Genomic DNA, 45,043 nt, shown 5'->3' with positions numbered 1-45,043 from the left:
CGGTCATCCGTAAGCTTATCTATACCACAAATACCGTTGAGGGGTATCACCGTCAGATCCGCAAGGTAACAAAAAACAAGGGCGTGTTCCCATCGGATACAGCCCTTGAGAAACTTGTTTATCTTGCATACCGCAATATACGTAAGAAATGGACCATGCCACTGGCCAATTGGGCTACCATCTCGCAACAACTGGCTATAAAGTTTGGAAACCGGTTTAAATTATTGTAATTTTACGCTCGTCGGGACGGGTGGTCCCGCCCCTTGGCGCAGGCCGTTCCCCGACCGATGAGTTTTCTAGAGATAAATAATGCGTGACACAGTTTATTTTACACTACCTAAAAATATGGCATTTTGAAGTAATTCTTTCCATGGATATTCCACTTCATCATTACAAAGCACCACCATTTTCTCTGAATTATCTCCTAAAAGAGCACCATATTTACCTAAAGTCCCTTTACTGGTAATCTGATGCTTGCAACGAGCTATCAGAAACAAGTCCATATACCCCTTATCAGAACCGTTTATATCAACAATCTTACAATTACCTTCCGTAAGATAAAGTTGCGGAATAAGTTCATCCCTCACCCAATCCGGCTCATCTGAAAAGAAATAGAAGAAAGAAGACATATCCCTATCCTGCATATAAGTCACTGCCGACTTGAAATACTCCAATGAAGCAGGTTTGCCGTAAGCCGGAATTTCTACTTTCAAGTCCCCACGCCTTACGTGAACAGCTACGGAACAAGGACGTGAATCAATCTCTGAATACAGCAATTTATTCTGTGCATCCAGCACCTCGGGCATTACTCTAAAAAGCGACCGGAATACCGGAAGCCAAATATCAGCCGGAACATGATAATAACCACCTAAATAGACCGGAGGCTTCTTTTGTAGAAAAGAGAAGTCATCCTGCCTGCCATAAGTATTATTACCCAAATTAAAATATTTCTTCTTATAGACAGACAAAGCCAGTTTAGAAGCGGACTTCACTTTTAAGTAAGGAAAAGCCTTCAACAAATCGAAGTTACGTACAAACTGGTAATTCATATCTGTTCCCCACTCTTCATAGAAAGACAAATCATAGAGCACTTTATGTCCTCCATTTTCAAAAATTCTACCCAGCAGATATTGGTGCATCTGAGAACAAACTCCGCCATCCATAAGTACTATCACTTGAGGGGCTATCAGTCTATGTTTTACAGCCTTTCTATACAGGCTTTTCTTCCACCTTTCTATGATTTTCATTTCTCTATAATTTATTTTTCCAATTATAATAATACAGTCTCCAATATCCCAACAACGATGATAACCTATAAGTAGTAACTATCTTCTTCTCACGGCGTGACAGTAATTTCCAAAATTCCGGATAATCCCCAAGCCCTATCATCAACCGATTCATTTCTTTATTAACATCCTTTACCTTTTTCCAATGGAGCCGCGCTTGAGTATTCTTTATATGGAACAAAGCTAATTCTCTTGCAAATTCCTCATGCAATCCGTTCCGTTCTATATAGTCATCAAACCAGCGCACATAAACATTGAAATCAAGATATGCTCTCTCTCCCAAATCGTGAGATACCGAAGAGGAATAAACATAATAATCAAGAATCGGAGTATTTATAGAAACAACTTTTCCCGAACGAACTAAAATCTGCGTAGACAAAGCAACATCTTCTCCAAACGAGATGCCGAGCCTTTCAATCCCCTCATCATATAAAGAACGTAAATGAAACTTGGTCCACATAGCCCAATATGCCCTTGAACAGAGGATACATTTTAAATATTCAATCCCGGACATTTGTTCAAACTCCATGCTGTCCGACTCCTTTCTTCCGCCATCTTCACAAAAAAAGAAAGGAGCAACAACAACATCGGCTTGAGTCTCCTCAGCACGGTTCACCAAACATCCTATCGCATTGCTCATCAAAACATCATCACAATCCAAATACTGTATATATTTCCCCCGTGCCCGATTCACACCTATTCTTCTCGCTTCGGATATTCCTCCATTCTGTTTGTTTATAACAATAATACGACAATCCAACTTTACATAATTTTCTATAATGACCGGAGTATTATCCATACTTCCATCATTGACCACGATGATCTCTATATTCTTGTAGGATTGGGACATAGCACTTTGAAGGCATCTCTCTAAATATTTCTCACCATTATAGACACAAATTATAATAGAGACTAAGGGAGAAAGGGTATCGTTCATCATATTTACAATTACATTCTACAAGCCCAACAAAGTACAGAAACTTGATGCAAAGTTATCAATACCATACTTTTCCTCTATTGCAATGGAATCGATGTTTTTGGAGAGCATTTTTCTAACGTTTTCATCCCGCAATATTTCTATCTTTTCTGCTAATTCCGCAATATTTCCTTTCTGGTAAAGGAGCCCATTCACTCCATCCTCAATGCGTTCCGGATTTGCCCCCACATCAGAAAGGATTAATGGCAACCCGCATTTCTGAGCTTCTACAGCAACCCTACCAAAAGTTTCAAAAGTGGAACAAACCAACACAACGTCAGCCAAAGCATAATAAGAAACCACCTGTTGCGTGTAAGAGACAATTTTTACATTGTTATCCAGACCATTATCTTGAATATATTTTTGGCATTTGGGCATAAAGCCAACATCCGGGCCAACCAGATAACAAAGAATATCCTTCCCTTCAGCCACTATTCTCTTTACCGCCTGCAAAAGTTCCATCTGTCCCTTATTAGAGTCAAAAGCGCCGACCAACAAGATAGTATACCGCGTATGTCTATCACATTTCACATCCACTCCAACCGTCATCGGCAATTCTACAGCTTGGGTGATGCTGCTTATTTTTGCGCTTGTCATCACCTTTTGATAATGAAACTCTGCATATCTGGAAGTTACCAATATCTTATTTGATAATTTATCAATCGCTCTAAAGATAAAACGAAATTCAAAAACAGGATTAAGATTCAGCCAAGTCACATCAGGTATCTCATGGATAAACCAACAGTGCTTTATCCCTAACATCTTACATGATATTGCCAAATGAGGAAAAACCACAGTATTTGTCATTCCATAGTCCGGCTTTATCCTTCTCAAGTAACGGGTTAATTTAATGGAATACTTCGATAGTTTACGAATATAAGAAATTCTCTCTCGTGCCGATATCCATGTCCTTACCTACAAGCCACCATTCCATTTGTAAGAACCTATAGCCATCAATATAAGGGGAGCAGGCATCAAGCAAATCTCCCGGACCAGGAAGAACCATATAGAGTTGCCAATCAGGGTGAATATGCTTAAGCCCCCGCAATAGATCCAATAAACATCTTTGTGCTCCTCCGGCACAATCACTAACATGTGATAAAAAAACCAATTTCATAGCAACCACAATTAGCTTACAAGATATTTGTACACATATTTAATACAGTGCTGTAAATGTTTCCATGAATAAGGGTAAGCTAAAAAGTCCTTCAGCACCACCTTCGCCTCAGGATATCCCGCTTTCAATAACTTACGCAAAAAGACACTGAAGGTATATTCTTCCTGCTTCCTCATTTCTTTTTCTCCCAATTCAAATCCCTCTATTTTCATTGGAAGCATCTTATTCCACTTCAATTTGTGCATTTTAATCGTATCTTGATACCAACTTTGATTAAAATTCCCTTGTGAAGAATGCTCTATCAAGACCTCAGAAGAACAACATACATAATTTTTATAACAACGATCCGCAGCTATTTGCAATGTAAAATCCAAGTCATAACAATGGAAACCCGTCAACAATTCCTCATCAAAAGGATATTTAGCCCATACATCCTTACGCACAAACATGGCAAAGCCATCCAATACCAGCACTTCCTTAAAAGGATGCTCCATAGTAACCGATGCTACACGAAATTGGGTTTCAGTTCCAACGCTCTGATAATAGAATATAACATCCCACTTATACACATCTCCCCATCCCGAATAGCATTTCAATTTCACCTTACTACCGGCAAAACCTATCACCCCACAATCCGGTTCCTTAAGTTTCTTCTCAATGCACTTTCCCCAGCCTACCGAATGAAACTTTACATCCTCATGGACAAAAAACAGAAAGGGATAATGTGCCCGAGAAGCTCCCTCATTATACGCACGCGCTATCGGCCATTGTTTTTCACGATTATCAATAGCAATGATTTCATAATCAACACCAATAGTATCATGAATATTCCGGGTTACTTGCTCCAAACGTTCGGGAGATACCGAACAAATTATGATTGAAAGCATAATCTGATGCTATTAGTTTGTATTATTTTGCAATATCTCATCATAAACAGCCAGTCTTCTCTCCAACATTTCCTGAGGATTATAAAGTTCACGCAAACGCTTCAATGCTTGCGTCGCCAGCCTGACTTGCAATTTTTTATCCGCTTCCAAACGAATGACTGCTGCTGCAAAATCAGTTGCGCTATCAGCAATCAAACACTCTTCATTGTGACGTAGGTCAATTCCCTCAACTCCTTTTGTCGTAGTTACAAAAGAAGCCATAGAGGAAACCGCATCCAATATTTTCATCCTCATACCACTACCAATACGAATTGGCACCAGAACGATACTCCCATTCAAGTATTCCCGCAAATCCTCCACATAACCCACTAACTCCATTTCCGGACATACTGCCTGAAGACTTTTCACGTAACGGCTCTTCCATGTCCCAATCACTTGAAAAACAAATTTAAAACCCTGAACACGCAAACAAGGGGCTACTTCATGACAAAACCAATCTACTGCATCCTGGTTCGGGTAATGATTTTCACTTCCAACAAATGTCAGACGAACAGAGGCCGACTTCACAATTCTGTCATAAGCAGACTCTATCTGTACCACTGCCGGAGAAACATAAATATTGCATTCTTGTCCAACCAAGTCTGCCAACAATAAACGGTCAATATCCGTCAATGCAATTACATGCTTATATTGACGTAAAGCGGCTTTCTCCATATCCTTAGCAATGCCATAGAGCATCTTGTCTTCATCTGTTACATGAGTAAGGCATTCCATTTCATTTTCATTACGTATATACCTCAGTTCATGATGCACAAACACTGTTTGTACATCTTTTGGCAATAGATACCCCAATGTTATCAATGGATAGAACTCAACCTGAATAATATCAAATCCACGACGTGAGATGTCAGACACATACTCTACGTATGCCTTGGGAAAAGGTTTAAAACAAGAATTCTTCAACGTCATATTCTTATACGGACGCTCTTGCTGAAAAGAATACAGTTGCCGTTGCATCTTGCGGGAAATGGATTCAGACATCTTTTTTAACCAACGGTAATATCGGGGGCAACGAGTCTTAGGTTCTGCATCTTCTTCCCTAAAAAGATAGAAATCAACATTTGTCCATAAAGCCCTTAAACTTTCGACATCATTCATCTCCTTATTTTCCGGAGAAAGCAACAAAGACACAGACATTTTGTGCCGGATATATTCCACCATATTGAAAAAGGCCTGATTACCTCCAGCAGTCAACGGATAAGGCACACAAGGAAGTATAAAAAGAATTTTCTTCATTATCTCTTTCGATTTCTAAGTTTCAACTTACACATGCGGAATGCCACACTTAATGATACAGAAGGGCAAATATACCATAAACTACGACAAATACCCATAAGATCATGTAATTTATAACGATCTTGCAAACTATAATGCAATATCGTATGGGCATATTTCTTTATCGCATGCTGTAGTTTTCTATCTTGAAGTCTGTCCGAGTAAAAAACTGAAACCCATTTTATAAATTGCCTTGTAGCTACTATCTTCTCTTCATCATAATTGAAGGAACAACTTATATTCTCGCCCATCACATTTCGCCAACAAACCGGCTTACCCGGCAAAGGAATCATTCCACCTGCATTTTCACCTATGCTTGTCCACGTTGCATCGTCTGAACACCACGCCAATGGAAACTTCACAAAACCGCCTATCCGTTCATATATATCACGAGTAAAAACATATTCACAAGCAGCCGAATAAATTCTTCCTTCCAATTTATCCAACAAAAACTGATAGCCCGAAACCGGATATTCCTGCAATGAAGGATTTTTATGTATTATCTTGCCATTTTCATCTATCACAGCAAGGGGAAAACGGAACATCCCATGCCTCGTACCATAGCATTCTAATGCTTTTATAATACGCTCTACCCCGTCCTGCGGCATCAAATCATCATCTGAAAAGAACCAAACAACCGGTTCTTTTGCAAGTGCTATACAACGGTCCCAATGCCCCGGCAAATCCACTCCACCCAGATTAGTATCAAAACGTCGATAGACAATATTCATTTTATCCGCATAATCAGAAACAATTTCCTTCAGATTCTGAGGACTTGCATCATCACCTATGTAAACAGTAAAACTCCGACAAGTCTGTACGACAATAGAATCCAATGTCTGTCGGAGGAAGCGGCACTTATATGCCGGAATAACAATTGCTATCTTTTCTTCCATAGAAATCATCCCTCTACAACATTCTTTTTTATCACTTCCAGATAACGTTTTCCATAATGTAAATCCGGTTCCAGATAGTTCCCTTCAGCCCACTCATTCCATGATTTTACAAATGCAAGCCGATGGTCTAAAGGCTTATTCTCAATACGCTTTATCGCTTCTTTCATATGTCGGGCAAAATAAGAAGGTTCAGCGTGATTCAAGACCAACGATTTACCACGGGAACGTGGAGAATGATCCCAGTTAGGAATAATGGTAGGTATAATATTCTCTTCATATTCTTCATCACCCACAAAGAAAGAACTGGCCTTCTTATACTCCACAACCTTAGGAATACGAAATATTTTATGTTTCCATTTCGCATATTTATAAGTCAGAGCAGCTTTCTTCTCAAAGTCAAACAAGCGTACAACATTAATAGCATCAAACCCCATTTTCATAAGTCTCTCTTTTTCTTCTTTCAAATGATAGGTTTGTCCTATGAAATAAACCCCCTTCAAGCCATTCTGCACAGCTAAAGTACGCCAGAGTTCAATGAACTCTTTCATCTCCGGATGATCCAAAGGATGATAAACCATAAACAACGGTTTCTCATCCACTGTAATATAGCGATGGTCTTTAAAAGCAGGTAATACCTCGTGGAAATGAGCTATATAATCTTGTTCTCCCGGATAAAGCTGATTTATCAAAGTATCTTTGCTCTTTATGCCGTGATAAAAGCCCCTCCATGACTCATTAGCCCAAGCCAGACAAAAAGGAAAATCCGGTTCATCAGAAGACAATACTTCATTAAACGGGCGCTCTAAGAGTCTCTTTCCATTTCCAAACCAATAATGCCAGTAACAAAAGCCTTCGATACCATATTCTTTTGCCATGTCAGCTTGCGCCTTACGTGTTTCCGGCACTCGCAAATCATAATATCCCAAATCTGCCGGCACCTTAGGCTGATAATGTCCTGGAAACAATGGACGTGCCTTTCCTACATTAGTCCATTCCGTAAAACCTTTCATCCACCATCTGTCGTTTTCTGGTATTGGATGAAATTGAGGTAGATAAAAAGCTATAACCCTTGCTTTATTCATTATTGAGATTCAATTAAAGTTATAATGTTTGGAATTTATACCGTTTAGATTTGAAGAATGTCCTCACTAAACGGTAAATACATCTATAAACCTTTAGATGACAATACATCATACGGCGCTTAAATATATGCATAACATCCAATTGCGGCCACGACACATTATCAAACTCCTGCATTCTGGCTAATACATCATTGATAACATCATCTATCAAAGAAGATTGAGGAAGCATCATCAAATGGTCAATCAAATGAATTCCCCGTTCATGTACACAATAAGGAGCTTTATCCCATATTTCTTTTTCTCGCACAAATTTCACTTGTTCATAGACAGTTTGAAAGAGCAGATATTCCTTTTCGTAATTATACAATTTACCTTGAGTAGTACTTCCTTCACGTTTCAAATAATGATATTTAGGACAGTCTTGCATAACGACTTTCTGCGTTTTATAAAATATCTGATAAGAAACTGCAATATCTTCAAAAACTCTATTTACCGGAAAATATATTCCAGCAAATAATTGACGCTTATACAATTTATCCCACATATAATTTCTTATACGCTTATCTTCTACCAATGTTCGGATAGCTTCTTCACGAGAAAAGCTGGAGAATTGCCCAGAAGAGTGCTTCACTCTGGTCTTTACGGCAGTTTCTATATAATGCGAGCAAATGGATATATCCGCCCCATTCTCTTTCAGTAAGTGATACAAGAATTCGTACATATCCGGTTCAATCCAGTCGTCGCTATCCACGAAACCAAGGAGTTCACCTTGAGCTACCGCCAAACCTCTATTCCTGGCTGCACTCTGACCTGCATTCGTCTGGTGGATAACCTTTATCCGCCCATCCCTTTGGGCAAATAAATTACAAAGCTCTCCCGAACCATCGGAAGAGCCGTCGTCAATCAATATTATTTCCAGATTCTTATAAGTCTGCCCGCAAATGGATTGCAGGCATTTCTCCAAGTAATTCTTTACATTATAGACCGGTACAATAATACTTATCAGAGGTAGTGTCTCAGTGTTCTCCATAAGCTATGACAATTACCACAACCGCAAAGTGGCCATCAACGGATAGCCCACCCGCCATCGCAATTTAAACTTACGCACCAGATTCCAGGGCTTGGTTCTGGTCTTACCTTGAAAATACCAGATGTAGTTGTTTACGGCATCCAGTACCCGTGAAGAGGACTCACCGTCCAGATGCGCCTCATGCTTGTGCACGTAGGCACGCATCTGCTCCATCAGTTCTGCCGGACGGGAAATGGCCTTTTCTATCGCTCCTTCCACAGCATCCGTCTCGGTGACATTCAGCAAATGGGGTCCCGGCATGGTATTGCAATAAGTCACCACCGGTTTGTCCAACATCATCGCCTCAACAATCACAGACGAAGCATCGGACAACAGCACATCCGCACTGTTCAGCAGCTTGGCATCAACAAGTCCACCCTCGTGGAAAGTAATATTGGGGCAGGAAGCGGCCAGTTCCTTGTATTTCTTGAGGACTTCCATATCCGAGAATTTCGGATGGAACGAAATAATCCAATCCCAGTTCTTCTCGCGCACCAGTCTCTTGATGGTATCAAACAGATGAGGAGCAGAAGTTATATTTTTTGTAAACGTAGAAGAGTACAAAACTACCGGACGTGCATTATGAGGAGTATGTGCACGTTCCTTCACGAAAGTATCCGCCTTGCACCAGCCAGTTTCGTATACCTTAAAGAAGCCGTATTTCCTCTCAAGCTCCTTGAAAGGAAGAGTGCTCGTTTCTCCTTGCGTGCAATAGACATCGAACCATCCGCGGACAGAAAAATGGTCGTCCTTTTCATCGCCACGCTTATTGATGGGGTAGCCATGAAAAAGGGAAACTTTCACTCCCGGGAAGAAATCATAAATATAGTTGCCCGGCGCAAACACGGCAATAGGCTGATAATCCATCACTTCCTGAACAGATTGAAGCCACCTCTCATCTTGATCCAACAGAACCGGGCAGTCTGGTTCAACAAACCATGCGACCTCATCCCCTCTACGCCTGATTTCGTCCTGAAGCGGGCGAAGTATAGGATAGGAATAGGCTACCGAAACGAAAAATAAATAATGCTTCTTCATACACTCAAAATATCACGGCAACGACACAATCGTCACCTCAAATTACCAATAGAACAATAAAATCCAGCCCTTAGTTTGTAACAGTTTTGCTTTCTTTGCTTTAAACGTCTGCAAAGTAAATACAAGAATTCTGCATATACTGCATCAATCCAGAAAAAAAAATGACTTTTATCAACTTTTCTCCAAAAGTTGCTGTTTATGAAGCTTTTTCTTCTCTAAAATATCTATCTTTGCACCCCAATATTTTAAAAATACTATTTTATGAGAAGAAATCTTTTTCATTGCTCCAACAGCCAACAAGGGGCAACAGATAAAGTGACTCTTTTGTTCGGAATCACCATTTTTTTCAAATTCCTGCTATTCGATTTCATCTGGAGCATACCCACCACATTCGCTTCATTCTCTACCATCGAATTTTATGCGACCAAAATAATAGCCACCCTCGTACTTCTCGTCCCCTATAAGTTCTTCCGGCTCTGGAAAACAGAGATAGTCATCATGCTTTTGCTGGATATACTACTGATTGTCAACCTGATGTATTTCCGCACCTACTATACTGCCATCCCACTTAACAGCTATGGACTTTCTGGAAACCTCGCCGATTTCACCGGAAGCGTTTACGACTCCTTCCGCTGGTACGACATCTTCTTCCCTCTATCTACCATTGCCAGTATCCCCCTTTATTGGCATTACAAAAGAAATACCGCCGGAAGAACATCATACAAGTATTACGGAGGAGCTTTGGGAATCGGTATCCTGCTGTTTGCCATCACCACCCTGGCCAAAGGAGGATTCAAGGAAGCATACAACACCGTCCGCCAGAAAGCCTATCTGTGTGCAAGCACCACTTCCATGTATACCGTCTTCGGAAGCCTATGCTATGACCTCATCAACCAGAAGCAGGAGGCCACCCCACAGATACAGCAAGAGATAAAGGAGTGGCTGAGCCAGAAACCCGGACATCACCCTTTGACCGGACGTATCGGAATCCGCAACAACTGCATCGTCATCCTGGCAGAATCTTTGGAAAGCTGGGTACTCGAAAGGGAAGTGGAAAGGCAAGAGATTACTCCATATCTCAACAAACTGCTGCAAGACTCCACCACCTTATACGCTCCCCACGTACTGACGCAAGTGAAAGGAGGACGTTCCATTGATGCACAGCTGTTGCTTTGCGCCGGTATGCTGCCTATCAACAGCGGCACATACAGCAGCCAATATCCTGACCACACCTACGGAACCCTGCAAAAAGCCATGCATCAGCAGAAGAACTCGCGCAACTACCTCCTGACCATTGATAAAGTATCGACCTGGAACCAAGGCGTCATAGCCTACAGTTTCGGGACCGACACCATCATTGCTTATCATGACTTTGAACTGACAGAGGCCTTTGGCACGCACAAACGTACCGGAGACGGCTCCTTCCTGGCGCAATGCCGCCAAAAAATAGAGAAGGGGGAAATCTGGAAGAAGGGGGAGAATGTTTACATGCAGCTGGTGACCTACTCCGGCCATGCTCCCTTCAAATTGCCTGAAGAATTGAAAGAGATTCATTTCTCTCCGGCCATTCCACAGAAAATGAATGACTATATGACCACCGCACGCTATACGGACAAGGCGATAGGAAAATTCGTGGAGTACTTGAAAACACTCCCACAATACGACGAGACCCTTATCGTCATCACCGGTGACCACGAAGGACTGGCTACCTACCGTGAAGAATTGTGTAACGCCCCCGGTGGCAAGGGTATCGTATCCGACAAGACATTCACCCCTTTCATCATAGTAAACTCTCCGGTAGGCATGCGTTATGACAAAGTGATGGGACAAATCGACATGTACCCCACCCTGCTGAACCTGCTCCAACTGGATGATTACTACTGGAGCGGATTGGGCCAAAGCATCCTCGACCCATGCAAGAAAGGATTCGCCATCAGCCCCCAAATGGAGGTGGTAGGTGAAGAGCCCACCCCGGCAGAAGCCGAGTTCGCTAAAAAAGCATACGATATTTCCGACCAGATGATACATTTTGATTATCTTTGCTCAAAAGCGAAGATAGGCGGCACCTCAAAATAAAAAATGAACAAGTTCATTTTGTTCTGCTTTCGGTTTGCACTATCTTTGCACCGTTCAAAAGAAGTAAAATGTAAATAAAAGCAATGAAGGTACATATTCATCCGCACTATGCCGCCTACGAGAGTTATATCCGAGCCATCCCATCGGAAGAATATGAACGGGAAGAGGTTTATTGTAACCGAAGGAACACAGTCGAAAGAGTGCGGTTCGGAGACAAGGACTTCGTAATCAAGAAATACAAAAGACCTGCCCTCATAAACTGCCTCATTTACACTTGGTTCCGCAAAAGCAAAGCGCAGCGCGCCTTTGAATATGCAGAACTTTTTCTGCAACGGGGAATAGAGACCGCCCCTCCGGTAGCTTATATAGAAATCAAAAAGAATGGTTTCTTCCACACCGGATACTTTATTTCCGAATACCTCCCCTACCCGCTTGTTACGGATATGTTCGGTACGGAAATGGAGGAAGAAGAGAAAAAACGGCTAAGACATGACCTCGTAGACTTCACTCTCCAATTACATCTGAACAAGGTCTTGCCACTGGACTATAATCCCAAGAATATATTTTACCGGAAGACAAACGGCAAATATCACTTCGCCCTCATTGACATCAACCGCCTGAAGCTCGGTAAAGTACCCGGTATCAGAATGTCCATGAATGCCTTCAGCCAACTGGGTATTCCCGCCGATGACTTCATGAAAATAATACCTCTATATGCCGAGCAAAGAGGATTCGATATTGAAGAATGCATATTCTTCACTCTCTTCAGCAGACTGAAATGGAGAAAGCAAAGACAATTTAAAAATTTCGTCAAAAGCAAGCTTCATTTCTGAAATGTCGTATCTTTGTACCAACGAGATTAGAAAATTATGCAAGATTATATCACCCAGTCCATCCAAGAAGGTATCAGGCTCAAAGAAAATATCCTGAACAACCGGCAAATGCTTGCCGACATCGAAACCGTCGGCAATCTGATAGTACAAGCCCTTCGACAAGGGCACAAAGTCTTGCTTTGCGGTAACGGCGGCAGTGCAGCCGATGCCCAGCATATCGCCGCCGAACTCGTCGGACGTTTCGTGACCGAACGGGAAGGCCTGCCCGCCATCGCCATGACAACCGACACTTCCATCCTGACCGCAGTCAGCAATGATTATGGCTTCGACCGCGTCTTCGAACGGCAGACAGCAGCCTTGGGAACGAAAGGTGATATTCTGATAGGCCTTTCTACCAGCGGCAACTCTCCCAACGTAGAGCATGCCTTGCAGAAGGCACAATCTATGGGCATCACCACCATAGGGCTCCTGGGAAGGGATGGAGGAAGGTGCAAGGAACTTTGCAATTACCCGTTGATTATACAGCACGCCGAATCTGCCAGGATTCAAGAAGTGCACATTACCATCGGACATATCTTGTGCGGCATCGTTGACAATAAACTGTTCTCCCATGAATAAAGCGATTTTCCTTGATCGGGACGGTACCATCAATGTTGATTTCGGCTACGTTTACAAGACCCAAGAGCTTGAATTATTGCCCGGTGTAGCCGAAGCACTCCGCATTTTTCAGGAATTGGGTTATCTGCTGATTGTCATCACGAACCAATCCGGTATTGGACGTGGCTACTTTACACTGGAGGACGCCGAACAGTTCAACCGGGCACTCGCCCAAGAGCTGGAAAAACATGGAGTTATACTGAACGATTTCTATACTTGCCCTCACGCTCCGGAAGAACATTGCGAATGCCGTAAGCCTTCTCCTTTCATGGTGACGGAAGCGATGAAGAAATATGAAATCGACCCATCCCAATCCTATATGTTCGGAGATAAGAAATCGGATACGGAATGCGGCGAACGAAGCGGTGTCAAGTCTTTCCGGGTCACAGAGGAACATCCGCTTATATACTGGGCAAACCAATTAAAAAACAACCTATTATGAACGCAGAATTAAACAGTATAAAGGGAAAGAAGGTGCTTGTCATCGGAGACGTGATGCTGGATACTTACCACATAGGGGACGTGAAAAGGATTTCTCCCGAAGCCCCCGTACCAGTGGTCCGTGTCACCCGTACCTACAATGTATTGGGAGGAGCGGCCAATGTGGCAAGAAATCTGTTGGGACTGGGTTGTTCGCCGTATGTCGTCAGCCTGCTCGGCAACGACCACAACGGAAACACAATGCAGGAGATGTTCGCTGATTTGGGCATCAGAAACGAACTGTTTTATACAGAACACCCCACCATCACCAAAACCCGCGTAATAGGCAACAGCCAGCAAGTAGTACGGCTGGACTTTGAAACAGAAAATGAATGCCTGAACGAAGAGATTGAGCAGAAACTGCTGGATGCCGTGAAGCGTGCACTCCCCGAAGTGGACATTGTCGTGATTTCGGATTATGGCAAGGGAGTATGCAATGATACAGTATGCCAGCAGGTTATATCCGCCTCTGCCGGGCAAGGGAAGAAGGTCATTATAGACCCCAAAGGGACAAATTGGGAGAAATACCGTTCCGCAACCATCATCACCCCCAACCTGAAAGAGCTTTCGGCTGTTTCGGGAGTGGATGTGAAAAATGAGGATAAAGAAATCCATAGCGCAGCAGACCGGATACTGAAGGAGTATAACCTTACTTCTCTATTAGTGACACGTTCCGAAAAAGGTATGTCATATATAGCTCCGGAAGCCTCACAAGACATTCCTACCGAAGCAAGGGAAGTATATGACGTTTCAGGTGCAGGCGATACTGTCGTGGCAACTTTAGCAGCTGCGCTAGCAGCCGGTATCCCTATTGCAGATGCCATTTATCTTGCCAATAAAGCGGCCGGCATTGTAGTCGGGAAAATAGGCACCAGCCCCATTCTGTTCAAAGAATTGCAGGACGAGCTACAAATCGGGAAACCGGCCAGCAAACTTATTCCTATTTCCCAACTTGCAGATACTATAAAACAACTGCGTGCGCAGGAGCGCAAAATCATATTCACAAACGGCTGCTTCGACATTCTGCACAAAGGACACGTGTGCTATCTGGAAAAGGCCAAAAGACTGGGGGACGTACTTATCGTAGGATTGAATTCGGACAGCTCAGTAAAACGTCTGAAAGGGGAATCGCGCCCTATCAATGATGAAAACGCCCGCTCCACAGTCCTGGCAGCCTTGGAAGCAGTGGACTACGTAGTGATTTTTACGGAAGATACCCCTCTGAATCTCATCAAAACAGTTGCACCGGACGTGTTGGTAAAAGGTGGCGACTATGCCATAGAAAACATTGTAGGCAGGGAGTACGCCCAAGAAACAGTAACTATCCCTTTCGTAGACGGTTATTCCACTACAAAGACTATAGGCGCCATCAACCAAGAGAAGCAATAATCTTTTCAGCGACTTGTTGGGGGGTAATATCCACCATACACTTCTGATAAACAGCCAGCTTGCATTTACCCCGTCCGTCTTTGGTGCACGGACGGCAAGGCAGGGCTGTTTCGAGTATTTCCACCGTAGGTCCCGTAGGGAAACCGAAGGCCGTAGGTCCCATCAAGGCAAAAGCAGGAACACGGAACAAATCAGCGGCATGCATAAAACCCGTATCAGCGCTGATTACCAGATTGGAACGCAACACTATGTAAGAAGACTCCATCAATGAGGTTTGTCCCGCAAGGTTAACTACCCGTTCCGGTGCAGCACTTCTGATTTCCTCACAGAAAGTATCCTTCGGACCAGCCAGAATAACAAATTTATACTCAGGAAGAAGGGCAACCAATTCTTTCCAATAGGAAACGGGCCAGCGTTTCATTTCCCAGTTGGCAGACGGCACCAGCGTAATCATATCTTTGGTTACAAAGTTCTCATACTTGCTACGTATTTCATCCGGGAAATGCCAGTCGTGATAGTTGTCCGGAAAATGCGTAATTCCCCATTTCTTCAATGGTTTCTGAAAAGACACCATCCCCCTGAAAGGCTTGTCGAAATGGTTGATTCCCAGTTTGAACAACAAAAAGCGTTTGCCTCTCTCTTTGCTCCGCAGAGCAACGTAAGGTTTCACAAAAGGCAATGGAGACACTATCAGCTTCAATATGTTGGAACGGATATTACTATGAGCGTCATAAATGTAGTCGAAATGCTCTTTTCTCAAATCAGCCGCCATCTTCAACAATCCGGCAAGTCCGGTCTCCTTGTCAAACGCCCAGATTTTATCAATCCTGCCATCCATCGACAAGGTCCCCACCATATCTTTCCGGGTAATCCAATGAATTTCCACATCTGCAAACCGTTCACGTATTCCACCGATAATTCCCATACACTGGATAATATCCCCTATCGAACTGAAACGGATAATTAAGAATTTGGTCATAACAAATTTATTAGAATTGCTGATTCGGCACAAAAGTAAGCGTTAACAACGAAAAAACAAACCAGACTACTCAAAATCTGAAAACAGAGCAACTCTTTATTACAAAAAGAATATGATAATTAAAGGATAAATTCAATTGGAAGTTCTCATTTATTTATATAAGTTTGCATCATATTTCATACAATGCACCTACTGAATAAAAAACGAAATCAATGGAGTACAAACTATTGTATGCCCTAAGAAGCGGGAAGAACATCAAACTTATCTATTATATAAAGAATATGCTCGGTATGCTGATACCCAATATATTCTTTCAGATGCAGCTTCGTCATAAGTTGGCATCTTTATCCGACAGAAAAGATAAAGACTACATTTTATACCGAGTAAACTACTATAACAAACTTTTACCGGGTGCAATATTGCCCGAATCGGTACCTGCACTCGCAGAACATAAACTAAAAGGGCACAAAGTCTATATCTATGATACCCGCTGCTATACCCGCTGGTTTTCCCAACAACTACGGTTGAACCTATGTGCCGGTGATGTGGATTTCGTCCCACCAATCCCATCCATTTCAAAAAGCCGTCTTATAACTGAAAACAACGGAAACGGGGTTATTATGAAACTCAACAAGATAAGGCATTTTATTTTTGTCCGTGACAAGAAAAAATTTACAGAGAAAAAAGATATGGCTGTCTTTCGCGGAAAAGTAACAGACAAAGAGCAGCGAATCAAATTCATGAAAATGTATTTTGGCCATCCCATGTGCGATTTGGGAGATATCAGCCGGGATACTATCAATCCTACGTGGTGCATTGGAAAATTGACCATTAAAGAACAATTGGAATACAAATTTATTCTAGCCATAGAAGGCTATGATGTTGCCAGCAATCTAAAATGGGTAATGTCTTCCAACTCTATTGCCGTAATGCCCCGTCCTACTTGTGAAACTTGGTTCATGGAAGGCACATTAATTCCTAACTATCACTACATTGAAATCAAACCGGACTTCTCTGATTTGGAAGAAAGACTGCAATATTACATGGCTCATACTGATGAAGCTCAAGCAATAATCGAACATGCACATGAGTATATAGAGCAATTCAAGAATAAAAAACGGGAACAATTGATATCCCTTCTTGTATTGGAAAAGTACTTCAAGATGACCGGACAACTCTAATCATTGATAGCATTATTACATCATTGACTTTCAGTTACACCGGTAATCAGGCTCCATATTCTCTGTAGGGCTTATCTAAATCCAGATAGTGGAAATTATGCTGTCTCTGCCCGCTTTGTTTCGGTATAACCATGTAGTCTCCATATTTTCTGGTCAGATAGGTATCATAATCTTGTACTCCCCACACAGTTTCGTCCTCAAACGAAACGGGAGTCGGAGTTCCCAGCTCTGCCTTGGGCATGATGCCGCGCATACCGTCATCATAATCACAAACTAAAGAAGACTTGTCAAAGTCATAGGTGGTCATCACATTTCTGATACTCCTCTGTACGCCGGCAGTAGTAAAAAGTCTCCGGCACAGCAGCGGCAACCATGAGCCGGGACCTTTCCCATGCTTATAAGGGTCGCGGTAGATAAAATAGAGCACCCGCTTGTAAAAGTCATACCGGGCAAAATGAATCCTCTGTTTCAGGTTGCTTTGCGGTACACCGTCCAATGGAAATACGTCCAAGTAGATACCTCCCAAGTATTTCAAATGCATACGCTCGATAAGAGTCGTATCCGCATCTTGTATCTTGGCAAAAGGTAATGGATAATTCGGATCATTTTCTGCGCAGACAGCCTCATAAGGCTTGGGAAGCCATTCCTTGGAATGAGACATCAACAAATCATAATCAGCCCTCGGCATACCGATATCCAAATCATCGTCCCAAGGGATAAATCCCTTATGACGGACTGCACCAAGCATAGTACCGGCCATTATATAATAGCGCAAACCATGTTCTTTACAAACTTTATCCACAGCAAGCAATATCTTCAAAATACGAAGCTGCAAAGGACGTATATCATAATCTGCCATAAAAATCAGCCCATTAATTAATAAAGTTGTGAAGGAATCAACCGCTGTGCTTGTTCAAAGTCATTCACCGTATCAAGCTCCACAGAAAAATATTCGGTAGTGTCAAGCGCATAGAAAGAGTGTCCTTGTGGTATGAGACGCTCAAAAGCACGTTCATAGAAGATATTATCCAAACCTTCTTTGGTAATCATAACCTCCAATTCCCGGAAAAGCGCTTCTGTATAAGCGGCAGACATCTTCTCGATGCCAATAGACTCGCCAATAGCTCGGGATATGGAGCACGTCTTACTGATTTCCAACACCTTGCCATCATTGTCCGCTATTACCTTGATTTCCTCTTCCCCCAATGTATGATGGTTCAGAGCCAACGCATCCGCTTGACCATATCCAAGCAACTTGGCTACAATCTGCGGGTCAAAAAGGATATCGCTGTCCAGCAACAGAATGTCCTCTTTATCTACATAAGGCCGTGTAAGCCATAAAGAGTAGATATTATTGGTAGAAGCATATTTCTCATTATAGATAAACGTAACCTCCAATGCCGGATAATGAGCTTCCAGAAAGTTCACAATCTGCTGCTGTCTATAACCGGTGACAATGACAAACTCCCGAAAGCCATTCTGCAGCAATGCATCAAAGGCTCTTTGCAGCAAACAACGCTCTCCAACTTTCAACAGACATTTTGGAGTGGTATCAGTCAACGGACGCAAACGCGAAGCTATCCCTGCAGCCAATATAACCGCTTTCATTGTAATGCAATTTTTTTAATGGTGTCAATGACAATACGGTTCTGTTCAGGACGCCCCAAGGTAATACGCAAATGGGTATTGATGTCTGGTTCATTCATGAACTTCACCTTATAATCCTCGTCGGCAAAAGCTTTCTGTAAGCGTTCTTTCAAGACAATCGGATATTTTATAAGGACAAAGTTCGCCACCGACTCATATACCTTGAAACCAGGCAACGTCCCTATCTCCGCTTCAAAGCAGGCGCGACTCTCATTCATCAGCCGTGCTATATTCCGGTAATGCGCATCCGATTTCAGTGCGGCAATAGCAATATCCTCAGAGATACGGTTATAACCCAGATATTTGTTGCTGTATTTGCCAAAGTTGGCCAACTCCTTACTCATAAACCCAAAACCCATGCGCAATCCGGGCAATCCGTAGAACTTGGAAAGCGTGCGTGAAATAATCAGGTTGGGATATTTATCAACCAGCATCTTAATATAGTCCGTATCAGTAGATACGAAAGAGGCATAGGCTTCGTCCACCAAAACGATGGTTGTTACGGGCAACTCAGCCAACAAAGCGTCCAATTCTGCAGGGGTCAGACCGTTACCGGTGGGATTATTGGGCGAAGCGATTAATAAGACCTTGGGATTCTCACGCTGTACCATCTCTTTCATGGCAGCGAAATCATATTTAAAGGTATTGCCATCCTCATACAATGGATACTGCAACGTATGCCCGTCCACTTCATCAGCAATGGATTTATAGTACCACCACGAGAATTTAGGAATGAGCATCGTCTTGTTCCCATCCTCTTGGGTCAGGAAATAGTGGACTGCTTGTTTCAATATATCTTCTCCACCATAACCCAACAGCACCTGCGGCTCATCGATTCCGTAAGTCTCGGACAGATAAACGGACAGAATGCTCTTCTTGCCTTCGTCGTAGATACGGGTATAGAAACAGAGTTTGTTTATATCAAAATTCTTCAGAGCCTCCACCACCTCTTGCGAAGGTGCGTAGTTAAACTCATTGCGGTCCAAATAATTCATATCTTAGGTTTCTTTTGTTAATACTTTCCGATAACACTCCATCGTCTCACGCGCCATCTGCTCCTCCGTGAAACGCTGTGCCCACTTCAGCCCCTCCTCAATCATGGTGGCACGCAAAGAAGGCTCTTGTGTACGGGCAATCGCTGCCGCCAATCCCTCCACATCATGGGGACGCACATACAATGAATGCTCCCCCCCCGCTTCTTCAAGACAAGAGCCGGTTGCTGCTACCACCGGAATGCCGGAATGCAAAGCCTCAAGAATAGGGATGCCAAAACCTTCGTAAACGGATGGGTATACAAAAGTCTCGGCCGACTGATAAATGGCAGGTAAATCGTCCGAAGGGATACCATGCAGAAAATGTACTCTGTCTTGCAATCCGGCTTTTGTCATAAACTCTTTCAGCTGATGGATATAGGCTGTGGGTCTCCCTACCAGAACAAAATGCAGTTCATCGGGCAGATACTCCAAAGCCTTCACAATGGCCAGCGCATTTTTACGCTCCTCAATGGTGCCCACCGACAAGATATAGCGTTCGGGCAACCGATAACTCCGCATCACCTCCTTGCGCTTATCCTTACCGACACGACAGGCATACAGAGAACTACACCCTTGGTAAATAACGGAAATTTTATCCGCAGGAATTCCATAATAATGTATGATGTCACGCTTGGTACACTCACTCACAGCAATGATGTGGTCTGCATGCTTGCATGCATAGCGGCATTTGTAGTTATAAATCAAGCGGTCGACCAACGAAAAACAATGTGAAAGTCTCAGGAAAATAAGGTCGTGAACAGTCACCACACTCTTTACTTCCCGTACCCGATGGATGGTCAAGGGAAGTTCGTTACTCAGTCCGTGGAACAGCTGTATGTTGTCCCGTTTCAAAGTCCTGCGTATGCCTCCCACACGCCACAACGAAGTCATTCCTCTCCAGAGCCAATAAGATGGATAATGTACCGATACCGTTCCCCGGCTTTCAGCCACCATCGACGAGAGTTGCTGATTTTCACGGTGTACCGGAGCATACAACCAATACTCGTTTTCCGGAGCAAAGGCTGACAATGACTGCACCACATACCGGCTGTAATTGCCCAATCCCGTAAAATTCTGCACAGCCCGTTTTCCGTCGTATCCTATTCTCATCTCTAAAAAGTTTCAGCTGCAAATGTACAAGATAATCCTCATATAGCAGTCTATTTCGCTTTCCTTTTTTGACAAAAACACAAATTCACCTATAAAACATAAAATAAAGATGAGCAATCACTTGCTGTCTGTTACAAAAACCAAGTACGGAATCGGGCACATCCCCATTGCCCAATCCGTACTAGCTCATTGTTTTATCCTTCAAACACCTTATCTCCTTCCCGAAAACTACTTTATTCATCATCGGCCCACTGTTATGAACCAATTCAACCACACTAGTGAGCTGTTTAGTTCACTCAAGTGAACATCACGGCTCACTAACGTGGGCTGCTGAAGAATCCAAAAGTAAAACGAAAGAATGAAAAGGATGCAACAGAAGAAAGAAGGATGCGGAACGGAAGAAAACACGGGTGAGAGCAAAATTTACCCTCACCCTTTTCGATTGCTCTCACCCACCCCTGCAATGCCGATGAATAGGGAAGTTGAAGAAAAGAGTGAGAGCGGTGAGGGCAGAAATGCAAACTTAAAAACGGAAAGAGCCAAATTATTTTCCGGGCATTACTTAGCCACTTTGACGGATTAGTCGTATCTTCGCACGATGGAAAATCGTCGAAAAGAACAGCAGCATTATGAGAGTCATTGTTGACAACAAAATACCTTTCATTAAAGAAGCCATCGAAAAAATAGCCGACAGCGTGATTTATACTCCCGGCAGAGACTTCACTCCGGAGTTGGTAAAAGATGCCGATGCACTGATTATACGTACCCGCACCCGCTGCAACAAGGAATTGCTGGAAGGCAGTAAAGTCCGCTTCATTGCTACCGCCACCATAGGCTTCGACCATATAGATACGGAATATTGCCGTGAAGCAGGCATCGCTTGGACCAATGCCCCCGGATGCAATTCAGCATCCGTAGCTCAATACGTGCAATCAGCCTTACTATTATTGCAACAACTCAAAGGAGTACAACTGTCCGAATTGACATTAGGCATCATCGGCGTAGGCAATGTGGGTAGCAAAATAGCCCAAGTAGGGCAAGAACTAGGCATGCGTGTCCTGAAGAATGACCTGCCCCGGCAAGACAAGGAAGGAGAGAGCGATTTCAGTTCCTTGCAAGCACTCGCAGCAGAATGTGATATCCTCACCTTCCACGTACCTTTATACAAGGAAGGGCCATACAAAACATTCCATTTGGCAGACCATACTTTCTTCCGGTCATTAAAACGCTATCCCGTCATTATCAATACCTCACGTGGAGAGGTGATTGAAACCAATGCGCTCCTGAATGCCTTAGAAGACGGACTGATTTCCGATGCCATCATTGATGTATGGGAGAATGAGCCTGATATCAATCTTACCTTATTAAATAGAGTGTTCCTTGGAACTCCCCATATAGCCGGTTATTCAGCCGACGGAAAAGCCAATGCCACCCGTATGTCCCTGGATGCCCTTTGCCGTTTCTTTCACATCAAAGCCGACTACCGCATCGCTCCCCCCCAACCCCGGAACCCGATTATTACCGCCGGCAGCCTGGCAGAAGCATATCTGCAAATGTATGACCCGAGAAGGGACAGCGAAGCACTGAAAACACATCCCGAACAATTTGAAAAATTGCGGGGAGACTACCCGCTACGAAGAGAAAAAGAAGCTTACACTTATATCCCAAAGTAGCACATACATTTAGAGATACAGCCCGATAATACAAAAGACGTCACTATATAAGCTCCTCACGCCTTTATTATCAATGCCGAATCAGAGGAAACTATAGGCAAAACATTACAATATCAATGCAAAAAATACAGTTAGGGAAATCACTCAGTGAAGGATTTATTTTTTATGCAATTTCAACTCTGACGATTGCCATACAGTTTCTGTTTTATCTGATTCACAGTCCCCGGCTCGCCATGATGGACGTGGGAGGCTGGATGTTTTATATAACGGCCGCTTGCTCACATGCCGCCTTGTGGGCACTTATTCCTTATATCGTAGCCTTAATCGTAGCCATTACCGTCCGGCGCCATCAAGCCGGCGCCATCACACACATTATTCTTGTATCATTACTCAATATACTTGCTTACATAGACGGCAGTGTGTACAGTCTTTACAAGTTCCATATCAATGGTTTTGTACTGAATCTCCTGGTTGGAGAGGGCAACAGTGAGATTTTCACATTCAGCTTCTGGCTTTATCTGAAGATTGCAGGAGTATTAGTGGGTATATTTGCCGCCAATACTTTGCTAAGAATACTTGCAGGCCATTGTTATACCCGCTTTCACCGCTGTGGCTTCCGTCCTGTACTTGCCACTCTGATTTTGTTTGCACTATTCTCTAACTTTTATCATGCCTATGCCGCCGTAGTGCAAAAGACTTCAGTGATTCGCAGCGCCCCCTGCCTGCCCTATTACTTCCCGCTTACGGCAACTCGCCTGATGATGAAGTTAGGAGTGGTCTCATCCAAGGATGTCATTAAAATGAACTTCAACAACAAAAAGCAGTCTGCTGACCTCAACTATCCGATAGATTCTTTGAAATACGAAGTCCATTCCAACCCCAAGAATGTAGTGCTGATAGCCATAGACTCATGGAACTACCGCGCCTTTAACCAGGACATTACACCTCATATCAACCACTTTGCCGACAGTTGCAGCAGATTCACCTCCCATCTAAGCAGCAGCAATGGCACACGTGGAAGTATCTTCGGGCTTTTCTTCAGTCTCTCATCCATCTACTGGACTGATTTTGAGGTATCGGGCATACAGCCCCTGCTCATAGAAGAACTATTGAAGCAGAATTATCAGATAGGTATTTATCCCAGTGCTACAATCGTCAACCCGCCATTTGCCAAAATACTTTTCTCAAAGGTACCCGACTTGCGTACCCATACCGAAGGAAAAACCGTTTATGACCGCGACTGCCGTATTACAGCAGATTATCTGCAAGCACTCGATACGCTGGGCAGCGGTACAAAACCTTTCTTTTCCTTTCTCTTCTATGATTTGGCACACGGATATGAAGTGCCGAAGGACAAGCTTTATCGTTTCCAACCGTCCTGGGAGTTCGCCGACTATATGAAACTGAACAACGACATAGACCCTACTCCTTTCCTGAACCTCTACTACAACTGCGTGGCGGAAGCCGACTCACTGGTGGGATGCGTCCTCCACAAACTTGAGGAAAAGAAACTGCTAGACAATACCCTGGTCATCATTACCGGAGACCATGGACAAGAATTCAATGAGAATCATAAAAATTATTGGGGTCACGGCAGCAATTATTCACCGGTACAAACACATATCCCCTTCCTATTATATGAACCGGGAGAACAGCCACATACCTACCATCACCGTACCACACACTATGATTTTGCACCAACCCTAATGAATAAAGTGCTGGGTGTAACCAATCCACCTTCCGATTACAGTATGGGGCATTTAATAACCGATACTTGTCCACGGAACTGGCATATCGTGGGCGACAATCTCAATTATGCCTTTATCGTAGAAAATCATACTATTCTGGAAAAACACCCTTCCGGATATATAGAAATCAGCGACAGTGCATTGAATCCCCTGGAAAACTACAAGATAGACAACCGTAAGCTGAACGAGGCCATCCTCTCCCTTAACCGATTCTATAAATAACTGGGAGAGAGGCCTTCCACCAACTCCTCTATCACCTTCGGATAGTATTCATACTCCAGCCGGTGGATGCGTTGCGCCAGCTCCTCCGGCGTATCGCCCGGCAATACGGGGCATTTCTGCTGGCAGATAATGCCGCCTTCGTCATAATGCTCATTCGTATAATGGATGGTAATACCGCTTTCCTTTTCGCCGGAAGCAATCACTGCCTCGTGCACACGGTCGCCGTACATTCCCTTTCCACCGAACTTGGGCAGCAACGAAGGATGTATATTTATCATTTTATTGGGATAAGCATGCAGAATATTGTCCGGCACACGTGCCAGGAATCCTGCCAATACCACAAAATCAATATCATGCTCTCGAAGCGTCGACAAAACAAGCTCTCCACTTTCCCAATCGCTCTTGGCAAACCAGACACAAGGCACTCCCAGCCCCTTGGCACGCTCTAAAACAAACGCATTCTGCCGGTTAGTCAAAACCAGAGCCACACGTGCCGAACCTTTTTCCCGGAAATAACGGATGATATTCTCGGCATTCGTACCACTTCCCGACGCTAAAACTGCGATATTTTTTCCCATAATCCCTCCAATTACTGCACAAAACCGTGAAAAATGTGCAAAAAGGTGCATTTAATTCATCAAATATTTGCGAGGAATGATAAATATTCATTCCTTTGCACCGCAAATTTAAAGAAATAAAACTAATTATTAATTAAAAACTTAAAGTTATGTCTGAAATTGCATCAAGAGTGAAAGCGATTATCGTCGATAAATTAGGCGTAGAAGAATCAGAAGTTACTAACGAAGCTAGCTTCACTAACGACCTGGGAGCTGATTCTCTTGACACTGTAGAACTTATCATGGAATTCGAAAAGGAATTCGGTATCTCTATTCCCGATGACCAGGCTGAAAAGATTGGTACTGTAGGTGATGCTGTATCTTACATCGAAGAACACGCTAAGTAATCTTATCCATTCGTTTATAACATGGAATTAAAAAGAGTTGTAGTAACAGGTCTCGGCGCCATTACTCCCATTGGCAACAGTGTTCCCGAATTCTGGGAAAATCTTGTGAATGGGGTTAGTGGAGCAGGACCTATTACTCATTTCGATGCATCGCTTTTCAAGACTCAGTTTGCATGCGAAGTAAAAGGCTTCGATGCTACCAAATATATAGACCGCAAAGAGGCCCGCAAGATGGACTTGTACACACAATATGCCATTGCAGTAGCCAAAGAAGCGGTAGGTGACTCTGGGCTTGACGTCGAAAATGAGGATTTAAACAGAATCGGTGTCATCTTCGGCGCCGGTATCGGTGGCATCCGTACATTCGAAGAAGAGGCGGGCAACTATGCCCTGACCGGTAAGGAAAACGGCCCCAAATTCAATCCGTTCTTCATCCCCAAGATGATTTCGGACATTGCTGCCGGACAAATTTCCATCATGTATGGTTTCCATGGTCCCAACTACGCAACTTGTTCTGCATGTGCCACTTCCACAAATGCTATTGCCGATGCGTTTAACCTCATCCGTTTGGGTAAGGCAAATGTTATCGTGTCCGGTGGTTCGGAAGCTGCCATCGCCGCTTGCGGTGTAGGTGGTTTCAATGCCATGCATGCATTGTCAACCCGCAATGATTCTCCCGAAACTGCATCCCGTCCGTTCAGCGCAAGCCGTGACGGATTCATCATGGGTGAAGGTGGCGGTTGTCTCGTTCTCGAGGAACTGGAACACGCCAAGGCACGCGGTGCCAAAATCTATGCGGAAGTTGCCGGCGTAGGAATGTCTGCCGACGCTCATCACCTGACAGCCTCTCACCCCGAAGGTTTGGGAGCCAAGTTAGTGATGCTGAATGCGTTGGAAGATGCAGAAATGAAACCCGAAGAAGTAGATTATATCAATGTTCACGGTACATCTACTCCCGTAGGTGATATTTCGGAAGCAAAAGCAATCAAAGAGGTATTCGGACAGCATGCGTATGAGTTGAACATCAGTTCGACAAAATCCATGACCGGCCACTTGCTGGGCGCTGCCGGTGCGGTAGAATCCATTGCAAGCATCCTCGCCATCAAGAATGGCATTGTTCCTCCGACCATCAACCACGAAGAGGGTGATAACGACGAAAACATCGACTATGACCTGAACTTCACGTTCAACAAAGCACAAAAGCGCGAAGTGAACGTAGCTTTGTCCAATACTTTTGGATTCGGTGGTCATAATGCGTGTGTCATTTTCAAGAAATACGCAGAATAATAAGGTCGTGTTACGTAACCAAATAGATAAAATAAGGCTCTTGTTCCGCAAGGATAGAGAGTCTTATTTTTGTTTTTACAGAATTCTCGGCTTCTTTCCACGTGACATCAAGGTCTATCAGCAGGCTTTGCTGCATAAATCCATCTCCATGCGCTCCGAAAAAGGACGTCCCATCAACAACGAACGGCTGGAATTCTTGGGCGATGCTATCCTCGACGCCATTGTAGGAGATATTGTCTACCGCCATTTCGAAGGACGCCGCGAAGGTTTCCTTACCAATACCCGTTCCAAAATTGTACAGCGGGAAACACTCAACAAACTGGCCGTGGAAATCGGACTGGACAAACTGGTGAAATACTCCACCCGCTCCTCATCCCACAACAGCTACATGTACGGCAATGCATTCGAAGCCTTCATCGGCGCCATTTATCTGGACCAGGGCTACGACCGCTGCAAGCAGTTCATGGAAGAGAAGATTTTCAAAAACTATATCGACCTCGACAAGATGTCTCGCAAAGAGGTCAACTTCAAGTCAAAACTCATCGAATGGAGCCAGAAGAACAAAATGGAGGTGTCATTCGAGCTTATCGAGCAGTTTCTCGACGAAGAATACAATCCGATGTTCCACACCGAAGTCCGCATCGAAGGGATATCGGCAGGTACCGGCACCGGTTATTCCAAGAAGGAGTCGCAACAAAATGCGGCACAGATGGCATTGAAAAAAATTAAGGATGCCGCTTTCAAGGAGGAAGTCCAGGCAGCCAAGGAGCGAAACCATGCAACAGAAACCTCCACAGAAGAAAATCCCATGGCAGAAGCTGTTGAAGAATCCCCACAAGAAAAATTAGCCGAAACAGATTCCCATCCGACGTCCCTGGACAACTAAGTCATTGTCTTCCGTCACCAGCTTCAACTTGCCCGCAATCTCCTCCAGCGGTGCAGAAGCTATTTCATTCCCCTTCAAGGTAATCATCCGCCCGAACTGCCCGTTGGCAATCAGTTCCGTGGCATGTCCGCCCATACGTGTGGAAAGGTTACGGTCAAAAGGTGTGGGTGAGCCGCCCCGCTGAATATAACCCAACACAGTCTCACGGGTCTCGATACCCGTCTCATACTCTATCTCCTGAGCGATATACTCGGCGGCACGCTTCCGCCCGTCCGTCTGTATACCTTCGGCTACCACCACGATGGAGTAAGGCTTTCCTTTCTTCAGCCGATTCAGAATCGTTTCTCCGATACGGTGGATATTATAGGGAATCTCCGGAATCAGAATCACGTCACCACCGCCTGCCATACCGGAGTATAAGGCTATCCAACCTGCCTTGTGCCCCATCACCTCAATCACCATCACCCGCTTGTGCGAGCTGGCCGTGCTGTGCAGCCGGTCGATGGCATCCGTAGCAATACTGACGGCAGAATCGAATCCGAAGGAAAAATCGGTTCCCCAAATGTCATTGTCTATTGTTTTTGGCACGGATACGATGTTCAGCCCCATAGCGGAGAGTTTGGCGGCTGTCTTCTGCGTACCGTTTCCACCGATGCAGACCACACAATCAAGTCCCATCTCTTTGATATTCCGCACTATCAGTGCCGGTTTGTCCACGTCGGACATCACGCCGTTCTTCTTAAAGGGCTTCTCACGCGAAGTACCGAGCATCGTACCTCCCAAGTTCAGCAAACCGGATAAGGACTTTTCGGTAAACGACTCCACATCCTTGGTCAGCAGCCCCTGAAAACCGCTGTGAATGCCAATTACCTCCATTCCATAATGGTTGATAGCTGTTTTGCATACACCGCGAATGGTAGCGTTGATGCCGGGACAGTCGCCTCCTGAAGTCAAAATACCTATTCTCATGATATTTTTGTTTGAATTATTGTTCTATAGGTCCGTAAAGATAGAAAAAAAAGAGAAAAAAGATAGAGATGCCGATAAATAAGATTATTTTTGCGGTTTAAAATAAGATTTCACAAAGAACGATGAATATTACAAAGTTTCTGAATAAGGTATATTTTGCTCCCCGTCTGAAAGAAATCGAACAATACACCAGCCATGCCGGTGAATTGCAACAGCTTGTACTGCAGCGCCTCGTCCGGACAGCGGCAAACACGGAATGGGGAAAGAAGCATGACTATGCCTCTATCCGTACTTATGAAGATTTCAAGAAGCGCCTTCCCATACAAACTTACGAAGAAGTAAAGCCTTATGTAACCCGCCTGCGTGCCGGTGAGCAAAATCTGCTTTGGCCTTCGGAAATACGTTGGTTTGCCAAATCATCGGGTACCACCAACGACAAGAGTAAGTTCCTGCCCGTCAGCCGGGAGTCCTTGCACGACACGCATTACAAGGGAGGCCGGGATGCCGTTGCCATCTATCTGGGACAGAATCCCGAAAGTCGTTTCTTTTCCGGTAAAGGGCTTATCCTTGGAGGCAGCCACGCTCCCAACCTGAACACCAACCACAGTCTTGTAGGCGATCTCTCCGCCATCCTCATAGAAAATATCAACCCACTGGTAAACTTTGTCCGCGTACCCAGCAAGCAGACGGCCCTGATGGAGCACTTCGAGCCCAAAATGGAGGCCATCGCCCGCGAAACCATCCATGCAAATGTCAGCAACCTTTCCGGCGTACCGTCCTGGATGCTTGTACTCATCAAACATATATTGGAAAAGACGGGAAAGCAGAGCCTTGAGGAGATATGGCCCAACCTGGAGGTGTTCTTCCACGGCGGCGTTGCCTTCACTCCCTACCGAGAGCAATACAAAGACGTGATCCGCAGCAGCAAGATGCATTATGTAGAGACTTATAACGCCTCCGAAGGCTACTTCGGCACGCAGAACGACCCTGCCGACCCTGCCATGTTGCTGATGATTGACTACGGTATCTTCTACGAGTTCATCCCGCTTGAAGATGTAGGCAAGGAGAATCCGCGTACCTTCTGCCTCGAGGAGGTGGAGCTGAACAAAAACTACGCCATGGTAATCTCCACTTCTGCCGGTTTGTGGCGATATATGATTGGAGATACGGTGAAGTTCACATCGAAGAACCCCTATAAGTTCGTCATCACCGGACGTACCAAGCACTTTATCAACGCGTTCGGCGAAGAACTGATTGTGGATAACGCGGAAAGAGGACTTGCCAGGGCATGTGCCGAGACCGGTGCACAAGTAGTAGATTACTCTGCTGCTCCCGTGTTTATGGACAAGCATGCCAAATGCCGCCACCAGTGGCTGATAGAGTTTGCACAAATGCCGGACAGCCTGGAGAAGTTCGCCAAAGTATTGGACGATACCCTGAAAGAGGTGAACTCCGACTACGAGGCTAAAAGGCAGAATAATCTGGCGCTGCAACCGCTGGAAATCATCGTTGCCCGCCCCAACCTCTTCCATGACTGGCTGGATAGCAAGGGGAAACTCGGCGGACAGCATAAGGTGCCCCGGCTCAGCAACACGAGGGAGTATATAGAGGAAATGCTGGAACTGAACCGGTAAATTACTATATCATAAAAATCAAGCGCGGATTACGCAAATTACGCGGATAAATTAATAAATCCATGTAATCTGCGTAATCCGCGTTTTACAAATCAGTCAGTACGTTTTGACTTTACTTTTTCATTTCAACAATCAGCCTCAAGGATTAGAAATTATATGCCAGCCCAATTCCCAGCACTTCCTTAAACTGCACCTTGGCGCCCTTCTTCACTCCATTGTCATCAAACGTTTTCACATCATTGTCATACTTCAGAGTTGTATTGATGGTAGCCGACAATACTTTATTGATTTTCATGCTGATAAGTACATCCCAATTCACATCTATGTTTCCAAAATCTTTGCTGTAAGGAGTAAAGAAATCAGCCGTAGTAATCAGATTCACATTCTCCATCACGGGCAATTCAGCACGGGCTTTCACAAAAGCGCCACCCTCTATCTTGAAGTGGTCACCCGGGTCTACACCAAAAGTACCCAAATCGGAAAGATAGTCATCAGTCACGAAAGTCATCTTGGTGGAAACGGGTGAAAGCAGTAGAGAATAGTTACTCTTAGGCCTCCATTCCATACCCAGGGCGATATTCGAATAGGCAGGAGCAAAGAAATTGGAAATCTGGTGCTCTTTGTCGGGATAGTCATATCCTTTGGCAAACTGGGTATTCAAATCACCCATCAGTGTATAGAACCAGACGTTGTCTGTAGAATATCCCAACTGAGTGGAAAGCCCTATTTTATCACTACTTTTCCTCATCCCCTGAGATTTGGTTTTCGACAAGCCATAGTCCAGCACCATGTTGGTGACCCAGAGCCAGTTTCCTTTCTTGTGTGTCAGTGATGCATTCAAGTAGGCATTTCCAGCAATGGAATTCTCACCTCCTGCCGACCAGTTGGCCATGGCAGTCTGTGACATATTAAGACCAGTCACTCCTTTCAATACCCAAGCTCCCTCCTGATAACCCTTATCATCCGTCTGAGCATAAGTTATGGTTGCTAAAGCAGCAAACAACATTACAATATATATCCTTTTCATATTACAGTTCGTTTTAAAAGTTTCTCATAAAAAGACGTCTCATAAAATTAACAACATTTACTATCTTTTGTTCGAGAAGCTATAAAACGAATGTAAGGTTCAGAGAATAATTCCACCGCCCAACAAGTATCCGTCCTTATCATAGAAAGCCGCTGCCTGCCCGGGTGCAATGGATTCCAGCGGCTCTATCAGACGGACACGTAACAGACCTTCCACCGTAAGAGTCACCCTGCACCGGTTTGCCTGCTTACGGTAGCGTATCTTCACAATAACCTCGTTTGCACCCAGCACACGACTATTCTCCACCAGGTTCCACTCTCCCAGCCACATTTCCTGCTTGTAGAGGGAAGAGAGCGGAGCTAAAACGACTTCATTGCTTTCCACTCTTGTCTCTTTCACAAAAACAGCCTTGTTCAGATGGATACCCAAGCCCCTACGTTGCCCTACGGTATAAAACGGATAGCCCTCATGCCATCCCAAGAAATCCCCCTTTTCATCGACGAATCTACCTTTACCGGGTAATAGTGTTTCAGGAACCTCACGCTTTAAAAAGGAACGGTAATCCAAAGGGCAAAAGCACACACCTATACTGTCTTTCTTCGCAGCCACCTGCCCGAAACCACGCTCCGCTGCATACGAGCGCGCCTCATTTTTCGTAATATCTCCCATCGGAAGCAACATACGCTGCAGGATGTCCTGCTTCAATCCCCACAGAAAGAAAGTCTGGTCTTTGTCCTTATCTGCAGCAGGAGCTATATAATACTTTCCTCCGGACAAGACTTTACGCACATAATGTCCGGTAGAAATCCAATAAATCCCCTTTTCATCGGCTATTTTAGCCAACAGCGCCCACTTCAGCTCATTATTGCAGACCGTGCAAGGAACGGGAGTACGCCCCCTTAGATACTCTTCCACAAAATAGCAGATAATACGCGAACGGAAAAGCTCGCGTGCATCATAGGTAATGTGTTTCATCCCCAGCTTCAGGGCCAGAGCCCGTGCATCTTCCAAATACCCGGTCTCATCTCCTGCCTCATAGAAACGGAAAGTCACGCCAGTCACCTCATAACCGGCTTCCTGCAACCTCATGGCGGCCACGGAACTATCCGTGCCGCCACTCATGCCAAGCAATACACGTTTATCTGACTTCATGGATACAAAAGTAATAAACGAAGGTGAAATCCGTTGCATTTACTCTTATAAAACAGAATATCATTATAGATTTTCACAGATTTATTATACCTTTGTACTCCTAAAAGAACTAATAATCAACTGTTATGGAACATCAACTGACCATTTACAACACTTTAAATAGAAAAAAAGAGCTGTTCGTACCGCTGCATGCACCGCATGTAGGCATGTATGTCTGCGGACCGACCGTGTACGGTGACCCGCACTTGGGACATGCACGCCCTGCCATCACTTTCGACCTGCTGTTCCGCTACCTGACGCACATCGGCTACAAGGTGCGCTATGTCCGCAACATTACCGACGTGGGCCATCTGGAGCACGATGCCGACGAAGGTGAAGACAAGATTGCGAAAAAAGCCCGTCTGGAACAACTGGAACCAATGGAAGTGGCACAGTACTACATCAACCGCTATCATAAGGCGATGGATACATTGAATGTGCTGTCTCCCAGTATCGAGCCACATGCCAGCGGCCACATCATCGAACAGATAGAACTTGTAAAGGAGATATTGAAGAACGGATATGCCTACGAAAGTGAAGGTTCCGTTTATTTCGATGTAGAAAAATACAATAAGGACCATCACTACGGCAAGCTCTCCGGACGCAACCTGGATGATGTTCTCAACACCACCCGCGAACTGGACGGACAGAGCGAGAAGCACAACCCCGCAGACTTTGCCCTCTGGAAATGTGCGCAACCGGAACACATCATGCGTTGGCCTTCCCCGTGGAGCGACGGCTTCCCCGGCTGGCACGCCGAATGTACAGCCATGGGAAAGAAATACTTGGGCGAGCACTTCGACATTCATGGTGGCGGCATGGACCTTATCTTCCCGCATCACGAATGCGAGATTGCACAATCCGTAGCTTCCCAAGGGGAAGATATGGTACATTATTGGATGCACAACAACATGCTGACCGTGAACGGACAGAAAATGGGTAAGTCTTACGGTAACTTCATCACATTGGAAGAGCTCTTCAAAGGCACACACCCCATGCTGGAGCAAGCCTACAGCCCAATGACCATCCGCTTCTTCACCCTGCAAGCCCACTACCGCAGTACGGTAGACTTCAGCAACGAAGCTCTGCAAGCCGCCGAAAAGGGATTGGCAAGACTGATGGATGCTGTACATGGACTGGACAAGATTACCCCTGCTGCAACCTCCACCATAGACGTGAAATCCCTGCGTGCCAAGTGTTACGAAGCCATGAATGATGACTTGAACTCACCGATTGTCATCGCCCACCTCTTCGACGGCGCCAAGATGGTAAACAATATCCTAGCTGGAAACGATTCCATCACAGCCGAAGACCTGAAAGAATTGAAGGAAACCTTCCACCTCTTCTGCTTCGACATCTTAGGATTACAAGAAGACAACGCCTCCAACGAAGAGCGTGAAGCCGCCTTCGGCAAGGTAGTGGACATGCTATTGGAAGAGCGTTCAAAGGCAAAAGCCAACAAAGATTGGGCTACATCCGACAAAATCCGCAATGAACTCACCGCGCTCGGTTTCGAGATTAAGGACGGTAAGGACGGAAGCGAATGGAAGCTGAATAAATAACGAAGGTATCATAACTCACCACAGAATCATACAGATTGGGGTAAGTTTTAGACAGAAGAACAAAAAAACATATTTCTCTCTCTTGTTCTTCTGTTCTTTTAACTGAAAAATAAAATCTGTATAATCCTATGGTGATTGTGTATTTTGATACATCCCTGTTAGAATACGAATCCGAACCCGGCATACCACCCTACTTTCTTCGTCTGGTTGGACCAATTCAACTGTATCTCCACTGGTCCCAGAAAACTCTTGTACATATAGCCGATGCCTACCCCTGCCATATCAGCCGATTCGGAAGAGTCAAGAATCTGATGAAACTTCCCGGAGTTTCGCCCATAACTGCCCATCACTGATATATACTGGTTTTTCAAGATACGCTGTCTGAGGTTCAGCCCTGCAACCAGCAGTGCGGCTTGTGACAGTTCCGCACGGTTGATGCCCGTAAACGGTATCTGCTGTGGCATATAGCGCCCCGGTATGGTTCCCCCCACCATATTAATGATGGCAAAAGGATAATTACCGCTTCCGGACAATACGCGTCCATAAAACGAAGGAGTGACAGTGAACTTACTCGAGGGAGAGAAACATCCCTGCCAACGGGCATCGAAAACAGAAATAGGATTGTTGTCCTTATACTGGAAGAGGTTATCCGTATAGAGATGGTAGGATACCGCCCACGACATCCCTTTTGTAGGGGCGCTCCTCTCATTCAAGTTGTTGAACACAAGTCCGGCAAAGTAACTGAATAAGGACGAATTCTCAAACAGTGCCGAAGCCAACGGGTCGAGCGACAGCAAATCATGATAGTGGTAGTAATCAAAGTCAATGCCCAAACTGACCTGGATATTGTTCCAGTCCTTCGCCGCCCCCATACGGACCAGCTGATGTGTAAAAGTCAAATCCAGCGCCCGTTTGCCTTCATTATAAATATTCATATCTTTATAGTCGAACTGATAGGCAAGTCCTGCCTGCCATCCACCGTCCCATTGATAACCATATCCAAGTCGTGCCAGTGTACGCTTGCCCAGACGGGCGGTGAGGCTGACCAGCGACTCCCGCTGCCGGCCGAAATAGAAGTCCGTATTTGCCTGCAACGCCGCCAGTTCTTCCGTATCAAAACGAAAACCGACATTCAACTTGTTCTCCCGTACAGCAGGGACGGCTATTTGGGAATCAACGGGAATCTCCCTATCAACAGCCGCGCCAGGCAAGCGGAAAGGTCCCGGACGGCGAGGCTGATAATCTTCTGCAAGTCCCAGCTTCCGTTTCAGGGCAAGCAGTCCGTCCCAACTGTCCATGGCAGCACGCTCTCCCCGCACCATCAAAGTGTCGATGGCCTCTTTGGTGAAACTTGCAGCCGAATAGCCGGTGACATCCACCTTTATCAATACGTCGGTATTACGCAGATTCTCACGGTATTTCTTCTCTCCTTGCAGATTGATGATTTGCCCGAAGATGTCTTTCACCGATTTCAGCTCGGAAGCCTTAAGCAGCGGACTCTGCACATCCACCCCGATAATGTAGTCGGCCCCCATGGCAAGCGCCACATCTACCGGATAGTTATTCACCATTCCACCGTCCACCAACACCATTCCATCCAGGTCTACCGGAGCAAACACACCGGGAATGGACATGCTGGAACGCATGGAAGTGGCCAGTATTCCCTCATGGAACACTACTTCGCTGCCATTCACCAGATTTTCCGACACGCAGGCAAATGGAATAGGAAGACGGCTAAAATCCACAGAATCCTGGTAACCTTCTGTCAACGTGGAGAACAAACGTGCCAGGTTCTTCCCTTTTATGATACCCGCATCCGAAACAGCGGCAGATTTCAAAGAAAACGGAATGGAGAGTACATAGCGCTCCGACTTCAACCGGTCATCCAGCAACACATCCTTAGGATTGGGGGCATCCGAGAGCAAGAATTTCCAGTTCTGGGCATTCACCATACTGTCCAATTGCTGTGGGGTATATCCGATAGAATACAAACCGCCCACAATGGCCCCCATACTAGTGCCCACCACATAATCTATAGGGATACCCGCTTCTTCAATTACTTTCAGAGCACCGATATGCGCCGTCCCTTTGGCGCCACCCCCACTGAGTACGACAGCCACTTTCGGACGCCCGGACGCCCAAAGGACCATCGGCAAAAACAACAAACAAGCCCATAGTCTATACTTCATCTCCATCATTTACTTAATACGTATTGGTAATTTATTCCACTCTGAATCAAACAACCCGCTCCGACAAATAGTTCACTATCAGTCGAAGCGGGTCGCAAAAAACGTTCAAGCAATTTATGGAGGATTATCTATAACCCATTTCCAATCAATAAGGTATCATATCCTTCAAGATACCTTCCTTATACCAAGGATCATCAATCTCTTTCAACACTTTGCCCATCTCTGCGCAAAGGTCTTTTACGACTTCTTGGTTTTCTTCCAAAGAAAGGTTATTCATCTGATACGGGTCCTTTTCATCGTCAAACAACAAACTTTTGACCAGCTTATGGTTTTCGCGGTCAATGTAGAGCGCCAGCGTGTAGCGCGCCGATTTAAAGCCGCGCGACGAAGGGAAGTAGGAACGGACCATACCTTCCGCATCCTTCTCACCGTCCAGGTTCTGGATGTAGAGAGCGCCGGTGGGACGTACAATATCCGCCTTTTCATCGAAGAAAAGCGGTGCATAGTTGCGTCCCTGCACCTCGGTCGGGATGGAGTCGGCAAGACCGGCAAGACCCAACAAGGTAGGCATGATGTCCGGCGAGGAAAGCATCAAGTCGTCCACGCGGGGCTTAATCTTATTGGGAAAACGCACCAGGAAAGGAACGTTCATGGACTCGGAGTATGGGGAATTCTTCGGGTCTTCCGTATGCTGGCTGCACATGGTCTCTCCATGGTCGGAGGCAAACACGACAATGGTATTCTTGTCCAGTCCGAGTTCCTTCAAGGCATCGAGTATCTGACCGAAAGCACGGTCGACACCCGTCACAGAAGCAAAGTAGTAGCGTGCACTCTCTGCCTTGAGCATCTTGGAGTCGGCATTCGGACGGACGAGCAAGCTGTCCAGAGGCTGGTTTTTATAGAGATTGAAATCTTCCTCCATACAGTCGTCCAAAGAACGGTACGGACTATGGGGAGGATTCATGCCTACCATAATGAAGAAAGGTTTCTTCGGGTCGCGTACATTCCCCTCGTTCTTCAGATAAGACACCACCTTGCCCGATTCGTGTAACGGTGACCACTCGCGCGGGTCGTGGCGACGGCCTTCCGTATCCCAGTAATGCGGATTCTTGTGTTCGTCAAAGGTACCGTAAGAATACCAGTAATTGAACCCATGACGACGTTCTTTCGGCGTATAGGCATCCCATGCAGGTACACGGTCTTCCACATACTGTCCGGGACGTTCGGGGTCGTTGGGGGTAGGAAAGTCGGCATGCAGTTTGCCAAAGTAGGCACAGTCATATCCGGCATTGCAGAAAACATCACTCACACACACAGCATCCTCACGCAGGGAGCTGATGGGACGGCTCGAATTGCAATTCAATGGAATACCACTCTTATTAGGATACATTCCCGTCAACAGAGAACCACGGTGGGGACTGCTCAACGGGCAGTTGCTCATGGCAGATGTCAATACCACCGACTCCCGGGCAAAATCATTCAAGCGTGGGGTATGCACCGGGTCATTCCGAAAGTTCACTTTCTCGCGAAAACCTTCCTGGCCCCAGAACTCCATCGCCTGGTTACGGTATTGGTCGGGAAAAACGTAAATGACATTCGGCTGGACGGATTGTTCCGCCTGCGGGGCTTTACAGCCCTGCAAGGCGAACAAACCTAAACCACCTAACAAAATATTTAATTGAGTTTTCATTTTTCCAAGTCTCTTTTACGCATCAATCCTTCCAGGAAGTAATAGTCGGCATAATTCAGCGGTACATCAATCTCCGCACCGTGAGGAATACTGCCCACAGAGTGCATCAGGATGAAGTTGCCGTTGGTACCCACCTTGGCACGGTAGGAAGGAGAAGCGAGGCTTTCCATAATCCGGTCGGCGGTTTCCTTGTATCCCTTATCCGGCAGATAAGTACTCAGCTCGTAAAGGGCGGACGCCGTGCAGGCAGCTGCCGAAGCATCGCGAGGTTCATTCGGGATATTGGGAGCATCGAAATCCCAGTAGGGAACCAAGTCTTCCGGAAGATTCTTGTTGTTGAAGATAAAGTTGTAGACCTTTTCAGCCTGTTCCAGGTATTTGGCATCGTGTGTATAGCGATAGCACATGGTATAGCCGTACAAGGCCCACGCTTGTCCACGTGCCCAAGCAGACTCGTCGGCATAGCCTTGTGCAGTCTGTCTCTTACGGACTTCACCGGTTTCGGGGTCATAATCCACCACATGATAGCAGCTGTTGTCCTCACGGAAATGGTTAGCCATAGTCGTATCGGCATGCTTCCGGGCTATGTTGTAGAAAGTGGAGTCACCGGACAGCCTGGAAGCTTCGAACAGCAGTTCGAGGTTCATCATATTATCAATGATAACGGGACATTTCCAGCCACGTTCAGCCTGCCACCCCTTGTCTGCATCCCATGACTGAAGTACGCCTGCTGCAGGACGGAAACGGGTAGACAATGATTTGGCTGTCTGTATGATGACCGGCTTGTACTCCTCCTTACCCGCAAAACGGTATCCGTTCAAGTAGCTGCTGCCAATCATAAAGCCCACATCATGGTGCCAGGTAAGGTATTGTACCGAATCCAAATCCTCGGTATACTTCTCTGCCAGCGGCAGCCACTTCTGGTCACCGGTCAACTCGTACATATGCCAGATATTACCGGGGAAGAAGCCGGAACACCAATCGTCGATAGGTACATAGACAATGTTCCCATCCTTATCAATGGTACGGGGATTAAGGATTTTACCGGATTTTTCGATAATGTCTGTCTGAATTGTCTCCTGAGCCACAGCATTATCAATGTTTTCTTGGATAAAGTTGCTTTCAGCCTGCTTTTGCCCTGCGCAACCTGCCAATACAAGGAGGGAGATTCCCAATGTAGTGAGGACTGTTTTCATAATAAGGGATTTATTTATTAAGAGTTTATGATTTTTCCTGCTGCAAAAGTAGAGCAAGTGTACAGATTTGACCCGCCTAAATAATTCAATTAATGGCTAAAATCGTTACTTTTGCGTCCAGAAGCACATATTTTCCACCCATTAATCATTAATCACTAAACATTAATCATTACTCCCCATGACCGCACAAGAGTTTTTTAAGAACGACCGCTTCGCCACGAATGCAGGTGTAGAACTGATAGAAATAAAGGAAGGATACAGCAAGGCACGCCTGGTTATCACGGCAGAGCATCTCAATGCAGGAGGCCGTACGCAAGGAGGGGCCATCTTCACCCTTGCCGACCTGGCACTGGCAGCAGCAGCCAACTCCCACGGAACATTGGCCTTCTCTCTTTCGTCCAATATCACCTTCCTGCGCAGCAGCGGACCGGGCGATGTACTGTATGCCGAAGCACGCGAACGCTACATCGGCCGCACCACCGGATATTACCAGATCGACGTCACCAACCAGGAGGGAAAACTGATTGCCACTTTCGAATCCAGTGTATTTAGAAAAGGGGATAACATCACTTTTTCCTTACCACAGACGTCATCGGATAGCGGTTGCCCCGGACACTCTTGAAGAATGCCTTGGCCGAACCGAAATTCAAATACATGTCCAAGCGAATGGGAAGGTGGTTCTTATCATCGGATACGAAGAAGGTGATGACCTCCTTCTCCTTACCTTTCTTGTACTCTACGAAAGAGAATACCAAGCAGCGGTAAACGGTGTCGTTATTCGCCTTGACCTCCTCCTTGCCGCGGTAAATCAACGTCTGCTCTTCCACCCTGCGTCCCGTGGCCATGGGAAAGAGTATCTTCTGCCCTACCTTGTAGTCTTTAGGGTCATAAGAGCGCGCCTGCGCCAAAATGCTCAACATATCGAAGATACAGCGACTATCACTGTATTCCATCTCCTGAGCCTCACGCACGGGATTGTGCCAGGTGCGTCTCTGCTTTACATTCGCCAGTCCGTCCGAGTAGGAGAACCAAGCCTCGTCCACCGTATGGCGGCTTCCCTCCTCCGCCGCTTTACGGAAGTAGAGCGGCTCCAACCTATCGCTGACATAACAAGTCAACGTATCACGCATCTTGAAGAAAAAATCGGTCTTTTTACTGCCTACACAAAGCAAGTTAAAGCGAAATGCAGGCTCGGAATGGTAAGTCGTGGCATTGGTAGTGAGGCTTGCCAGACCCACCTTCTTCCAAATGAACTTCCAATTGAAATATAAATCGTACATGACATGCTCGCCCGACTGGAAAGCTTCATTCTTTGCAGTACATTGGGCCTGAACAGACTGGGAGGTTCCCAAACAGACCGCTCCCACCATTAATAGAATGAACAATTGCTTCCGCCTAATAGCTATGGCCTCTACCACTGTTGCGGCTGCTATTGCCACTGCGGTTATTTTTGTTCCTGTTTTGCTTTTTCTTGTCTTCATCTGGTTTTTGTTTTTTTAGTTCGTCCGGCTTCTGCCTATCCAGGGACTTGGCCTTAATATCCCATTCCTGGGTCAAATCAAAGTTCGCTTTAAGCTCCAGAACCATCGGATAATAGTAAACCATTTCAGGCTGGCGCTTCTCGGCATAGTTTCCCGTATCCCAGACGCCATTCCCATTCGTATCATTTATCAGCCGCGCTCCATATTTGCCCGGATTGAGGAAATAGAAATCGGCTTTCCCATCCACCACCGGCACCGTGCGCAGCACTTTGTCCTGACCGTCCAGTAGTTCCACAAAAGCCAGAGAGTCCGCTCCATGCACATTAAAGAATATCTGCCCGTACTCTTCCAGCTTCTTGGCCTTGAAGTCCTTCTTTATCTTGTCGGAGAACAACCCGTACAACCCGCGTATGGCAGCAGAATCCACTTCAAATGTATAGCTTTCGCCGGGTGCCCATTCGGCAAACAGATTATAACGCTTCAAGTCCAAAGAGTCGCGCATAAAGTCGAACGGGATATCCTGCCACAACGAGTCCACTTTCAGTTTCAGATGGAAAGCGGTGGTATCTATGCTTGCCACCGGCTCCGTAAACGACAGAGTAAGATAATCATATACATCGATTGCAGAAGGGGCATACACATCTACAGCCAGGAATTCCGTCGGCTCGGGCTCTTCCACCTCACCTTCCTTCAACTTCTTCTTTTTCTTCTCACGCTCTTTCTGTTCCTTTTCCTTCGCTTCCTGCTTCTGCTTCTGCTGCTTGTCGTATGTCAACTTCGCCAGCACATTCAAAGTATCGGTACGGGGTACCAATCGTTTCAGGCTATCCGTATACAAATAGGTGATACTCATTTTCAGGGAATCCTGCTTATAGAGCAGAGAATCCTTTATCCAATAATGAATCGTATCGTTCCGGCCGGTAGGCTGTTCTATAACAAACGCATCTTCCCCATTAAAGTTCAATCCTTTCAATAAAGGCAACGTGTCTGCCGGAGCAGTGAAATAGAGCGAAAACTTCTCCGGAGTCAACCGTTCGGCCTTCAAAAAACGTTGCGAGAAGGAAAGCTCCTTGAAAGCACGCAGCAGAACATCATCCGGAAGGTAGTGGGTATATTGACGTTCTACAATCGTATCTACTGTCAGCGAGTCTATCCAGGTCGTATCCTGGCGCATGCGCTCTTCCATGGAAGGAATGATGATAGAGTCATTAAAAGCTATCACTTCCGTCGGCTGGGAATAGGCAAAATTCTGGTCGGCATCCTGCAAGGCATAAATGCGATACTTGCCGGGAGCCACTCCACGGATAGAGAAGCGTCCGCGACTGTCCGTACGCCCCACCCGCTCAAAAGGAAGTTTGGTAAAAGCGGAGTCGGCCAGATTGGCATGCAGACCGACCAGCATTCCTTTCACCGGTTCAAGATTGGCCGCATTCAGTACTGTACCGGCCACAGCCATAGAGTCGAGACGGTCGCCCGTAGAGAAAGAATAGAAGAAATTCTCCAAGGGATTCCCCTCATTATTATCCTGGATGGCATCACCAAAATCGAATGTATAAGTAGTATTGGGTTTCAATGTATCCTGCAGAGTGATGACCACCTTCTTCCCATTAGACTTAATTTCGGGCTGCTGCACCTGCGGAGGGGATATTACAATCTTCTCATTCGGCTTGTCAAGCTTGATAAATTCATCGAACTCAATGGAAAGTTTATTTTTATTGTGATGGAGTGCGCCGGGCGTGGGAGTACCGGAAATAAAACGCGGAGGAGTCTCATCATAAGGTCCTCCTTCAATACGGCCCACACTGGCACAAGAATACAGTGCGGCAGCTATGGCAACACCCCCCAACAACCTGCGGAAAAGCGGCTTCATTTTAGTATGGCGTTTACGTTCTAACATGCTGCAAAAATAAAGGTTATCTGCCAATTAGCGGTATGCTTTACAGTATTTTAATCAAAAAATGTCCTTTCGTTCTCATCTATGTATGAAACATAGTTAAAAAAGGAAGTGTTTCACCCCTTATATACTAAGAAAAGAATATTTTTGCAGACGAAAACTGAATAGGAGTATTCAGTTTTCTTTTTCCTGCCTTATTTCTAAATCATGAATTACACACGAAAACGCCTTTCAAGAATCGAAAAAAAGAAGAATATAAAATTATACAGAGAACAAAAAAGAGTATGAAGAGTAGATTAGTATTATTGGCATGTTGCCTGGCACTGCTCAGCAGTTGCGGACAAGGCGACAAAGGAACGGGTAAAGCTCCCGAATTTGCAGTGATTGAGGCAAAGACCACCACTGCCAACTTGACAAACAGCTACCCTGCTACTATCAAGGGTAAACAAGATGTAGAAATCCGCCCGATGGTGAGTGGGTTCATCACAAAATTGCACGTGGATGAAGGCGCAACAGTGCGCAAAGGACAAGTGTTGTTCAGCATCGACCCCGTACAGTATCAGGCAGCCGTAAATTCGGCCAAAGCTGCTGTTGAAACAGCCAAAGCTGCCGTAAACACACAAGAACTGACTGTAAACAACAAACGTGAACTGAACAAGAAAAACATCATCAGTGACTACGATTTGCAAATGGCCGAAAACCAGCTGGCACAGACAAAGGCACAACTAGCACAAGCCAATGCCCAATTGGTCAATGCCAAGAACAATTTGTCATACACCAGTGTAACCAGCCCCAGTGACGGTGTAGTAGGTAGCATTCCCTACCGCGTAGGTAGCTTGGTTAGTCCTTCCGTAGCCAGCCCGCTGACTACCGTTGCCGACATCTCCGAAATGTACGCCTACTTCTCCATGACCGAACGCCAACTCTTGTCACAGATTCGTGAAGGCGGTAGCACCAAGGAAATTCTGGAAAAGATGCCGAATGTACAGTTGCAGCTCATCGACGGAACCATGTATGCCGACAGTGGCCGCGTGGAGACAATCAGCGGAGTCATTGACCAGACTACCGGTTCGGTAACCATGCGTGCCCTCTTCCCCAACAAGCACAACGTGCTGCGTAGTGGAAGCACCGGCAATGTGGTATTCCCCAACCCGCTGCATGATGTCATCATGATTCCACAGTCTGCCACTACCGAAATCCAGGACAAGCAGTTCGTATTCGTACTGCAACCGGACAACACGCTGAAAAATACCGAAGTTAAAGTGTTCAGCTTAGACGACGGCAAGTATTATTACGTGACGGAAGGTTTGAAAGCAGGCGAAAAAATCGTTATCGAAGGGGTACAGAACCTGAAGGACGGACAGTCCATCACGCCCATCACGCCTGCTGAAAAGGAAGCCGAATACCAGAAGGCCCTGAAAGACCAGAAAGAAGGCAATATTCAGACTGCGTTTCAATGAAAGAATGAAAAATAAAAAAATTCTTCAATTTTTAATTCCTTAATTGTTCATGAAATGAAATTAGATAGATTTATTAACCGTCCGGTACTATCAACGGTAATTTCCATCCTGATAGTAATCTTAGGAGTTATTGGTCTGGCTACCTTGCCTATCACCCAATACCCGGACATTGCACCTCCCACCGTATCGGTAAGTGCGACTTACCAAGGTGCCAATGCCCAAACGGTGCTTAACTCCGTTATCGCTCCGCTGGAGGACCAGATTAACGGTGTGGAAAATATGATGTATATGAGTTCGAGCGCCACCAACAGCGGTTCGGGCGACATCTCCATCTACTTCAAGCAAGGTACCGACCCCGATATGGCAGCGGTGAACGTACAGAACCGCGTTTCCATGGCGCAAGGCTTGCTGCCTGCCGAAGTTACCAAAATCGGTGTAACCACCCGTAAACGCCAGACTTCCATGTTGATGGTATTCTCCATCTATGATGAAAAAGACCAGTACAACATCGAGTTCCTGGAAAACTACGCCAACATCAACCTTATCCCTGAGGTGAAACGTGTCAACGGTGTGGGCGATGCCATGGTATTGGGACAAGACTACTCCATGCGTATCTGGCTGAAACCTGATGTAATGGCCCAATACAAACTTATCCCCAACGATGTGGTTGCCGCCTTGAGCGAACAGAACATCGAAGCGGCTCCCGGCCAGTTGGGTGAGCGCGGTAACCAAACCTACCAGTATACTCTGCGTTACAAAGGACGTCTGCAACAGACTACGGAGTTCGAGAACATTGTCATCAAGGCCTTGGAGAACGGTGAAATACTCCGTCTGAAGGATGTAGCAAATGTGGAACTGGGCCGTCTGTCATACGGATTCAACAATATGGTAAACGGAC

42 protein-coding genes (1 of these 42 only partly in view) are annotated in these 45,043 nt (G+C 45.4%); 18 read left to right on the top strand and 24 right to left on the bottom strand.

From position 1 onward, the window contains the following. On the top strand, nucleotides 1–230 hold a 230-nt coding region (locus CSD97_RS02850; protein ID WP_143272406.1), incomplete at its 5' end, for a transposase. Nucleotides 231–323: 93 nt separating this feature from the next. Here the strand turns inward: CSD97_RS02850 and CSD97_RS02845 are convergent. From CSD97_RS02845 to CSD97_RS02805, 10 genes are all read right to left on the bottom strand, one after another. Continuing rightward, nucleotides 324–1,247, bottom strand: a complete 924-nt coding sequence (locus CSD97_RS02845) for an alpha-1,2-fucosyltransferase (protein WP_098031939.1) — start codon at nucleotides 1,245–1,247, stop codon at nucleotides 324–326. Nucleotides 1,248–1,251: 4 nt separating this feature from the next. Next, on the bottom strand, nucleotides 1,252–2,226 hold the full coding sequence (locus CSD97_RS02840) for a glycosyltransferase family 2 protein (RefSeq protein ID WP_057097439.1): 975 nt from the start codon (nucleotides 2,224–2,226) through the stop codon (nucleotides 1,252–1,254). Between the two features lie 15 nt (nucleotides 2,227–2,241). Beyond that, a complete protein-coding gene (locus CSD97_RS02835; protein ID WP_244284010.1) occupies nucleotides 2,242–3,069 on the bottom strand; it encodes a glycosyltransferase in 828 nt (275 codons plus the stop codon). Between the two features lie 61 nt (nucleotides 3,070–3,130). Beyond that, nucleotides 3,131–3,379 (bottom strand): hypothetical protein, encoded by a 249-nt coding sequence (locus tag CSD97_RS19005; RefSeq protein WP_229075252.1) that lies wholly within the window; start codon nucleotides 3,377–3,379, stop codon nucleotides 3,131–3,133. An 11-nt stretch (nucleotides 3,380–3,390) separates the two neighbouring features. Beyond that, a complete protein-coding gene (locus CSD97_RS02830; protein ID WP_005825931.1) occupies nucleotides 3,391–4,266 on the bottom strand; it encodes a glycosyltransferase in 876 nt (291 codons plus the stop codon). Between the two features lie 12 nt (nucleotides 4,267–4,278). Next, on the bottom strand, nucleotides 4,279–5,562 hold the full coding sequence (locus tag CSD97_RS02825; protein WP_022401850.1) for a glycosyltransferase family 4 protein: 1,284 nt from the start codon (nucleotides 5,560–5,562) through the stop codon (nucleotides 4,279–4,281). Further along, nucleotides 5,562–6,506, bottom strand: coding sequence for a glycosyltransferase family 2 protein (locus CSD97_RS02820; protein ID WP_005825937.1), 945 nt, complete (start codon nucleotides 6,504–6,506; stop codon nucleotides 5,562–5,564). Before CSD97_RS02820 ends, CSD97_RS02825 begins: the two co-directional genes overlap by 1 nt. Then, nucleotides 6,503–7,579, bottom strand: coding sequence for a glycoside hydrolase family 99-like domain-containing protein (locus CSD97_RS02815; RefSeq protein ID WP_005825939.1), 1,077 nt, complete (start codon nucleotides 7,577–7,579; stop codon nucleotides 6,503–6,505). The genes CSD97_RS02820 and CSD97_RS02815 overlap by 4 nt, the downstream gene beginning before the upstream one ends. Before the next feature lie 19 nt (nucleotides 7,580–7,598). Further along, entirely contained in the window at nucleotides 7,599–8,609 is a 1,011-nt protein-coding gene (locus CSD97_RS02810; RefSeq protein ID WP_022401851.1) for a glycosyltransferase, read from the bottom strand. A gap of 12 nt (nucleotides 8,610–8,621) precedes the next feature. Then, entirely contained in the window at nucleotides 8,622–9,686 is a 1,065-nt protein-coding gene (locus CSD97_RS02805; protein ID WP_057097437.1) for a CDP-glycerol glycerophosphotransferase family protein, read from the bottom strand. A 261-nt stretch (nucleotides 9,687–9,947) separates the two neighbouring features. On the opposite strand from CSD97_RS02805, the gene CSD97_RS02800 reads away from it, so the two are divergent. The 5 genes from CSD97_RS02800 to hldE all read left to right on the top strand — a co-directional run bounded on the left by CSD97_RS02800 (nucleotide 9,948) and on the right by hldE (nucleotide 15,121). Continuing rightward, entirely contained in the window at nucleotides 9,948–11,762 is a 1,815-nt protein-coding gene (locus tag CSD97_RS02800; protein ID WP_098031938.1) for an LTA synthase family protein, read from the top strand. 83 nt (nucleotides 11,763–11,845) lie between these two features. Continuing rightward, nucleotides 11,846–12,595 (top strand): lipopolysaccharide kinase InaA family protein, encoded by a 750-nt coding sequence (locus CSD97_RS02795; protein WP_005825949.1) that lies wholly within the window; start codon nucleotides 11,846–11,848, stop codon nucleotides 12,593–12,595. A gap of 36 nt (nucleotides 12,596–12,631) precedes the next feature. Continuing rightward, nucleotides 12,632–13,213 carry a D-sedoheptulose 7-phosphate isomerase gene (gene gmhA / locus CSD97_RS02790; RefSeq protein ID WP_008662056.1) on the top strand — a complete coding sequence of 194 codons (582 nt, stop codon included), beginning with the start codon at nucleotides 12,632–12,634 and terminating at the stop codon, nucleotides 13,211–13,213. Then, nucleotides 13,206–13,694 carry an HAD family hydrolase gene (locus tag CSD97_RS02785; protein WP_098031937.1) on the top strand — a complete coding sequence of 163 codons (489 nt, stop codon included), beginning with the start codon at nucleotides 13,206–13,208 and terminating at the stop codon, nucleotides 13,692–13,694. The genes gmhA and CSD97_RS02785 overlap by 8 nt, the downstream gene beginning before the upstream one ends. Then, on the top strand, nucleotides 13,691–15,121 hold the full coding sequence (hldE, locus tag CSD97_RS02780; protein WP_098031936.1) for a bifunctional D-glycero-beta-D-manno-heptose-7-phosphate kinase/D-glycero-beta-D-manno-heptose 1-phosphate adenylyltransferase HldE: 1,431 nt from the start codon (nucleotides 13,691–13,693) through the stop codon (nucleotides 15,119–15,121). Before CSD97_RS02785 ends, hldE begins: the two co-directional genes overlap by 4 nt. Here the strand turns inward: hldE and CSD97_RS02775 are convergent. Next, the gene (locus tag CSD97_RS02775) at nucleotides 15,102–16,100 is read right to left on the bottom strand and encodes a glycosyltransferase family 9 protein (protein ID WP_005833792.1); all 999 of its coding nucleotides are present in this window, start codon (nucleotides 16,098–16,100) and stop codon (nucleotides 15,102–15,104) included. The two genes, hldE and CSD97_RS02775, sit on opposite strands and share 20 nt — an antisense overlap. Nucleotides 16,101–16,312: 212 nt before the next feature. On the opposite strand from CSD97_RS02775, the gene CSD97_RS02770 reads away from it, so the two are divergent. After that, nucleotides 16,313–17,281: a glycosyl transferase family 90 gene (locus CSD97_RS02770; RefSeq protein WP_057097429.1), complete on the top strand. Its 969-nt coding sequence runs from the start codon at nucleotides 16,313–16,315 to the stop codon at nucleotides 17,279–17,281. A gap of 46 nt (nucleotides 17,282–17,327) precedes the next feature. Here CSD97_RS02770 and CSD97_RS02765 read toward each other — a convergent pair whose 3' ends face one another. Genes CSD97_RS02765 through CSD97_RS02750 form a run of 4 tightly spaced genes read right to left on the bottom strand, consistent with a single transcriptional unit; the run spans nucleotide 17,328 to nucleotide 21,072 of the window. Beyond that, entirely contained in the window at nucleotides 17,328–18,140 is an 813-nt protein-coding gene (locus tag CSD97_RS02765) for a LicD family protein (RefSeq protein WP_098031935.1), read from the bottom strand. Nucleotides 18,141–18,157: 17 nt separating this feature from the next. Further along, complete coding sequence (locus tag CSD97_RS02760) at nucleotides 18,158–18,889, bottom strand: phosphocholine cytidylyltransferase family protein (RefSeq protein ID WP_005825963.1); 732 nt, start codon at nucleotides 18,887–18,889, stop codon at nucleotides 18,158–18,160. Then, entirely contained in the window at nucleotides 18,886–19,923 is a 1,038-nt protein-coding gene (locus CSD97_RS02755; protein WP_022401857.1) for a histidinol-phosphate transaminase, read from the bottom strand. The genes CSD97_RS02760 and CSD97_RS02755 overlap by 4 nt, the downstream gene beginning before the upstream one ends. A gap of 3 nt (nucleotides 19,924–19,926) precedes the next feature. After that, a complete protein-coding gene (locus CSD97_RS02750) occupies nucleotides 19,927–21,072 on the bottom strand; it encodes a glycosyltransferase family 1 protein (RefSeq protein ID WP_098031934.1) in 1,146 nt (381 codons plus the stop codon). 367 nt (nucleotides 21,073–21,439) lie between these two features. Between CSD97_RS02750 and CSD97_RS02740 the strand changes: the two genes are divergently transcribed. From CSD97_RS02740 to CSD97_RS02730, 3 genes are all read left to right on the top strand, one after another. After that, nucleotides 21,440–21,655: a hypothetical protein gene (locus CSD97_RS02740; RefSeq protein WP_117866436.1), complete on the top strand. Its 216-nt coding sequence runs from the start codon at nucleotides 21,440–21,442 to the stop codon at nucleotides 21,653–21,655. A 46-nt stretch (nucleotides 21,656–21,701) separates the two neighbouring features. Beyond that, the gene (gene pdxB / locus CSD97_RS02735; RefSeq protein ID WP_098031932.1) at nucleotides 21,702–22,745 is read left to right on the top strand and encodes a 4-phosphoerythronate dehydrogenase PdxB; all 1,044 of its coding nucleotides are present in this window, start codon (nucleotides 21,702–21,704) and stop codon (nucleotides 22,743–22,745) included. A gap of 116 nt (nucleotides 22,746–22,861) precedes the next feature. Beyond that, nucleotides 22,862–24,715: a sulfatase-like hydrolase/transferase gene (locus tag CSD97_RS02730; RefSeq protein WP_057087391.1), complete on the top strand. Its 1,854-nt coding sequence runs from the start codon at nucleotides 22,862–22,864 to the stop codon at nucleotides 24,713–24,715. Here CSD97_RS02730 and purN read toward each other — a convergent pair. After that, nucleotides 24,706–25,293 (bottom strand): phosphoribosylglycinamide formyltransferase, encoded by a 588-nt coding sequence (gene purN, locus CSD97_RS02725; protein ID WP_016272085.1) that lies wholly within the window; start codon nucleotides 25,291–25,293, stop codon nucleotides 24,706–24,708. The two genes, CSD97_RS02730 and purN, sit on opposite strands and share 10 nt — an antisense overlap. Nucleotides 25,294–25,442: 149 nt before the next feature. Here purN and CSD97_RS02720 point away from each other — a divergent pair, with 149 nt between their 5' ends. The 3 genes from CSD97_RS02720 to rnc are packed head-to-tail and all read left to right on the top strand — an operon-like array spanning nucleotide 25,443 to nucleotide 27,852. Then, the gene (locus tag CSD97_RS02720) at nucleotides 25,443–25,679 is read left to right on the top strand and encodes an acyl carrier protein (protein ID WP_004291965.1); all 237 of its coding nucleotides are present in this window, start codon (nucleotides 25,443–25,445) and stop codon (nucleotides 25,677–25,679) included. A gap of 21 nt (nucleotides 25,680–25,700) precedes the next feature. Continuing rightward, nucleotides 25,701–26,966, top strand: coding sequence for a beta-ketoacyl-ACP synthase II (gene fabF, locus CSD97_RS02715; protein ID WP_005825984.1), 1,266 nt, complete (start codon nucleotides 25,701–25,703; stop codon nucleotides 26,964–26,966). A 7-nt stretch (nucleotides 26,967–26,973) separates the two neighbouring features. Then, nucleotides 26,974–27,852, top strand: coding sequence for a ribonuclease III (rnc, locus tag CSD97_RS02710; protein WP_172679983.1), 879 nt, complete (start codon nucleotides 26,974–26,976; stop codon nucleotides 27,850–27,852). Here rnc and CSD97_RS02705 read toward each other — a convergent pair. Next, the gene (locus tag CSD97_RS02705; RefSeq protein WP_035447667.1) at nucleotides 27,811–28,821 is read right to left on the bottom strand and encodes an ATP-dependent 6-phosphofructokinase; all 1,011 of its coding nucleotides are present in this window, start codon (nucleotides 28,819–28,821) and stop codon (nucleotides 27,811–27,813) included. The two genes, rnc and CSD97_RS02705, sit on opposite strands and share 42 nt — an antisense overlap. Nucleotides 28,822–28,943: 122 nt before the next feature. Between CSD97_RS02705 and CSD97_RS02700 the strand changes: the two genes are divergently transcribed. Next, entirely contained in the window at nucleotides 28,944–30,455 is a 1,512-nt protein-coding gene (locus CSD97_RS02700; protein WP_005833815.1) for a GH3 auxin-responsive promoter family protein, read from the top strand. 145 nt (nucleotides 30,456–30,600) lie between these two features. On the opposite strand, the gene CSD97_RS02695 is transcribed toward CSD97_RS02700, so the two are convergent. Then, nucleotides 30,601–31,482 (bottom strand): DUF3078 domain-containing protein, encoded by an 882-nt coding sequence (locus CSD97_RS02695; protein ID WP_098031931.1) that lies wholly within the window; start codon nucleotides 31,480–31,482, stop codon nucleotides 30,601–30,603. 99 nt (nucleotides 31,483–31,581) lie between these two features. Beyond that, nucleotides 31,582–32,634 (bottom strand): tRNA 2-thiouridine(34) synthase MnmA, encoded by a 1,053-nt coding sequence (gene mnmA / locus CSD97_RS02690; protein WP_098031930.1) that lies wholly within the window; start codon nucleotides 32,632–32,634, stop codon nucleotides 31,582–31,584. A gap of 125 nt (nucleotides 32,635–32,759) precedes the next feature. On the opposite strand from mnmA, the gene cysS reads away from it, so the two are divergent. Continuing rightward, nucleotides 32,760–34,235, top strand: a complete 1,476-nt coding sequence (cysS, locus tag CSD97_RS02685; RefSeq protein ID WP_098031929.1) for a cysteine--tRNA ligase — start codon at nucleotides 32,760–32,762, stop codon at nucleotides 34,233–34,235. Between the two features lie 158 nt (nucleotides 34,236–34,393). Here the strand turns inward: cysS and CSD97_RS02680 are convergent, their stop codons facing one another. The 3 genes from CSD97_RS02680 to CSD97_RS02670 all read right to left on the bottom strand — a co-directional run bounded on the left by CSD97_RS02680 (nucleotide 34,394) and on the right by CSD97_RS02670 (nucleotide 39,310). Then, entirely contained in the window at nucleotides 34,394–36,424 is a 2,031-nt protein-coding gene (locus CSD97_RS02680) for a patatin-like phospholipase family protein (protein ID WP_173675095.1), read from the bottom strand. 145 nt (nucleotides 36,425–36,569) lie between these two features. Then, a complete protein-coding gene (locus CSD97_RS02675; RefSeq protein ID WP_005833823.1) occupies nucleotides 36,570–38,114 on the bottom strand; it encodes a sulfatase in 1,545 nt (514 codons plus the stop codon). Continuing rightward, nucleotides 38,111–39,310: a glycoside hydrolase family 88 protein gene (locus tag CSD97_RS02670; protein ID WP_005833826.1), complete on the bottom strand. Its 1,200-nt coding sequence runs from the start codon at nucleotides 39,308–39,310 to the stop codon at nucleotides 38,111–38,113. Before CSD97_RS02670 ends, CSD97_RS02675 begins: the two co-directional genes overlap by 4 nt. 178 nt (nucleotides 39,311–39,488) lie before the next feature. Here CSD97_RS02670 and CSD97_RS02665 point away from each other — a divergent pair, with 178 nt between their 5' ends. Beyond that, a complete protein-coding gene (locus CSD97_RS02665; protein WP_005826009.1) occupies nucleotides 39,489–39,932 on the top strand; it encodes a hotdog fold thioesterase in 444 nt (147 codons plus the stop codon). On the opposite strand, the gene CSD97_RS02660 is transcribed toward CSD97_RS02665, so the two are convergent. Together CSD97_RS02660 and CSD97_RS02655 are read right to left on the bottom strand one after the other, a co-directional pair. Then, the gene (locus CSD97_RS02660) at nucleotides 39,877–40,791 is read right to left on the bottom strand and encodes a DUF3108 domain-containing protein (RefSeq protein ID WP_080545834.1); all 915 of its coding nucleotides are present in this window, start codon (nucleotides 40,789–40,791) and stop codon (nucleotides 39,877–39,879) included. The genes CSD97_RS02665 and CSD97_RS02660 overlap by 56 nt on opposite strands. After that, the gene (locus tag CSD97_RS02655) at nucleotides 40,706–42,661 is read right to left on the bottom strand and encodes an Ig-like domain-containing domain (RefSeq protein ID WP_098031927.1); all 1,956 of its coding nucleotides are present in this window, start codon (nucleotides 42,659–42,661) and stop codon (nucleotides 40,706–40,708) included. Before CSD97_RS02655 ends, CSD97_RS02660 begins: the two co-directional genes overlap by 86 nt. Nucleotides 42,662–42,969: 308 nt before the next feature. On the opposite strand from CSD97_RS02655, the gene CSD97_RS02650 reads away from it, so the two are divergent. Both CSD97_RS02650 and CSD97_RS02645 read left to right on the top strand, forming a co-directional pair. Continuing rightward, on the top strand, nucleotides 42,970–44,145 hold the full coding sequence (locus tag CSD97_RS02650) for an efflux RND transporter periplasmic adaptor subunit (RefSeq protein ID WP_005833830.1): 1,176 nt from the start codon (nucleotides 42,970–42,972) through the stop codon (nucleotides 44,143–44,145). Nucleotides 44,146–44,199: 54 nt separating this feature from the next. After that, nucleotides 44,200–45,043, top strand: partial view of an efflux RND transporter permease subunit gene (locus CSD97_RS02645; RefSeq protein ID WP_098031926.1) — the start only. 2,576 nt of this gene lie beyond the right edge of the window; 844 of the gene's 3,420 nt are visible here — the first part of the coding sequence; it begins with the start codon at nucleotides 44,200–44,202; its stop codon lies beyond the right edge, outside the window.

Origin of the sequence: Bacteroides sp. AR29 (genome assembly GCF_900217715.1) — a bacterium.
Classification (GTDB): domain Bacteria; phylum Bacteroidota; class Bacteroidia; order Bacteroidales; family Bacteroidaceae; genus Bacteroides; species Bacteroides uniformis.
This window is presented reverse-complemented; position numbering and strand designations above follow the sequence as displayed.

What these genes read in the sequence shown, in the direction of transcription:
- CSD97_RS02720 (WP_004291965.1), top strand. Translation starts at nt 25,443, where the DNA reads ATGTCTGAAATTGCATCAAGAGTGAAAGCGATTATCGTCGATAAATTA.
- pdxB (WP_098031932.1), top strand. Translation starts at nt 21,702, where the DNA reads ATGAGAGTCATTGTTGACAACAAAATACCTTTCATTAAAGAAGCCATC.
- mnmA (WP_098031930.1), bottom strand. Translation starts at nt 32,634, where the DNA reads ATGAAGTCAGATAAACGTGTATTGCTTGGCATGAGTGGCGGCACGGAT.
- CSD97_RS02655 (WP_098031927.1), bottom strand. Translation starts at nt 42,661, where the DNA reads ATGAAGCCGCTTTTCCGCAGGTTGTTGGGGGGTGTTGCCATAGCTGCC.
- CSD97_RS02670 (WP_005833826.1), bottom strand. Translation starts at nt 39,310, where the DNA reads ATGAAAACAGTCCTCACTACATTGGGAATCTCCCTCCTTGTATTGGCA.
- CSD97_RS02820 (WP_005825937.1), bottom strand. Translation starts at nt 6,506, where the DNA reads ATGATTTCTATGGAAGAAAAGATAGCAATTGTTATTCCGGCATATAAG.
- CSD97_RS02775 (WP_005833792.1), bottom strand. Translation starts at nt 16,100, where the DNA reads ATGACCAAATTCTTAATTATCCGTTTCAGTTCGATAGGGGATATTATC.
- CSD97_RS02835 (WP_244284010.1), bottom strand. Translation starts at nt 3,069, where the DNA reads ATGACAAATACTGTGGTTTTTCCTCATTTGGCAATATCATGTAAGATG.
- CSD97_RS02815 (WP_005825939.1), bottom strand. Translation starts at nt 7,579, where the DNA reads ATGAATAAAGCAAGGGTTATAGCTTTTTATCTACCTCAATTTCATCCA.
- CSD97_RS02755 (WP_022401857.1), bottom strand. Translation starts at nt 19,923, where the DNA reads ATGAATTATTTGGACCGCAATGAGTTTAACTACGCACCTTCGCAAGAG.
- CSD97_RS02695 (WP_098031931.1), bottom strand. Translation starts at nt 31,482, where the DNA reads ATGAAAAGGATATATATTGTAATGTTGTTTGCTGCTTTAGCAACCATA.
- hldE (WP_098031936.1), top strand. Translation starts at nt 13,691, where the DNA reads ATGAACGCAGAATTAAACAGTATAAAGGGAAAGAAGGTGCTTGTCATC.
- CSD97_RS02840 (WP_057097439.1), bottom strand. Translation starts at nt 2,226, where the DNA reads ATGATGAACGATACCCTTTCTCCCTTAGTCTCTATTATAATTTGTGTC.
- CSD97_RS02800 (WP_098031938.1), top strand. Translation starts at nt 9,948, where the DNA reads ATGAGAAGAAATCTTTTTCATTGCTCCAACAGCCAACAAGGGGCAACA.
- CSD97_RS02805 (WP_057097437.1), bottom strand. Translation starts at nt 9,686, where the DNA reads ATGAAGAAGCATTATTTATTTTTCGTTTCGGTAGCCTATTCCTATCCT.
- CSD97_RS02650 (WP_005833830.1), top strand. Translation starts at nt 42,970, where the DNA reads ATGAAGAGTAGATTAGTATTATTGGCATGTTGCCTGGCACTGCTCAGC.
- purN (WP_016272085.1), bottom strand. Translation starts at nt 25,293, where the DNA reads ATGGGAAAAAATATCGCAGTTTTAGCGTCGGGAAGTGGTACGAATGCC.
- CSD97_RS19005 (WP_229075252.1), bottom strand. Translation starts at nt 3,379, where the DNA reads ATGAAATTGGTTTTTTTATCACATGTTAGTGATTGTGCCGGAGGAGCA.
- CSD97_RS02845 (WP_098031939.1), bottom strand. Translation starts at nt 1,247, where the DNA reads ATGAAAATCATAGAAAGGTGGAAGAAAAGCCTGTATAGAAAGGCTGTA.
- CSD97_RS02705 (WP_035447667.1), bottom strand. Translation starts at nt 28,821, where the DNA reads ATGAGAATAGGTATTTTGACTTCAGGAGGCGACTGTCCCGGCATCAAC.
- CSD97_RS02785 (WP_098031937.1), top strand. Translation starts at nt 13,206, where the DNA reads ATGAATAAAGCGATTTTCCTTGATCGGGACGGTACCATCAATGTTGAT.
- CSD97_RS02810 (WP_022401851.1), bottom strand. Translation starts at nt 8,609, where the DNA reads ATGGAGAACACTGAGACACTACCTCTGATAAGTATTATTGTACCGGTC.
- CSD97_RS02740 (WP_117866436.1), top strand. Translation starts at nt 21,440, where the DNA reads ATGCAACAGAAGAAAGAAGGATGCGGAACGGAAGAAAACACGGGTGAG.
- CSD97_RS02750 (WP_098031934.1), bottom strand. Translation starts at nt 21,072, where the DNA reads ATGAGAATAGGATACGACGGAAAACGGGCTGTGCAGAATTTTACGGGA.
- CSD97_RS02665 (WP_005826009.1), top strand. Translation starts at nt 39,489, where the DNA reads ATGACCGCACAAGAGTTTTTTAAGAACGACCGCTTCGCCACGAATGCA.
- CSD97_RS02770 (WP_057097429.1), top strand. Translation starts at nt 16,313, where the DNA reads ATGGAGTACAAACTATTGTATGCCCTAAGAAGCGGGAAGAACATCAAA.
- CSD97_RS02825 (WP_022401850.1), bottom strand. Translation starts at nt 5,562, where the DNA reads ATGAAGAAAATTCTTTTTATACTTCCTTGTGTGCCTTATCCGTTGACT.
- CSD97_RS02675 (WP_005833823.1), bottom strand. Translation starts at nt 38,114, where the DNA reads ATGAAAACTCAATTAAATATTTTGTTAGGTGGTTTAGGTTTGTTCGCC.
- gmhA (WP_008662056.1), top strand. Translation starts at nt 12,632, where the DNA reads ATGCAAGATTATATCACCCAGTCCATCCAAGAAGGTATCAGGCTCAAA.
- CSD97_RS02680 (WP_173675095.1), bottom strand. Translation starts at nt 36,424, where the DNA reads ATGAAGTATAGACTATGGGCTTGTTTGTTGTTTTTGCCGATGGTCCTT.
- CSD97_RS02760 (WP_005825963.1), bottom strand. Translation starts at nt 18,889, where the DNA reads ATGAAAGCGGTTATATTGGCTGCAGGGATAGCTTCGCGTTTGCGTCCG.
- CSD97_RS02830 (WP_005825931.1), bottom strand. Translation starts at nt 4,266, where the DNA reads ATGCTTTCAATCATAATTTGTTCGGTATCTCCCGAACGTTTGGAGCAA.
- CSD97_RS02795 (WP_005825949.1), top strand. Translation starts at nt 11,846, where the DNA reads ATGAAGGTACATATTCATCCGCACTATGCCGCCTACGAGAGTTATATC.
- CSD97_RS02660 (WP_080545834.1), bottom strand. Translation starts at nt 40,791, where the DNA reads ATGAAGACAAGAAAAAGCAAAACAGGAACAAAAATAACCGCAGTGGCA.
- CSD97_RS02700 (WP_005833815.1), top strand. Translation starts at nt 28,944, where the DNA reads ATGAATATTACAAAGTTTCTGAATAAGGTATATTTTGCTCCCCGTCTG.
- CSD97_RS02730 (WP_057087391.1), top strand. Translation starts at nt 22,862, where the DNA reads ATGCAAAAAATACAGTTAGGGAAATCACTCAGTGAAGGATTTATTTTT.
- fabF (WP_005825984.1), top strand. Translation starts at nt 25,701, where the DNA reads ATGGAATTAAAAAGAGTTGTAGTAACAGGTCTCGGCGCCATTACTCCC.
- cysS (WP_098031929.1), top strand. Translation starts at nt 32,760, where the DNA reads ATGGAACATCAACTGACCATTTACAACACTTTAAATAGAAAAAAAGAG.
- CSD97_RS02765 (WP_098031935.1), bottom strand. Translation starts at nt 18,140, where the DNA reads ATGGCAGATTATGATATACGTCCTTTGCAGCTTCGTATTTTGAAGATA.